Below are 55,962 nucleotides of genomic sequence, written 5' to 3' on the forward strand. Positions count from 1 at the left end.
AAAGCCAAAGCCACGTGAGCGCCAGGACAAACGAATATAGCGCAAGGGTTGCGTGAAACACCATCTGAAGCGAAGTTGGGTCCGAGCGAACACATCTTCAGGCCGAAGGCCGAAGCCGTGTGAGCGAGGAGCAAACGAAGCATGATAGTCTGGTGACCATAGCGGAGGGGAAACACCCGTACCCATCCCGAACACGGACGTGAAGACCTCCAGCGCCGAGAATACTTGTCTCGAGAGGGACTGGGAAGGTAGGTCGTTGCCAGGCAAGAGAGAACAGAGTCAGGCGAAGTTGCCTGGCTCTGTTTTGCTATATGCACCATTCCCCGCCCACATCCCCGAAAACGAAAAGCTCATCCCGGCCGAGTGCATCGAGAGGCAGCGTGAGGCTTGACACGTCGACGCGAAAGGTACGAGCGCTCTCCACATGCCAAACTCACATTTTGTTTAGACTACGCGAAGGAAAGTTGCATTTGCCCTTCCCTGCTGTATAATATGGTCAATAAAAGTCAAAGTCAAAATACGTTAAAGGGCGGTGCTGCCAAACAAATGGAGGTTGCGGCCAATGGGCAATAACATTTCGGATATCATCGAACAGTACCTGAAACGTATTTTAGAGGAAAGCGACTTCGATATGGTCGAAATTCAGCGCAGTGAATTGGCCGAGCAGTTCCATTGCGTTCCGTCTCAGATTAACTATGTGATCAGTACTCGTTTTACGGTCGATCACGGATATATCGTCGAGTCCAAACGAGGTGGCGGAGGTTACATCCGAATTCGGCGGGTGAAGTTGGATCGGGAACACTTAGTGTTGGAAGTGCTGCGCTCTCTCGGGGACGAGATCAGTCAGGCGACAGGTGAGGCTCTCATCGAGCGGCTATATCGTGAGGGCTGGGTCACGCGTCGTGAAGCGCAAATGCTTCAAAATATGTTGCGCCGCGAGGTTCTTGCTGTAGACCTTCCATTACGGGACAAATTGCGAGCCAAGCTATTGTATGGTGCGTTACAGGTGATCGCTGCTCATCGGGACTGAGGAAACGAGGTGTTCGGCTGTGTTGTGTGAGCGATGCCATGAGCGTCCGGCGACGGTTCATGTGACGAAAATTATCAATGGTGAAAAGACGGGTTATCATTTGTGTGAGGTTTGTGCAAAAGAGCAAGGAGAGGTGATGAACCCATTCCTTGCAGGCAATGCGTTCGATTTTAACAAGTTGTTAAGTGGACTTCTCAGCATGGATTCATCGCCTGGATTTGCGCCTGTGCAGGCGCAGGTTCAGCCTCGATGTGGAACCTGCGGAATGACCTACAACCAGTTCACGCAGGTCGGTAGGTTTGGCTGCCCGGACTGCTACGATAGCTTTGCGGCCAGATTGGAGCCTCTTCTACGAAGAATTCAGACTGGAAACCGTCATACGGGTAAGGTGCCCGTGAAGTCAGGAGCAAAGATTAAGAGACTACGTCAATTGGACGCTTTGCGCCGTGAATTGCAGCAAGCCGTCGCTCAGGAACAGTTTGAACGGGCCGCAGAGTTGCGGGATCAAATTCGCATGTTGGAGCAGACGTCGGAATAAGGAGGAAGTGGTATGTCACTCAGCGACTTTTTGCAGAGGGCAGTCAGCAAATGGATGCGGGAGGGCGGCCCCGAAGACGACATTGTGCTCACGAGCCGCATTCGCGTTGCCCGCAACCTGCAGGGTTACCCATTTCCCATTCTGCAGACCGACAGCCATGCGGATGAGATCGTGCGGTTGATGGAACAGGCCATACAGTCGCCGGTTATGCAACAACTCGGGAACTATGAAATGGTTCGCTGTCGCGAATTATCGCCGCTGGATCGGCAGGTCTTTGTGGAGAAGCACTTGATCAGTCCCGATCTAGCACAGCAAGAAAAGCATGGGGCGATGGTGATTCGTGAAGATGAGCTCGTGAGCATCATGGTGAACGAAGAAGATCACTTGCGAATCCAGTGTATTTTACCGGGATTGCAACTGCTCGATGGCTGGCGGATGGCTAGTGCCATTGACGACGCGTTAGAGCAACATCTCACATATGCATTTCACGACCAATATGGCTATTTGACGGCATGTCCTACGAATGTCGGCACTGGGATTCGAGCTTCGGTGATGATGCATCTGCCAGGACTGGCGTTGACGGGAAGTATCAACCGCATGTTGACTGCTGTGTCACAGGTCGGTTTGGCAGTACGAGGGATTTATGGGGAAGGTTCTGAATCATACGGGAATCTGTACCAGGTATCAAACCAAATTACGCTCGGCGAGACTGAAGAAGAGATTGTTGCCAATTTGCAGAGTGTCGTTTATCAACTGATTGAACATGAGCGCAATGCGAGAAAGGCGTTGTTAGCTAGGAATCGTACACAGCTCGAAGACAGAGTTAGCCGCTCGTTTGGCATTCTGGCATACGCCCGTCGCATCGACACGAAGGAGACCATGGAGCGCTTATCGGATGTTCGCTTGGGCATTGATCTGGGCATTATTCAAGGCGTGTCCGCCGGCATTTTAAAAGAGTTGATGGTCATGACACAGCCGGCCTTTTTACAAAAGTATTATCATCGTGAACTTGCGGCGACAGAACGAGATATTCGCAGGGCGGCGCTGATTCGCGAAAGGTTACGTTTGGACGACTCGGAGGTGCATCGATAATGTACGCAAGATTTACGGAGCGAGCGCAAAGAGTGTTAGCCTTGGCGCAAGAAGAAGCGACAAGACTGAGTCATCCAGGAGTGGGCACTGAACATATTCTGCTAGGTCTTGTCCGCGAAGGTGAGGGTATCGCCGCGCGCGCTTTGCAAATGTTGGGCGTTCAAGCAGATAAAGTGCAACAGGAAGTCGAGCGGATCATCGGCAAAGGCCAGGGTCAAGTCAGCGCGATGACCTACACGCCGCGCGCCAAAAAGGTGATTGAGCTGTCCATTGATGAGGCTCGCAAGCTCAACCATTCTTATGTCGGCACTGAACATATTCTGCTCGGTCTTATCCGCGAGGGTGAAGGGGTTGCGGCGCGGGTTTTGGCAAACATGAACGTCAGCTTGAATAAAGCCCGCCAACAGGTGCTGCAACTCCTTGGTGGTGACGCGGTCGATCTCGCAGGGGATAAAGACAGCTCAGTAGGTACTCCGACACTCGACAGCCTCGCTCGCGACTTAACGCAGATGGCGCGTGATGGCAAGCTCGATCCGGTGATTGGACGCGCCAACGAGATCGAACGCGTGATTCAAGTGTTGTCTCGGCGTACAAAAAACAATCCCGTTCTGATTGGCGAACCTGGCGTCGGTAAGACGGCTATCGCCGAGGGCCTAGCACAGCGTATTGTGGCCGGAGACATTCCGGAGACGCTGCGCAACAAGCGCGTGATGGTGCTCGATATGGGGACAGTCGTCGCGGGAACGAAGTATCGCGGTGAATTTGAAGATCGCCTAAAGAAAATCATGGACGAAATTCGGCAGGCGGGTAACATCATTTTGTTTATCGACGAGTTGCACACGTTAATTGGTGCGGGCGGCGCCGAGGGTGCAATTGATGCATCCAATATCCTGAAGCCAGCATTAGCCCGTGGGGAACTTCAGTGCATTGGTGCAACCACCTTAGATGAGTACCGCAAACATATTGAAAAGGACGCGGCACTGGAACGCCGCTTTCAGCCCATCACGGTCGATCAACCGTCTCCAGAAGAGGCCTTGGAGATACTTCGTGGGTTGCGCGATCGTTATGAGGCCCATCATCGCGTAAAAATTACCGATGAGGCTTTGGAAGCCGCTGTGCGGATGTCGGATCGGTACATTTCGGATCGTTTCTTGCCAGATAAGGCCATCGACCTGATTGATGAGGCAGGTTCGCGCGTGCGCTTGCGGACGCACACTGCACCGCCGAATCTCAAGGAACTCGAGCAGAAGTTAGAAAAGGTTCGCAGTGAGAAAGATGCTGCTGTGCAAAGTCAGGAGTTTGAACAAGCGGCCAGCTTGCGCGATCAGGAGCAAAAGATTAAGCAGGAGCTTGAACAATTGAAGGAGCGCTGGCAGCAGACGCAGCAACACGATGATGTCCGGGTTACGGCGGATGACATCGCGCATGTGGTGGCGGCTTGGACCGGTATACCCGTGAAGCAGTTGGCGCAAGAGGAATCGGAGCGGCTGTTGCATATGGAACAACTTCTGCACGAGCGCGTGATTGGTCAAGATGAGGCGGTGCAAGCCGTATCGCGTGCCATCAGGAGGGCGCGTGCCGGCTTAAAGGATCCGAAGCGCCCAATTGGCTCTTTCATTTTCCTTGGTCCAACCGGCGTGGGTAAGACGGAATTGGCACGTGCCTTGGCCGAATCTATGTTTGGCGATGAAGATGCTCTTATTCGCATCGACATGTCCGAGTTTATGGAGCGCCACACGACCTCCCGTCTCGTAGGTTCACCCCCGGGATATGTCGGCTACGAGGAGGGCGGGCAACTCACGGAAAAGGTACGCCGTAAGCCCTATTCGGTCGTGTTGCTCGACGAGATCGAAAAGGCACATCCAGAGGTGTTTAATATCTTGCTGCAAGTGCTGGATGATGGCCGCTTGACCGATGGTAAAGGTAGGACGGTCGATTTTCGCAACACGGTCATCATCATGACGTCGAACGTCGGAGCTGAGGAGTTGCGCAAAGGTGGAAGTGTGGGTTTCAAGCGCGACGAAAGCAGTCGCTATCTCGATATGAAAGACAAGGTCATGCAAGATTTGAAGAAGACGTTTCGCCCTGAGTTTCTCAATCGCATTGACGAAATCATCGTCTTCCACTCACTTGATGAAGACCATATCGGCAGGATTGTCGACATGATGGTGCATAACCTCCAGCGTCGCTTGAAGGAACAAGAGATCGAATTTACGCTGACTGACGAGGCTAAGAAATTCTTGTCCAAGGAAGGATTCGATCCGCAGTATGGCGCACGCCCATTGCAACGGGCGATTGTCCGCCATATCGAGGACCGGCTATCGGAGGCCTTATTGTCCGGCCAAATTAAGAAAGGCGACAGCGTCGTGTTGGGCCTCGATGGCGATCACCTGCGCATCGAACAGGTCAATCAGCATCCTGTAGGCGTATAACAGGCGACAGGCTGAATGAAAGCAGCCGCCCAGCTCTATTGGGGCATGTGGGCGGCTGTTTTCGTGTGAACAATGATTGTGTTGGATCACCGGATCATCTCCTGTCCGCCATGGACGAATCTCCAGAGTTCTGTATCATGTGTGGTGAGGAAGAGGAAGGCGGGAAGGTATTGCCGAAGACGAAAACACAGTACGTGTGTCAGTCCTGTGGACATGTCGAGGTCAAATGGATGGGGCGCTGTCCCGGGTGCGGCGAATGGAATACGCTTATCGAGGAAGTCACTACATCGGCCCCGCATCGGGTAGCGGGAAGTCCTACGCGCAGTCAGGCGTTACCTATTTTATCGATTCCAGCACAAGGAGAACGGCGCTTTCAGACGGGCGTTCAGGAATGTGATTATGTCCTTGGCGGTGGTGTTGTACCGGGATCGCTTGTCCTGATTGGTGGTGACCCGGGCATTGGCAAGTCGACATTGTTGCTTCAGGTGTCACATGCCATCGCCCGCTCCGGTAGACGGGTTTTGTATATATCAGGTGAGGAAAGCGCCACGCAAATTCGGCTGCGAGCCGAGCGATTGGGAACGGTGCATGATGATCTCTTTGTGCTAGCAGAAACGGATCTTGATCTCGCCATTGAAGCTGCGGGACAGTTGCGTCCTGACTTTTTAATTGTCGACTCGATTCAAACTGTCTTTCGGCCGGGATTGACGTCGGCTCCTGGTAGTGTTGCGCAGGTGCGCGAATGTACTGGGGTTTTGTTGCGCTTTGCAAAGTCACAGAATATCGCCACGTTCATTGTTGGCCACGTCACCAAAGACGGTGCCATCGCTGGACCGCGCATGTTGGAGCACATGGTCGATGCCGTTTTATACTTTGAAGGCGAGCGACATCATATGTATAGAGTATTGCGCGCTGTGAAGAATCGGTTCGGGTCGACGAATGAGTTAGCGGTCTTCGAAATGCGGGACGATGGCTTGCGCGAAGTCGCAAATCCCTCTTTGTTGTTTTTATCAGAGAGGCGGGTCATGGCACCCGGATCCGCCGTGGTCGCAGCGATGGAGGGCAGGCGTCCGTTGTTGCTTGAAGTGCAGGCGTTAGTGGCACCTACCAGTTTCGGTACACCACGCCGCATGACGACAGGGGCAGATCTGCAGCGTGTGAATATGTTGCTCGCCGTATTGGAGAGGCGGCTTGGCCTGCAAGTCGGGGCATCGGATGCATATGTCAATGTCGCTGGCGGCGTTCGAGTCGACGAACCTGCGGTCGATCTCGGCATCGCCCTCGCACTTGTGTCAAGTCATCGCGATAGGCCGCTGGCACATGGCGACCTGTATATTGGCGAGATCGGGTTGACCGCGGAAGTAAGAGCTGTGACGAGGCTTTCGGAACGACTTCGCGAGGCGCGTAAGCTCGGGTTCGAGCGCTGTTTTGTACCCGCGGCGCAGACGATGACCGATTCAGTTGCCGGTCTCGAGGTTGTTCCGGTCCAATCAGTTCAAGACGCAATACAGAAGGCCTTTTGAGGTGACATTGTGAAAGAAGACGCGAAACGAGAAGCCGCAATTAATAAAATTCTCCGTATGGTGGCACCTGGGACCGTGTTGCGCGAGGGGATAGAGAACATTCTTCGAGCCAAGACGGGGGGGTTAATTGTCGTCGGCGCATCGGACACAGTTCTGTCGATCATGGACGGAGGTTTCTCCATCCAATGCGAATTGACGCCGTCCCATCTCTACGAGTTGGCCAAGATGGACGGTGCGATTATCATCAGTGAGGACGCTCGGCGGGTGCATTATGCCAATACAAATCTGAATCCAGATCACACCATACCAACCTCGGAGACGGGTACGCGCCATCGAACGGCTGAACGCGTCGCCCGGCAGAGCGGGCATCTGGTCATCTGCATTTCCCAGCGTAGAAATGTGATAACCCTGTATCAAGGCAACTTCAAATATGTCTTGCGCGACATTGGCGTCATCTTGACGAAAGCAAATCAAGCATTGCAGACCCTGGAAAAATATAAGACGGTATTAGAACAAGAGCTGACGGATCTCACTGCACTGGAATTCGAAGAGGCCGTAACGCTGGACGAAGTGACGACGGTGTTACAGCGATTCGAAACAGTATTGCGTGTGACGGCTGAAATTCGGCGCTACATCATTGAGCTGGGCAGCGAGGGGCGTCTCGTCAGCATGCAACTTGAGGAGTTGGTAGCCAACCTCGACGAGCAGGCGTACCTTCTTCTTAAAGACTTTGTAAGTCCTGAATCGACGCATACGCCGCATCAAATTATGTCGCAAATCCACAGCATGTCGGCGGAAGAGTTACTCGATGGCAGTCTCATGGCACGTGCACTCGGTTATTCACCAAGTGCAAATCAACTAGAGGAGACCGTTTCATCGCGCGGCTACCGAGTGTTGAACAAAATTAGCCGGCTTCCACAACCAGTTATTGAGAACCTTGTTGAGCATTTCGGCGTCCTTTCTAACATATTGAAAGCCAGTATTGCCGATCTCGACAAAGTGGAGGGGGTGGGGCCGGTTCGGGCGCGGATGATCCGCAACGGACTCAGCCGCATACAGGAACAAGTTCTGATTGAACGGCAGATTTGACATCATGGGAGGCGTCTTCGGTTGTTCATTCGCGCGATTCCAAACGCGTTGACGTTGTTCAATCTCGTGGTCGGTGTCGCCGCTGCGTTAGTTGCTTTACATGGGCGATTGGACGAAGCGGCACTTCTTGTTGTCTTGGGCATGTTGCTCGACGGTCTCGATGGAAGAGCCGCGCGCTTGCTCCACGCCGAAAGTGAGTTTGGTAAGCAACTTGATTCCTTGTCGGATATGGTCACGTTTGGTGTTGCACCCGTCGTGGTCATGTACCAGGTGCAATTGCGACAGTTAGGTTTGCTGGGAGACTTGCTGGCTGTGTTATTTCCGATTTGTGGTGCCTTACGCTTAGCGCGTTTCAACACGCAAACGAAGGTACGCAACTACTTCGTTGGTCTTCCCATTACCGCTGCCGGTGGCGTGCTTGCGACCATGGCCTTGATGAAACCTGTTCTCCATCCAGCACAGGTGATCCTACCGGCGGGCCTGTTCATTTTGTCGCTATTAATGGTCAGTTCCGTACGCTACCCGAATTTTAAACGGGTGTCGTATCCTAAGTCGGTGTTTGTGCTTGTGCCCGTGTTTGCCATGACTATTTTCGTATTGATCAGGTGTCACATCGTGCGCACCGATTGGCTGGCGTTCGGAATTCTCGGCCTTTACGCATTGTATGGTGTTATGCGTTCCATCCGATATAGGCTACTGACCGCAAGACGACGTTCGACGCCAACAGATATGGCGACGAGGTCTAAAGATTAATGTGCATACTTCGATAACTGTGGGACGCAGCGCCCCTGAATCGGCTTTTGACGAGCTGTCGGGGCAATGGTACACTGGAACTAGCACCCCAATATTTGCAAGGCTACTTGTGTTTTTTCATTATACTTTCCATCGTTTTTCATCAATTTTGATTAGGCTTGGATAAAGGAAGTGCATACTAACGGTAGGAGGTGACGCCGCCATGATGAAGAAGGTCGTCCATCTGTTTTTTATCGTATTGGGAGTCGTTCTAGGTTATCAGCTTTGCCCGGACTTATTCATTCACGTATTTCATCTTCATCACTCGCTGCTGACGTCAAATTGGTTTGGCGCCGCCATTGGCGGGGCGCTACTCTTGGTTGCGACCATTTCCTTGGCAGGCTACGTTTCGGCGCTTTTGCGCTGGCTGGAGGAACGTTTGAAAAGTGCACCGCTCGCCGACATTCTCGGTGGAACCATCGGGATGGTGATTGGTCTCGTTGTGGCTTACCTGTTTTCTCCTGAAATTCGTTCCATCCCGGTGGTTGGGGTGGCCGTTCAGTTTTTCGTGGCGGTCTTTTTTGCGTATCTGGGATTGCGCATTGGTTTTACCAAGCGAGAAGAACTCTTCAATTTGTTTTCCGGACGTTTGTCACTGAAAGAACGCGGTGAAGCCCGAGATAAAAAGGGAGCATTGCGCCCGGGCGACGCCAAACTGCTCGATACATCGGTCATCATCGATGGCCGAATCGCTGATTTGGTGGATACGGGCTTCGTCGACGGCACGTTGATTATTGCCTCGTTTGTGCTTGAGGAGCTGCAACATATTGCAGATTCGTCAGACGTGCTCAAACGCAATCGAGGGCGCCGTGGCCTCGATGTGCTGAATCGAATTCAGAAGGAGTCCAAAGCGACAGTTCAAATCGTCGAGATCGACTTCGACGATATACAGGAAGTGGACTCCAAACTGGTGCGGCTTGCAAAGCAAATGCACGGTAAGGTGATGACAAACGATTTTAACTTGAATAAGGTCTGTGAATTGCAGGGTGTACCCGTGCTCAATATCAATGATCTTGCGAATGCGCTGAAACCTGTCGTGTTGCCCGGCGAAGAATTGCACGTACAGGTGATTAAAGACGGCAAGGAATACAATCAAGGTGTGGCGTATTTAGATGATGGTACGATGATTGTCATCGAAGGCGGTCGTGAATACATTGGCGGCAGGGTGACCGTTTTGGTAACGAGTGTTTTGCAGACGTCGGCGGGTCGAATGATTTTTGCTAAACCGAAATTACTAGAGAAGGCTTTGTGATGAGATCAAGCCTAAATTGCACAGCACGCAGTTCGAAAAGGCGAGGGGTACCTGACGAAAGTCGGTGCTCCTCGGCTTTTCCATGCTTGGACATGGTATTCCAGGATGGAAAGGTAGGAGGCAAACATGTATCTTGCAATTGTCGTCGCCGCGGGCGAAGGCCGGCGCATGGGTTTTAAGAAGCAGTTTCTCGATCTCGCGGGAAGGCCTATGTGGTTACGCTCCGCAGAAGCTATGCTGGCTGGCGGTGCGGAGCGCGTGGTTGTCGTTACAGGAGAAGCTGATGTGACACGCATGCGTGAAGAATGGGCTGTCTATGGCTGTGATGATCGTATTTCTTTTGTACAGGGGGGCGCGACGCGCCACGAATCCGTGACGGCAGGCATGCGTGCGCTATTGGCCATGGTAAGCGAGACGGGCTTTTACATTCGTGAAACCGTCGCTGCGGTACACGATGGCGCGCGCCCGTTCGTACAAGCTGAAGATGTGGTTCGCGTCTACACAGCTGCGGCCGAGCATGGTGGAGCGGTACTCGGCAAACCGTGCCGAGATACGGTAAAGTGGGTGGAAGGGCAGCACGTGGAACGTACCATCTCGCGGGACAAGCTGTTTTTGGCGGAAACTCCACAGGCCATCCGCGGAGATTGGATTCAGCAGGCGTACTTTGGGGATTTACCCCTGGCATCGCCTACGGATGACAGCTCGCTCATGGAGGCGCTTGGCATTCCGGTTGCGGCTGTCGAATCGAACAGTTATAACGGGAAAGTGACGACGCCAGCGGATCTTGCATATGCGGAGTGGCTGGCAAATCGGTTGTGGGGGAGTCTGGAAGACCATGCGAATCGGATTCGGATATGACGTGCATCCCATCGGTTCAGATCGGCCTTTGGTGCTTGGGGGCGTGCATATCGAGGCGCCTTTTGGCCTGGTTGGGCACTCGGATGCGGACGTGATTGCGCATGCGGTTATGGACGCGATGTTGGGCGCGCTCGCGCTGGGTGATATCGGTGCCCATTTTCCGCCTGGCGATGAGACGTATCGCGGTGCGGATAGCATGGAGTTGATGGCGCACGTAGTCGCACTCATCGCGAAGGAAGGCTATGGTCTGGGCAACGTTGACGTCATGGTTTTGGCGGAGAAACCCAAGCTGTTACCTCACGTGCCTGCCATGCGGGAAAACATTGCACGCGTCTGTGGGGTCGATCCCGGACAGGTATCAATCAAAGCGACAACGACCGAGAAACTTGGATTCGTCGGGCGAGGGGAAGGTATCGCAGCTCAAGCCGTCGCTTTGCTGGTCAAGGCTGATGAATCTATCAGGGAGGTGGCAAGATGACTGTACGGGTGCGCTTTGCGCCAAGTCCCACGGGACATTTACATATCGGCAGCGTACGCACAGCGCTGTTTAACTTTTTGTTTGCGCGCCATCACGGCGGCCAATTTATCTTGCGTCTTGAGGACACGGACACAAATCGAAATGTAGAGGGGGCGGACATTCAATTTCTCGATGGGTTCCGCTGGCTCGGGATCAAGTGGGACGAAGGTTTCGACGTCGGCGGTCCCTATACCCCGTATCGCTGTATGGAGCGGCTTGACATCTATCGCCAGTACATCGATCGGTTACTCCGGGAAGGCAAGGCTTACCCATGTTTTTGTACGGATGACGATCTCGCAGCAGAGCGCAATCAAGCGGAACGGGAAGGGAGGATCCCGCGCTACAGTGGGCGCTGCCGCCATTTACCCGAGGCCCTGCGCGAGTCGAGAATGGCCAGCGGCGAACCCTACAGCATTCGCTTCATCGTGGAACCTGGTCGCGAACTGGTGGTACACGACTTGATTCGCGGTGACGTGTCATTCCAGTCGGATGATATCGGCGACTTTGTCATTGTGAAGTCGAACGGTATTCCCACGTACAATTTCCAGGTAGTCATCGACGATATTGAGATGCACATCACACATGTCATTCGTGCAGAAGAGCACTTATCCAACACGCCGCGGCAGTTGCTTGTTTATGAAGCCTTTGGCGCAACTCCGCCTGCATTCGCTCATCTGCCCATCGTCCTTGACGAGCAACGCAAAAAGTTGAGCAAGCGGGATCCGAATGTGCTGCCTATTGCGACGTATCAATCGCTAGGGTATCTGCCTGAGGCATTCATCAACTTCCTTGCTTTGCTCGGTTGGTCTCCTGGCGGCGAGCAGGAGTTGTTTACAGTCGATGAGCTTTGTCGGCTGTTTGATCTCGATCGCGTTGGGAAGTCGGGGGCTGTCTTTGATGTCGAAAAGCTAAACTGGATGGCGAATCAGTATTTTAAGGCCCTGCCCGTCGCACAAGCCGCACGCATGGTTCGGGAACAGTTGGATCGAGCAGGCATTGGGCTTCCTGCACATGCCGATGACACGTGGTTGGAGGAGGTTGTGTCGCTATATCAAGATGGGATGCGCTGTGCACATGATTTTATTGAGATGAGCAAGACGTTTTTCACGCGGCAGGTCGAGTGGGAGGACGACGCCATTGTATTGTTGCGGGATCCAACTGCGCGATCGGTCGTTGAGGCGTACTTGGCGCACTGCCGTGAGGCTGGCGAAGCATGGACCGCAGAGGCGAGTCGCGAGCGGTTCAAACGTGTGCAAGCGGATCTTGGTGTTAAAGGGCGGCAGTTGTTTATGCCTGTCCGGGCGGCCTTGACGGGGCAACTTCATGGCCCGGATCTTCAAAAGACGATTGCGCTATTGTCGCAGAAGGTTGTCATCGAGAGGTTGAGCGCAGCACTTGCTGGTTAGGAATCGGTTGGGAAAGGGTGGACGAGATTGAGTATCGTTCTTTACAACAGCATGAGCGGGGAAAAGGAACCACTGCAGACCATCGAGCCTGGTAAGGTGAGATTCTACGCCTGTGGACCAACCGTCTATCACTATTTTCACCTGGGCAATGCTCGCATGTTCGTCGCCTTTGACACCATTCGCCGATATCTGGAGTATCGAGGTTACGACGTTCGGTTTGTGCAGAACTTCACTGACGTCGACGACCGCATCATTCAGCGTGCCAATGAACTCGGTGTAAATCCGCGTGAACTGGCAAAACAGAATATCGCGGACTACTTTGCGGATGCAGAGGCGCTGTTTATCAGGCCGGCAACGGTACACCCACGGGTGACGGAATGCATACCGGAGATCATCCGGTTTATTGAAGATTTGATTCGAGATGGTCACGCCTACGAGCGGAACGGCAGCGTTTACTTTGATACCTCGTCGTTTCCGGAATACGGGAAGCTATCGCATCAGTCCCCGGACGACATGCGCGCTGGCTACCGGATCGATATTCAAGACGAAAAAGACGACCCAACCGACTTCGCCTTATGGAAGGCGGCGAAGCCCGGTGAAGAGTTTTGGCAGAGCCCTTGGGGTGTTGGGCGCCCAGGATGGCACATCGAGTGCTCGGTTATGAATTTGTTGTATCTTGGCGAACAAATTGACATTCACGCCGGCGGTCGTGATTTGATTTTTCCGCATCACGAAAACGAGATCGCGCAGAGTGAGGCTCACTCAGGCAAGGTGTTCGCGCGCTACTGGTTGCATAATGGCACATTGAATATCAATGGTGAGAAGATGTCGAAGTCGACAGGAAACTTCATCATGACGCGGGACTTGTTGGCTCGCCGCGACGGTCGCAGTGTACGCTTTTTTCTACTCAGCGCTCACTATAGGCATCCGCTCAATTATACGGAAGAAGCCTTAACCCAGGCTGAGCAGGGGTTGGGGCGGATCGATCGCCTGCTTCGCAGCATCGATCACCATCTTGCTGCGCTGACCGAACGCGCTGATGTCGTACCTGTTACCGGGGCGTTGCCCGGGACAACCGCAACAGGTGATTGTGCCAAGATCCGTACAGCCTTTGTGGCGGCGATGGATGACGATTTTAATACAGCCGATGCAATTTCTGCGATTTTCGACGGCGTGCGTCTAATCAACACGCGACTCGAGTCCGAGCGATTGACAATGGCGGATTTGGAAGCTTACCGCAACTTGATCGTAGAGTTGCTTGATGTCCTTGGGATTCCAGAACAGCATGCGGCGCAGCTTGAGGCTGAGGTGGAGGCGCTGATTCAGGAGCGGCAGTCTGCGCGGGCTCGACGGGATTTTGCGAGAGCCGACGAGATTCGGGATATTTTAAAGCACCGTGGCATTATTCTCGAAGATACGCCGCAGGGTACGCGTTGGAGCTTTGAGTCATGAAACAGTTGTGGCGAGTCGAGGATATTTCGCCACTTGGACTGGCGTTCATCGGGGATGCAATCTGGGAGATTTATGCGCGCAATCACTGCCTTAATTTAGGTGTCCGCAGGCCACGCGATTTGCATCTGCGTTGCACTCGCTACGTTGCCGCCTCGGCGCAGGCTGAGGCCCTGAAGATGCTGGAACCCGTGCTGAATGAGGCGGAATTGGAGATGGTCCGGCGTGGGCGAAATCAGAAGTCGGCGCACGTCAGGCGCAATGTCGATGTCCTCGTCTATCGCTACAGCACCGGCTTTGAAGCTTTGATTGGCTATTTACATGCGACAGACCAAATTGAGCGGCTACACGAATTGGCGGCCTTGGCGCTGGCGTATTTGGACGAGATCGAACGGTGAGGGAGTGTATGCCGATGAATCGCAACAAGGGACGGCGCTTGCAACAGGTACCCCGGAGCGCATCAGAACATGTGGAAGCAGGGACAGCGCTGATTAAAGGGCGTCACCCTGTGGCGACGGCTTTGTCAGAAGGCCGTCCGGTGAACAAAGTGCTGATTGCGGAAGGTACCGAAGGACTGCAACATGTTGTGGCACGAGCGCGCGAACAGGGGGTGCTCGTACAATTTGTTCCGCGATCGCGCCTCGATGTCATAGCGGGTGATCATCACCAAGGTGTTGTAGCATTTGTCGCTCCGTACGCCTATGTCGATCTCGATACGGTCGTCGCGCGCAACACGGGGCACGCGCCGTTGGTCGTGGTCATCGACGGGGTAACGGATCCCCACAACCTAGGCGCCATTGCCCGTACTGCCGAGGCGGCAGGCAGTCAAGGCATTGTGATCAGCAAACATCGGGCTAGCCCACTGACAGAGACGGTGGCCAAGGCGGCAGCTGGTGCGCTCGAGTATTTGCCGGTCGCGCGTGTTGCGAACCTCGTTCAGGCGCTGAAAGAATTGAAGGAGCGCGGATATTGGGTGGTCGGGACCGACGTGGAGGCCAAGACTAGTCTGACAAGCGTGGATTATTCAGGCCCCACGGTTGTGGTCATTGGTTCGGAAGGTGAAGGTATGCATCGGTTGGTCCGCGAAACGTGTGACTTTCTTGTCTCGATCCCGATTCTTGGACAGGTGCAAAGTCTAAACGCATCGGTCGCGGCGGGGGTCATGCTGTATGAAGTCGTCCGTCAGCGCACGTAAGCGGAAAGGCCAGCGCTGTCTGATTGTCGATGGATACAACGTCATCGCGCGGCGGGCGGGCAGGGCCCTGGCACAAATTGTCGATCTCGAGCAAGCTCGGCGGGATATGGAAGATCTGCTGAGCCAGTATCGCGCTATCTACGACGAGGATGTGGTCTTGGTCTATGACGCCCATCAGCGAGATGGGTTAGGGGCGCTTGAGGAGCGCAGCGGCATTCGCATCGTATACACGGACACAGGCGAAACGGCCGACGCTCGAATCGAACGCTTGGTCTACGACATGCGCGACGACTACCGCGAGATCACAGTCGCGACGTCCGACGCGGCGGAACAGCAAGTTTCCTTCGGGGGAGGAGCCTTGCGTATTTCGGCCAACGAGCTACTGCGGCGGATCGATAGAATGCAAGATTATATCATTCGACAGACGCAGCAGGAAAACGGCAAATTGCGACATACGCTCGCAGATACGCTGGGTACGGATGTGGCGAAGCAGCTCGACAAATGGCGAAGAACATAGTGACGAAGGCTGAAGATCGCCGTCAGAATGCATATTTTTCTGCTCTATCACAATTGCTTCTCGTAGATTACATAATGTATAATGGCGTCATTCACGAGGCTCGGGGTGATACAGTTTGTCGACACAGCCGACACAGTTGGACGCCGATGTAACGCTATACGAAGAGCAAACCGACGAAGAACTGGTAGAAGCGGTTCGTCAAGGTGACACCGACGCGCTCGAGTATCTTATCCAGAAATACAAAAACTTTGTGCGGGCAAAGGCGAGATCCTACTTTCTAATTGGCGCGGATCGTGAAGATATTGTTCAGGAAGGTATGATTGGGCTGTACAAGTCCATTCGTGACTTTCGTGGGGACAAGCTTTCCTCCTTCAAGGCGTTCGCTGAACTGTGTATCACGCGCCAAATTATTACCGCTATTAAAACTGCAACGAGGCAAAAGCACATTCCTCTCAATTCTTATGTCTCGCTTGACAAGCCGATTTACGACGAGGATTCAGATAGAACTCTGCTCGACGTGATTTGTACGGTAAGAGTAGCGGATCCGGAAGAATTGATTATAAACCAGGAAGAGTTTGACGATATTGAAGATAAGATGTCAGAGTTGTTGAGTGATTTAGAAAGAAAGGTCCTGATGCTTTACCTGGATGGGAGATCGTATCAGGAGATTGCTGTTGACTTGGCGAGACATGTCAAATCGATTGACAACGCACTACAACGTGTCAAACGCAAACTTGAGAAATACTTGACGGTTCGCAATGTCATATGCTAATGTGATGCAGGTATGAGTCCCCGGTTTCGGGGGTTCTTCTGTTTTTGTGTCGCCAATTCGTTTCGCTGTTCGGGGAGGTGCTTGGGATGCGCGAAATTATCACCCTTGCTTGCACAGATTGCAAACAGAGAAACTACACCACGATGAAGAACAAGAAGAATGATCCAGACCGGATCGAACTGAAGAAGTATTGTCCGACCTGCAATTCGCACACGACGCACCGTGAAACCCGCTAATTCCTGCGGCTGAGCGAACGGCGATAGAAGGAGCATCCGAACGTGGCAAAGCCAAACGATACGTTGGTGGAAGTGAACGAGCAAAAGAGATCCGGTTTTATCGCCTTTTTTGCGGAATCGTTTCGCGAATTGCGGCGCGTCCGCTGGCCCAAGCGCCGTGACGTCGTCGTATATACGACTGCCTCGCTTTTGGTGTGCGCCATTCTGGGGTTGTTGATATGGGGATTCGACATCGGCGTTGCGCGTCTGATGTCGGTAATCGGTGTAGATTAAGGCGTCTTGGGGGTGTCCGGGCCTACGGCCTGTGCTGATGGAAAACCTCGAAAAGAACTGGTACGTCATCCACACGTATTCTGGCTACGAAAACAAGGTCAAAAGCAACTTGGAGAGCCGCGTGCAGACGATGGGTATGGAGGATCGCATCTTTACGATTCTCGTACCGACGGAAGAAGAGCTTGAGATCAAGAATGGCAAAAAGCGCGTGGTGCAGCGCAAGACGTATCCGGGTTACGTCTTGGTCGAGATGATCATGACAGATGACTCTTGGTATGTTGTTCGCAATACGCCGGGTGTAACTGGGTTTGTCGGGTCGACTGGCGCTGGTTCGAAGCCTGTTCCGCTTATGCCGCATGAAGTGCAGGCAATTCTGAAGTCGATGGGCGTCAATCAACCGCGTCCAATTGTGTCGTTTGACGTCGGTGAAGTTGTGCGCCTTGTTGAAGGGCCATTTGCCGATATGGTGGGTACCGTCGAAGAGGTTGAGCCGGAACACCAGAAACTAAAGGTGCTGGTGTCGATGTTTGGGCGGGAGACACCGCTCGAGGTCGATTATACGCAAGTTGAGCACCTGACATGACATGGGCAGCAAGTTGGGTGGTTCGCCATCCACTTTCTGTGGCTCGCTGTGCGAGTCGTATAGATGGTTTCAAGTGGGAGGGCTATGCCCGAAACACCACATTCTGAAGTGAAGGAGGTGGCTGTGTTGCCGAAAAAGGTTATCAAGGTTGTGAAATTGCAAATTCCAGCCGGGAAAGCAACACCTGCGCCGCCGGTAGGTCCTGCGCTTGGTCAAGCGCAAGTTGGCAACATCATGGGGTTTTGTAAGGAATTCAATGCGCGCACTGCAGATCAGGTCGGTCTGATCATCCCGGTGGTGCTGTACGTCTACGAAGATCGTTCGTACACGTTTGACCTCAAGACTCCGCCCGCTGCTGTCCTGCTGAAAAAGGCTGCCGGTATCGAATCTGGTTCGGCTGAGCCCAACCGCAATAAGGTTGCGACATTGACTCGTGACAAGGTGCGCGAGATTGCCGAGCAGAAGATGCCCGACTTAAACGCTTCGTCGATTGAAGCGGCGATGCGGATGGTCGAAGGGACGGCTCGCAGCATGGGCATCACGATTACCGACTGATTGGCGGCGGATCGTGGGAGGTTGTAAAACCGAATACCACATGGAGGTGAAACGATGGCGAAGTTGAGCAAGCGTGCCCAAGAGTTGGCGAAGCTCGTGGAGCGCGATAAATTGTACGAAGTTGACGAAGCTTTCTCGTTGGTGAAGCAAACGGCGAAGGCGAAGTTTGACGAAACGGTTGAAGTCGCTGTCCGTCTGGGTGTGGACCCGAAGAAGCAGGATCAGCAGGTGCGCGGTGCGGTCGTTCTTCCGCACGGTACTGGTAAAACAGCTCGCGTCTTGGTTTTTGCGAAGGGTGATAAGGCCCGCGAAGCCACGGAAGCCGGCGCTGATTATGTGGGTGACGAGGATTTAATCCAGAGGGTTTCGCAAGGTTGGTTCGACTTTGATGTTGTCGTGGCAACGCCTGATATGATGGCGTCGGTCAGCCGATTGGGTCGTATCCTTGGTCCTCGTGGTTTGATGCCAAATCCCAAGACGGGAACGGTTACTTTTGAGGTTGCTCGCGCTGTGAATGAGATTAAAGCGGGTAAGATTGAGTACCGTTTGGACAAGGCTGGGATTATTCACTGTCCAATTGGAAAGGCTTCCTTCGGGGTTGACCAATTGGCTGGCAATTTCCGTGCGTTGATTGGTGCATTGATTAAGGCGAAGCCTTCGGGTGCCAAGGGTGTATATGTACGCGGCATCACGATTTCATCGACGATGGGGCCTGGTATTCGCGTCAATACACAACGTGCGGTAGCTGGCGAATAACGCATTGTAAACAAGCGAAATACGACCGTAGACAGCAGGTCCTTGGATAGTGCCGAGGTTAAAGTTGCCTGCCGAGGTGTTGCAGATAGCCTTTGTGGCTGATGGGCGCCTCGTGCTGTCGAGGCGCCTTTCGTGTATCCGTTGGAGGAGGTGGATGGTTTGGCTGTACGCGCAGAAAAAGAACAGTTGGTTCAGAGTGTCGCGGAACGCCTCGAGCGCAGCAAGAGCGTGGTGCTTGCGGATTACCGCGGTTTGAATGTCGCTGAAGACACAGAACTCCGGACGCGGTTGCGCGCTGCTGGTGTGGAATATGCGGTCATTAAGAACACGATGACCAGTCGCGCTGCGAAGCAGGTAAATCTCGAAGGGTTAGATGAGTTCCTCTCTGGCCCGACGGCCATTGCATTTGGTTACGAAGATGCCGTGACGCCTGCAAAGATTTTGCATGAGTTCGCGCGTGAGCACAAAGCGCTGGAACTCAAGGGTGGCGTTGTCGAAGGGCGGATCGTCTCAGGTGCGGAGCTCGCAGAGATTGCGAAATTGCCTTCCCGTGAAGGTTTGCTCTCGATGTTGCTCAGCGTTTTGCAAGCGCCAATGCGCAATCTTGCGTACGTGGTCTCGCAGGTTGCCGAGAAGAATGGCGGAGCTGGTGCTGCATCTGAGGTCGAAGCCGCTCCTGCCGAGTAATGCGCGCCCTGTGCGCTTGTGGTTATAAAAATCGACTTGTAGACCGGTTAGGAATGTATATCTAAGGAGGTTATCTCATTGACAACAGCAGAAATCTTGGAAGCCGTTAAAAATATGACGGTGCTCGAATTGAACGAATTGGTCAAGGCTATTGAAGAGGAGTTTGGCGTTACAGCGGCGGCTCCTGTTGCTATCGCTGGTGCTGGTGCGGTTGCTGACGGCGGTGCCGCTGAGCAAACGGAATTTGATGTCATCCTTGCAAACGCAGGTGCTTCGAAGATTGGCGTTATCAAGGTTGTTCGTGAAATCACTGGTCTCGGCTTGAAGGAAGCTAAGGACCTTGTTGACAATGCTCCGAAGCCGCTTAAGGAGAAGGTTTCGAAGGAAGAGGCGGAAAGCATCAAGGCTAAGCTCGAAGAGGCTGGCGCTTCCGTCGAAATCAAGTAAGCTTCCCTTTCGTGAGGGTGCCCGTTTCTTGGGCACCCTTTTTGTTATCGTGGGGGTGTGAACATGACGGATCATTACTATAGCCAAAGGCCATCCGTTGCGAGTGATGAACGTAAGATTCATATCGATGTGCGTGGCGTGTCGATCGATCTTGTTACGGATCGCGGCGTGTTTGCCAAGGGTGGATTGGATGAAGCGACGCGCCGATTGATTGAAACGGTAGATTTGGCTGGTGCTACTGAGGCCTTGGATCTGGGGACTGGGTACGGTGTGGTAACGGCGGTGCTGGGCAGGGTGTATCCAGGGATACAGTGGACGCTTATTGACATCAATGAGCGAGCCATCGACCTTGCCGTGCGCAATACGGTAGGTTTGCTCAGAAAGCCGGTGGCCCTCGTGAATGACGGCATACCGGACGACATGGAAGCTGTTTTCGATCACGTCTTGCTGAATCCGCCTATCCGTGCTGGGAAATTGGTGATGTATCGTTTGTATGAGCAGTCGAAACGCGCTTTGCGAAAGCGAGGTAAGTTGTGGGTTGTCATTCAGAAAAAACATGGAGCGCCTTCGACCTTGGAGGAATTGCGGAGACGCTTCGGTGTTGTCGAGATCGTCTATAAAAAATCTGGTTATTTCATTTTCTGCGCAGAAAAAGATTGATCAGCTTACGCAGTTGTGATAACCTTATCCAATGCAAACTGTGATGATTGGACGGATGCGCACCTCTTTACTGAATAAACTCCATGGTTTTTGGAAATAGGTGAATACGAACCGACGTGTCCATGAACGTCTAGTATGGCGATGTGCAAAGAGAAGATTCTGCATGTATGTGTTGCTTGCGGCGATGTGGACTCCTTTTTGGGAGACTCACGCGCATGCGTGGCGCAGCATGTCAGAGGTCGTCTCTTCGTCGTCTGTGGGCGCTAGTCCGAGAGTCAACAGGCCTCATCTTCTATAAGCCTCACAAAGTATCGCATCGTCCAACAAATCCGCTTGAGGGGTGACGGTTTTGCAGGGACATATGGTCAAGTACGGATGGGCGGAGCGTCGTAGCTACTCGCGCATTCGTGAAGTCCTCGATCTTCCCAACCTGATTGAAATCCAGCAAAAATCGTATGAATGGTTCTTGCGTGAAGGACTCCGTGAAATGTTTGCCGACATTTCCCCGATTCAGGACTTCACGGGCAATCTAGTGCTCGAATTCATCGACTACAGTCTCGGCGAGCCGAAATATGACGTCGAAGAGTCGAAGGAACGCGATGTCACGTATGCTGCTCCGCTTCGTGTCAAGGTGCGTTTGCTGAATAAAGAGACCGGGGAAGTGAAGGAACAGGAAGTGTTCCTTGGTGACTTTCCGCTGATGACAGACACGGGAACGTTCATTATCAACGGAGCCGAGCGCGTGATTGTCAGCCAGTTGGTCCGGTCGCCTAGTGTCTATTATAGCAGTAAGATCGACAAAAATGGCAAACGTACGTTCGCTGCTACTGTAATTCCAAACCGCGGTGCTTGGTTGGAATTCGAAACCGATGCGAAGGACGTCGTCTATGTCAGGATCGACCGTACGCGCAAATTGCCGATCACGGTGTTGCTGCGTGCGCTTGGCCTTTCGTCTGATCACGAAATCATCGACCTGTTGGGTGAGGATGAGTACCTGCAGAACACTCTCGATAAAGACACGACCGATTCGACGGAACGAGCTTTGGTGGAGATCTACGAGCGCCTGCGACCGGGCGAGCCGCCGACGGTGGAAAATGCCCGGGCGTTGTTGGCGTCGCGTTTCTTTGATCCAAAGCGCTACGATTTGGCGAGTGTCGGTCGCTATAAAATCAATAAGAAACTGCATTTGAAAAACCGGCTTTTAAATCAACGGTTGGCTGAGACGCTCGTCGATGCGGACACCGGTGAGATCATTGCAGAGGCAGGGGCGGTGCTCGATCGCCGGACGTTGGACCGGGTGATTCCGCATTTGAACGGCAACGTGGGCCGTTTCACGATTCGTGCCACACGGGATCTGCTTGAGGACGAAGTTGTGCCGTTGCAGATGATCAAGATTTTTAGCCCATCCGAGGACGGGCGCGTATTGCATGTGATCAGCAACGGTGAATTGCCGTCTGACGTGAAATACATCACGCCGTCCGATATCTTGGCGGCTGTGTCGTATTTCTTTAACTTGTTGCGTGGGGTTGGTACGACTGACGATATCGATCATTTGGGGAATCGTCGTCTGCGCTCCGTTGGCGAGTTGCTACAGAATCAGTTTCGCATCGGGTTGTCGCGCATGGAACGGGTCGTTCGTGAGCGAATGTCCATTCAGGATGCGAGTGCTATCACTCCACAGGCACTGATCAACATTCGTCCGGTGATCGCGGCTATTAAGGAATTCTTTGGTTCTAGCCAGTTGTCACAATTTATGGATCAAACCAACCCGTTGGCGGAGTTGACGCACAAGCGTCGTCTGTCTGCCTTGGGGCCGGGTGGCTTGACGCGCGAGCGTGCCGGTTTCGAAGTGCGCGACGTTCACTATTCCCACTACGGGCGCATGTGTCCGATTGAAACTCCCGAAGGCCCAAACATCGGGCTTATCAACTCGTTATCGACGTATGCCCGGATCAATGAGTATGGCTTTATTGAAACGCCGTATCGTCGAGTTGATCCTGAGACCGGTGTCGTCACGGATCAAATTGATTATTTGACGGCTGATGAGGAAGAGAACTATGTCATTGCGCAGGCAAACGAGCCGCTGACAGAAGATGGCCGTCTCGCTTCGGAAGAAATCACGGTTCGATCCCGCGAAGACGTGATTACGGTCAATCGGGATCGCATCGATTATATGGACGTGTCTCCGAAGCAAGTCGTGTCGGTTGCGACGGCTTTGATCCCGTTCCTCGAAAATGACGATGCGAACCGTGCTTTGATGGGCTCGAACATGCAACGCCAAGCGGTTCCGCTGTTGGTGACCGACTCGCCGTATGTCGGCACAGGTATGGAACATCAGGCTGCGAAAGACTCCGGCGTTTGCGTCGTCTCGCGTCATAACGGTGTGGTCGAACGCGCGACGGCTCGTGAGGTCTGGGTCCGCCAAGAAGCGGAAGTCGATGGCAAGGTCGTCAAGGGCGATCTCGCTAAGTACCGGTTGATTAAGTTTGCGAGATCGAACCAAAACACATGCATTAACCAGCGGCCAATTGTGCGTGAGGGCCAGCGAGTCAAGGTTGGCGATATTTTGGCCGATGGACCTGCAACTCAGAACGGCGAGCTGGCGCTTGGACGCAATGTGCTTGTCGCGTTCATGACGTGGGAGGGCTACAACTACGAAGACGCCATCCTGCTATCTGAAAAGATGGTCAAGGAAGACGTCTATACGTCAATTCACATCGAGGAGTACGAAATCGAGGCGCGCGATACGAAGTTGGGGCCAGAGGAGATCACGCGTGACATTCCGAATGTCGGCGAAGATGCTCTGAAAAACCTCGACGAGCGCGGCATCATCCGGATTGGCGCAGAAATCCGCACGGGCGATATCTTGGTTGGTAAAGTGACGCCCAAAGGCGTGACGGAGCTGACAGCGGAAGAACGCTTGTTGCATGCCATCTTCGGAGAAAAGGCGCGCGAGGTGCGCGATACCTCGTTGCGCGTCCCACATGGTGGCGCCGGGATCGTGGTGGATGTCAAAGTGTTCACCCGTGAAAATGGGGACGAACTGCCGGCGGGTGTCAATGAACTGGTGCGCGTGTACATCGCACAGAAACGCAAGATTTCGGAAGGCGACAAAATGGCTGGTCGACATGGTAACAAGGGTGTTGTCGCCCGCATTTTGCCGGAGGAAGACATGCCGTTCCTAGAAGATGGAACACCGGTCGAAATCGTGCTGAATCCGCTCGGCGTTCCGTCCCGTATGAATATCGGACAGGTGCTTGAGACTCACTTGGGCATGGCAGCGAAGGTGCTCGGGCTGAAAATGGCGACGCCTGTCTTCGATGGGGCGCATCCTGAAGATGTGTTTTCGACGCTGAAAGAAGCTGGGTTGCCTGAGGATGGAAAGCAGGTTCTGTACGACGGGCGCAGCGGTGAGCCATTTGAGAACCGTGTTACGGTTGGCTACGTCTATATGCTGAAGTTGCACCACCTCGTTGACGATAAGATTCATGCTCGTTCGACGGGCCCGTATTCTTTGGTGACTCAGCAACCGTTGGGTGGTAAGGCGCAGTTCGGTGGCCAGAGGTTCGGTGAGATGGAGGTTTGGGCGCTCGAAGCGTATGGCGCTGCATACACCTTGCAAGAAATTCTCACGGTCAAATCCGACGACGTCGTTGGTCGCGTAAAGACGTACGAAGCCATTGTGAAGGGTGAAAACGTACCGGAACCAGGCGTGCCGGAGTCTTTCAAGGTCTTGATCAAGGAGCTGCAAAGCCTTGGTATGGATGTGAAGATCCTCAGTGGTGACGAACGCGAGATCGAGATGAAGGAGATCGACGAGGACGACGACGGGTCGGAAAAGCTCAACTTGAATCTCGAATACAACGAAGTCGGCGATTGACCAGACGGTGTCCGTTGAAGCAGGCGCTACGATTGGAGGGTGCACGATTTGCTGGATGTGAACAACTTTGAGTTCATGAAAATCGGCCTCGCATCGCCGGAAAAGATCCGCTCGTGGTCGCACGGCGAAGTGAAAAAACCGGAGACCATTAACTACCGGACGCTCCGCCCGGAAAAGGAGGGCCTGTTCTGTGAAAAGATTTTTGGCCCGACTCGCGACTGGGAGTGTCACTGCGGCAAATATAAGCGCATCCGCTATAAAGGTGTCGTTTGTGACCGATGTGGTGTCGAGGTAACGCGTGCGAAGGTCCGTCGCGAGCGGATGGGCCATATTGAGCTGGCCGCTCCAGTCTCGCACATTTGGTACTTCAAAGGGATTCCGAGCCGGATGGGGCTTGTGCTCGACATGTCTCCGCGCGCGCTTGAGGAAGTTATCTATTTCGCGTCCTATGTCGTGACCGATCCGGGTGATACGCCACTTGAGAAAAAGCAACTGCTTTCGGAAAAGGAGTATCGCTCGTATCGAGAAAAGTACGGCTACGCGTTCCAAGCGGGCATGGGTGCAGAAGCTATTCGTACGCTTCTGCAAGAGATCGATCTCGATCGCGAAGTCGAGTTGTTGCGCGAAGAACTGCGCACAGCTCAAGGTCAACGACGCAATCGGGCCATTAAACGGCTTGAGGTTGTCGAGGCGTTTCGTCAGTCCGGTAACAAGCCGAGCTGGATGATTCTTGAGGCGCTTCCGGTTATTCCGCCTGATTTGCGCCCAATGGTACAACTGGATGGTGGCCGTTTCGCGACTTCTGATTTGAACGATTTATATCGGCGTGTGATTAACCGCAACAATCGTTTGAAGAGATTGCTCGATCTCGGTGCGCCCGACATCATCGTGCAAAATGAGAAACGCATGTTGCAGGAGGCGGTTGATGCTCTGATCGACAATGGTCGTCGCGGTCGACCTGTCACAGGGCCAGGCAATCGTCCGTTGAAGAGTCTTTCGCACATGCTGAAAGGTAAACAAGGGCGATTCCGTCAGAACTTGCTTGGTAAACGTGTCGATTATTCAGGGCGCTCCGTTATCGTTGTCGGTCCGGAACTGCGGATGTACCAGTGTGGATTGCCGAAGGAAATGGCCTTAGAGCTATTCAAGCCATTCGTCATGAAGGAGCTCGTCGCGCGTGGCTTGGCGCACAACATTAAGAGTGCGAAGCGCAAGGTGGAGCGCGTCTCAGATGAGGTTTGGGATGTCGTCGAGGACGTGATCAAACAGCATCCGGTACTGTTGAACCGTGCACCAACCTTGCACCGTCTGGGTATTCAGGCTTTCGAACCCACCTTGGTCGAGGGGCGTGCCATTAAGTTGCACCCGCTCGTATGTACGGCGTACAACGCCGACTTTGATGGCGACCAAATGGCTGTGCACGTGCCACTTTCCGCCGAGGCACAGGCAGAAGCTCGGTTGCTGATGTTGGCGGCGCATAACATCCTGAATCCGAAGGATGGCAAACCGGTCGTCACGCCGACCCAGGATATGGTCCTTGGTCCATACTACTTGACCATCGAGCGCGAAGGAGCCCAGGGCGAAGGAACGGTCTACTCGTCGATCTCGGAAATGGAATACGCGTTGCACCAGCGGTTGATCACCTTGCAAACGCGCATCGTCATCCCGGCGAGGGCATTGAATAAGACGAGTTTTACGGAACGTCAACAGCGTGCTTTGTTGATTACGACGCCTGGCAAGGTGATTTTCAACAGCATTTTCCCTGCGGATTTCCCGTATCTCAATTCGGCTGCCAAGTCGAACTTGCTGGAAGGTCCGGCTGACGACACGTTCATCTATGATAAGGGCGTCAATCCGATGGACGCCATCGCACAGCGCAAGGTGCCAAAGGCGGTCATCAAGAAGGACCTTGGGAACATTCTCGCGGAGTGCTTCCGACGCTACGGTACGACGATGACTGCCGAAATTCTCGATCGCGTAAAGCGCCTTGGCTTCAACTACTCGACGAAGGCAGGCATTACGATTGCCGTCAGCGATATCATCGTGCCTGAAGAGAAACACCGCGTCGTTGCGGAGGCAGAAGCCAAGGAACACAAGCTGAAGCAGCAGTACAGGCGCGGTTTGATCACAGAAGAAGAGCAGTATATCACGTTCAGCCAAATCTGGTCTGAGGCGAAAGAAAAGATTTCGTCGACCCTGATGGACAGTATGGATCAGTTCAATCCGATTTACATGATGGCGACATCAGGGGCCCGCGGTAGTAACTCGCAGATCACGCAGCTGGCGGGTATGCGCGGCTTAATGGCTAATCCTTCAGGCGAAATCATTCAGTTGGCGATTAAATCCAACTTCCGTGAAGGTTTGTCCGTGTTGGAATACTTCATTTCGACGCACGGAGCACGTAAGGGCTTGGCTGATACGGCGTTGCGTACCGCTGACTCGGGTTATCTGACGCGCCGCTTGGTCGACGTGGCGCAGGACACGATTGTTCGTGAGCATGACTGCGGTACTGACAAGGGCTTGCGCGTTGCTGAAATCCGCGACGGGCGGGAAGTCATTGAGGATCTGCGCGATCGCCTGGAAGGCCGCGTCTCCTTCCAAGACGTCTTCCATCCGGAGACAGGTGAGAAGATTGTCGGGAAGAATGAAATGATCGACGAGGAAGCTGCCGAAAAGATTGTTGCGGCAGGTATCAAAGAAATGTACATTCGATCCGTCTTGACTTGTCGTACGCGCCACGGCGTGTGCATTCAGTGCTATGGACGCAACTTGGCGACGGGCAAGATGGTTGAGATCGGCGAAGCGGTCGGAATTATTGCCGCCCAGTCCATTGGTGAACCGGGAACACAGTTGACGATGCGTACGTTCCATACGGGAGGCGTCGCGGGCGATGACATCACGCAAGGTTTGCCGCGCGTACAAGAGTTGTTTGAGGCTCGAAATCCGAAAGGTCAGGCTGTCATCGCTGAGTTTGACGGCACCATCACCGATATTCGTGAAGGGAAAGACAAGCGCGAGATCGAGTTGACTGGTGAAAGTGAGACGAAGACCTATCAAATTCCGTACGGATCGCGTATTCGCGTGTCTGTCGGCCAAGTGTTAGAAGCCGGAGAGGAACTCACGGAAGGCTCGGTCGATCCGAAGGAAATGCTGCGCGTCAAGGGCCTGCAAGGTGTGCAGAATTACCTGTTACGTGAGGTACAGCGCGTTTATCGCCTGCAAGGTGTCGATATTAACGACAAGCACATCGAAGTCATGATCCGCCAAATGCTGCGCAAAGTTCGCATTCTCGACGCTGGGGACACCGAACTGTTGCCCGGTACCTATGTGGATCTGTTCGATTACGAAGCTGCGAACCGTGAAGCGTTGTTGTCCGATCACGAACCTGCCGTTGCGCGTCCGGCGTTGCTCGGCATCACCAAGGCTTCGTTGGAAACTGACTCGTTCCTGTCGGCTGCCTCCTTCCAGGAGACAACTCGCGTGTTGACTGAAGCTGCGATCAAGGGCAAGGTCGACAGGTTATTAGGCCTGAAGGAGAACGTGATCATCGGCAAGCTGATCCCGGCGGGCACGGGAATGGCGCGGTATCGTCAGGTGGCGCCCATTTCCGGTGCGGAAGCAGGGGTCGAGGTCGCCGTTGGTGTGAACGAAGAGGAACATCAAGCTCTCGAGACGGTGGAATAACGACTCTGGGAAATTTGGGCTGTCGACAGTGATTTGGTTGACAGCCCGGAAATCTCGGTGATAGAATTCCGTAGTGTGCGTCAGCACGATGTTTTCCCCTAAGGAGGATCGTGCGGTGTCCATTGACGACATACGCCAAGCGAAAAGGAAGACCATAGGCACGAACCAAACGCTGAAAGCTCTCAAGCAGCCTTCAGGACGAGTCCTCTGCGTATATGTTGCAAAGGATGCGGAGCCTCGTGTGACGGAGCCTGTCGTTCAATTGGCGTCCAAGCTCGGAGTTCCAATCGAGTGGGTCGACACGATGCGGCAGTTGGGCAAAGCTTGTGGTATTGAAGTGGGGGCAGCCACGGCAAGCATTCTCGCCGAGTGATGCTGTCTAGTTTGGTGTGACGTCTGTGGATTTTTGTTTGCGTATCGATGAACCACCAGGCTCTGTGAGCTTGCAACGGACACGGGATGGGACGTTCAACAGTGAGAGGAGGTGCAGATATGCCGACAATCAACCAATTGGTGCGCAAGGGCCGTAAGGACATCGAGAAGAAATCTACGGCACCTGCGTTGCAAAAGGGTTATAACAGCCACGAGAAGTCGCTGACCGACTTGCCGTCCCCACAAAAGCGCGGCGTGTGCACGCGCGTTGGCACGATGACCCCGAAGAAGCCGAACTCGGCACTGCGCAAATATGCGCGTGTTCGTTTGACGAACACCATCGAAGTCACGGCTTATATTCCGGGCATCGGGCACAACCTGCAAGAGCACTCCGTCGTATTGGTGCGCGGTGGGCGCGTTAAGGACTTGCCGGGTGTGCGCTATCACATTGTTCGCGGTGCCCTTGATACAGCGGGTGTGAAAGACCGCATGCAAGGTCGCTCTAAGTACGGTGCGAAGCGCCCGAAGGCGAAGTCGTAATAGAGCGATAACGTCCTCGTGCGGGGATGAATGGAAGGAGGGTGTTCAGTGCCGAGAAAAGGCCCGGTTCCGAAGCGTGATGTGCTTCCGGACCCGATTTACGGGAATAAGTTGGTCACTCGTTTGATCAACAAAGTTATGCTGGACGGCAAAAAAGGTGTGTCACAGCGCATCGTCTACGGTGCGTTCGATTTAATTCGCGAGCGGTCTGGGAAAGATCCTATGGAAGTCTTCGAGACTGCAATGCGGAACGTGATGCCGGTGTTGGAAGTCAAGGCACGTCGTGTTGGCGGTTCGAACTATCAGGTTCCTGTTGAAGTTCGCAACGACCGTCGCATTACGCTAGGCCTTCGCTGGTTGGTCAACTACGCGCGCATGCGCAGTGAGAAGACCATGGAGGAGAAGCTTGCAAACGAGCTTCTTGATGCAGCGAACAATACTGGCGGTGCGGTGCGTAAGCGCGAAGACACGCATCGCATGGCGGAGGCGAACAAGGCGTTCGCGCATTACCGCTGGTAACCATTATCCTTTAATTAGGAAGGAGGCGGCGCGATGGCACGCGAATTCCCGCTCGAAAAAACGAGGAACATCGGTATTATCGCACATATCGATGCCGGTAAAACCACGACGACCGAGCGCATTCTGTTCTATACTGGCCGTGTTCACAAGATTGGCGAAGTCCATGACGGTGCGGCTACCATGGACTGGATGGTGCAAGAGCAGGAACGCGGTATTACCATCACGTCCGCCGCTACAACTGCTCAGTGGAAAGGGCATCGCATCAATATCATTGACACGCCGGGTCACGTCGACTTCACGGTTGAAGTGGAACGCTCTCTACGCGTGCTCGATGGTGCTTGTGCGGTGTTTGATGCCAAGGGCGGCGTCGAACCTCAGTCTGAGACGGTGTGGCGGCAGGCGGACAAATATCATGTCCCGCGCATTGCCTATGTCAACAAGATGGACATCATTGGAGCCGACTTCCTCGCTTGCGTTGACCAAATGAAAGAACGCCTTGGCGCGAAAGCGGTGCCGATTCAATTGCCCATCGGTGCAGAAGATGAGTTCCGTGGCATGATTGACCTTGTTGAAATGAAGGCTATCATTTACACGGATGACCTCGGCACGCAGGCGCAGAATACTGAGATTCCGGAAGAATTGAAGGATCTTGCGGAGGAGAAGCGGGCAGAGTTGATCGAGGCGGTAGCCGAGGTCAACGAAGAGCTGATGATGAAGTACCTCGAAGGCGAGGAGCTTACGGTCGACGAGATCAAAGCTGGCTTGCGTGAGGGTACGTGTAAGGTACAACTCTTCCCGGTCCTGTGCGGCTCATCCTACCGGAACAAAGGTGTTCAGCTCATGTTGGATGCGGTTGTGGATTACCTGCCAGCTCCGACCGACGTGCCTGCTATTAAAGGCGTGACGCCCGATGGTGAAGAAATTGAGCGTCATTCTTCGGACGAGGAACCCTTCTCGGCTCTGGCCTTCAAGATTATGACGGATCCGTTCGTCGGTAAGCTCGCGTTCTTCCGTGTGTACTCCGGTATTTTGGAGAGCGGATCGTACGTCTTGAATTCGACCAAGGGCAAGCGGGAACGCATTGGCCGTATCTTGCAGATGCACGCAAACCACCGCGAAGAAATCTCCCGGGTATATGCGGGTGACATCGCGGCTGCGGTAGGCCTAAAAGATACGACCACTGGCGATACCTTGTGTGACGAAAAGAATGTCGTTCTTCTCGAGTCGATGGAATTTCCGGAACCTGTTATTTCGGTTTCCATTGAGCCGAAGACAAAAGCCGACCAAGACAAGATGGGTATTGCTTTGTCGAAGTTGGCGGAAGAAGATCCGACGTTCAAGACGTACACCGACCCCGAGACCGGACAAACCATCATCCAGGGCATGGGTGAGCTGCACCTGGAGGTCATTGTCGACCGCATGCAACGCGAGTTTAAGGTCGAGTGCAACGTAGGTATGCCGCAGGTTGCTTACCGTGAGACGATTACCAAGCGTGTCGACCAAGAAGGCAAGTTCGTTCGCCAATCTGGTGGCCGCGGGCAGTATGGCCACGTCAAGGTCATCTTCGAACCGTTGGAACGTGGACAAGGCTTCGTCTTCGAAAACAAGATCGTCGGCGGTGTGATTCCGAAGGAATACATCCCTGCGGTCGAAGAGGGTATTCAGGAAGCTATGCGTAACGGCGTGTTGGCTGGCTATCCACTTGTCGACGTCAAGGCGACGTTGTATGACGGTTCGTATCACGATGTCGACTCGAGTGAAATGGCGTTCAAAATCGCTGGTTCGATGGCCCTGAAGGCCGGTGCCGAAAAGGCTGCACCCGTTCTGCTGGAGCCTATCATGCGTGTAGAGGTAACGGTCCCCGAGGAGTACATGGGTGATATCCTGGGTGACATCAACTCGCGCCGTGGTCGTGTTGAAGGCATGGATACGCGCAATAACGCAAGCATCGTCCGCGGATTCGTTCCGCTGTCCGAGATGTTTGGTTATTCGACCTCGCTACGCTCACGTACTCAAGGTCGCGGCACCTATTCCATGGAGCTCGCCGCCTATGAAGAAGTTCCGAAGAGTGTTGCTGAGGGCATCATTAAGAAGAGCAAAGGCGAATAAGGAGTGATCTCTCGTGGCAAAGGAAAAATTTGATCGCAGCAAACCGCACGTCAATATTGGTACCATCGGTCACGTCGACCACGGTAAGACGACTTTGACGGCGGCTATTACGTCCGTACAGGCTGCTAAGGGTAAGGCGAAGGCTCAGAAGTACGACGAAATCGATAAGGCTCCGGAAGAGCGCGAGCGCGGTATCACCATCAATACCGCTCACGTCGAGTACGAAACCGACAATCGTCACTATGCACACGTGGACTGCCCAGGACACGCGGACTACGTGAAGAACATGATCACCGGTGCTGCTCAGATGGACGGTGCTATCTTGGTCGTATCTGCTGCTGACGGTCCGATGCCACAAACGCGTGAGCACATCCTGCTCTCCCGTCAGGTCGGCGTTCCGTACTTGGTGGTCTTCCTGAACAAGTGCGACATGGTCGACGATGAAGAATTGCTCGAACTCGTCGAAATGGAAGTTCGCGAATTGCTTAGCGAGTATGAGTTCCCTGGAGACGATATCCCGGTCATCCGCGGCTCCGCTCTGAAGGCTCTCGAGGGCGATCCGGAATACGTCAAGAAGATTGAAGAGCTCATGGATGCGGTCGACAGCTACATCCCAACGCCAGAGCGCGACACGACCAAGCCATTCCTGATGCCGGTCGAGGACGTGTTCACCATCACGGGTCGCGGTACGGTTGCTACAGGCCGTGTTGAACGCGGTACTTTGAAGGTTGGCGACGAAGTTGAAATCGTCGGTCTGCGTGAAGAGCGCCGTAAGACGGTTGCCACCGGTATCGAGATGTTCCGCAAGCTTCTCGACCAAGCTGAAGCTGGTGACAACATTGGTGCGCTGTTGCGTGGTGTGGAGCGTAAAGACATCGAGCGTGGCCAAGTTGTCTGCAAGCCTGGCAGCATCAATCCGCATACTCAGTTCACCGCTGAAGTGTATGTCTTGACGAAGGAAGAAGGCGGCCGTCACACCCCGTTCTTCAACGGGTATCGTCCGCAGTTCTACTTCCGTACCACGGACGTTACCGGTGTTGTTCAATTGCCGGAAGGTACAGAAATGGTGATGCCTGGCGATAACGTTTCCATGACGGTTGAATTGATCGCCCCCATCGCTGTTGAAGAAGGCACCCGTTTCTCCATTCGCGAAGGTGGCCGCACGGTTGGTGCTGGTGTCGTCGCGTCGGTCATCAAGTAATATGACTTCACGCAAGTGATGGTTAGATCAGGCGGCCCATTGTGGCCGCCTTGTTTCATGGCCGAGTTTGCGAATTCGCAAAAAACCTTGCCACGTAGATGCTGGTCTAGTATAATATCGGACGTTGGTCTCAAATAGCGATGAAGCGGAAGGTTGCCTATGTGTCCATAAGCCATATGGGATACCGATGGGGGAATTTCTGCGGAGTATGTCCAACGAATTGGGCGAAAAGGAGGGAAAACATATGGCGAAGCAAAAGATTCGGATTCGATTGAAGGCGTATGATCACACGATTTTGGATCAGTCGGCAGAACGCATTGTTGATACGGCGAAGCGCTCGGGCGCTAAGGTGGCCGGGCCAATTCCGCTTCCGACGGAGCGCGAGGTGTACACCATCCTGCGTGCACCGCACAAATATAAGGATTCGCGTGAACAATTCGAGATTCGTACACATAAACGCTTGATCGATATCCACAATCCGACGCCGCAAACAGTCGACTCGTTGATGCGTCTCGACTTGCCGTCTGGTGTTGATATCGAGATTAAGTTGTAATTGGGATACGGCACACCAGGTGCCGTTGTATTGTATGTGTTTGAGGAGGTGCACACTTTGAAGGGGATTCTCGGGCGCAAGCTTGGCATGACACAAGTCTTTACGGAAGACGGTGAAGTTGTGCCGGTAACGGTCATTGAGGCTGGTCCGTGCGTCGTGCTGCAAAAGCGCGAAGAGGCAGTCGATGGCTATGAAGCGATTCAGGTGGGCTTTGCTGACCAAAAGCCCAATCGGGCGACGAAAGCGGAAAAGGGACACGCCGAAAAGGCGGGTACCGCACCAAAGCGTTTTGTACGTGAATTTCGCGGTGTGAACTTGGCGGACTACGAGGTTGGTCAACAGCTGAAGGCTGACGTGTTTGCCGTTGGGGATGTCGTTGACGTGATTGGCGTGTCTAAGGGTAAGGGTTATGCAGGTCCTATTAAACGCCATAATCAGCATCGTGGTCCTATGGCGCACGGCTCGAAATATCACCGTGGCGTTGGTTCGCTCGGTTCTATTGCCGCAAACCGTACGTTTAAGGGTCAGACCATGGCGGGACGTATGGGTGGAGAACGTGTGACGGTCCAGAACTTGGAGGTTGTCCGCGTCGACGTCGAAAAGAATGTGTTGCTGATTAAGGGTTCTGTTCCGGGACCGAAAAATTCGTTTGTGACGATTCGTTCCGCCGTGAAGGCGCAACAGAAGTAAGGATCTGTGTTTGAAAGGAGGCAGAGTCATGCCGACAGTGGCAGTTTTGAATACAGCCGGTCAACAGGTTTCCGAGTTGCAGCTTAGCGACAAGATTTTCGGTGCGCCTGTACGGCTGGATCTCATGCACCAAGTCGTGTTGCAGTATTTGGCTGCACGCCGTGCCGGTACGCACAAGGTTAAGAACCGTGCGGCGGTATCCGGTGGTGGCCGTAAGCCGTGGCGTCAAAAGGGGACGGGCCGTGCCCGTCAAGGTAGTATTCGCGCTCCGCAATGGAAGGGCGGTGGCGTTGTGTTTGGGCCGACGCCTCGCTCGTACGCCTTCTCTGTGCCTAAGAAAGTGCGTCGTCTTGCGCTGTACAGTGCACTTTCCTCCAAGGTTGCAGAAGGTAAAATCATCGTGCTGGATGATTTGCAATTGAACCAGCCGAAGACCAAGGAAATGGTTTCCGTTTTGAAGAACCTCAACGTCGGTAAAGCGCTGATTGTCGACGGTGAAAAGAAGGAACCTCTATATCGCTCTTCGCGGAACATTCCTGGAGTGAAATACATGGATGCGGCCGGCATCAATGTCTATGAACTGCTCCGTCACGATCACCTCGTACTGACGAAGGATGCGGTTGCGAAGGTAGAGGAGGTGTTCGCCTGATGGATCCGCGGGATTTGATTAAACGTCCGGTCATCACTGAACGCTCCACTGAGCTCATGGAAGAAAACAAGTACGTGTTTGAGGTCGACCGCCGCGCGAACAAGGTTGAGATTCGCAAGGCGATTGAGAAGTTGTTCGACGTGAAGGTCGTTTCCGTAAACACGCTGAACCAGACCGGTAAGGTCAAGCGGGTTGGCAAGTATGTTGGCCGTACGCAGGATCGCAAAAAGGCCATCGTCAAGCTTGCTCCGGATTCGAAGCCGATCAATTTCTTTGGCGAGTCGTGATCGGACTGCCTCGAACGCAATAAACAAAGGAGGTCGTCGATATGGCGATTAAGAAGTATCGTCCGACTTCTCCTGGACGCCGCTTTATGTCGGTCTCGACGTTCGAAGAGATCACGACCGACAAACCGGAGAAGTCGTTGCTGGTTCCGCTCAAAAACCGTGCGGGCCGCAACAATCAAGGTAAGATAACCGTTCGTCACCAAGGCGGCGGGCACAAGCGCCAATACCGCTTGATTGACTTTAAGCGGAACAAAGACGGCGTGCCGGCCAAGGTGGCAACGATTGAGTATGATCCCAATCGCTCAGCTCGCATTGCGCTGCTGCACTACCGTGACGGTGAGAAGCGTTACATCATTGCTCCGCATGGACTAAAGGTCGGGGACATTATTGTTAGCGGTGAAAATGCGGATATTCGCGTTGGGAATGCACTGCCGTTGTCGTCGATCCCTGTTGGTACGGTTATTCACAACATAGAGTTGAAACCCGGTAAGGGTGGTCAGTTGGCTCGTGCGGCTGGCGCGTCTGCGCAGCTTATGGCAAAGGAAGGCGATTATGCGCAAGTTCGTCTCGCCTCTGGCGAAGTGCGCAAGGTTCGCGTCGAGTGCCGTGCGACCATTGGTCAAGTCGGTAATCTCGATCACGAAAATATCAACATCGGTAAGGCTGGACGTAGTCGCTGGTTGAATCGACGTCCAACCGTTCGTGGTTCCGTCATGAACCCTGTGGATCACCCGCACGGTGGTGGTGAGGGTCGCGCACCGATCGGTCGCAAGTCGCCGATGTCCCCTTGGGGCAAGCCGACTCTTGGTAAAAAGACGCGGAAGAAGAACCATCCGACTGATAAGTACATCGTTCGTCGGCGGACGAAGTAATACGGATCACGTCTGGGTTGTTTGAAGAAGGGAGGCGACTGACGTTGGGTCGTTCATTGAAGAAGGGGCCGTTCTGCGACGACCACCTCATGAAAAAGGTGGAGGCGTTGAATGAGTCGGGCGAAAAGAAGGTTATTAAAACCTGGTCGCGGCGTTCTACCATTTTCCCTCAGTTTGTCGGACATACGTTCGCGGTTCATGACGGGAGAAAGCACGTGCCGGTGTACGTAACTGAGGATATGGTCGGTCACAAGTTGGGCGAGTTCGTCCCGACGCGGACGTTCAAAGGTCACGCCGGTGATGAGAAGTCTTCTCGATCCCGCTAAGCGGTTGTTGGAGTACCTGATATAGGCGTCGTCGCAGTTTTCGCTCGTCGGCGCCAGTCTCGTGGAGGAGGTAGCAGGATGGAGGCAACGCAAACGCGTGCTGTTGCGAAGTATATTCGCATCGCTCCGCGCAAGATGCGCCTGGTGGTCGACTTGATTCGCGGCAAAGGTGTGCAAGAAGCTCTCGCGATATTGAAGTTCACGCCTCGCGCTGGTTCGCCGGTCGTTGAAAAGGTGCTGCGGTCTGCGATCGCGAATGCGGAGAACAATCACAATATGAACGTTGATCGGCTTTACGTAAAGGAGATTTACGTAGACGAGGGTCCGACGCTAAAGAGGTTCCGGCCTCGTGCGCAAGGGCGTGCATTCAGTATTTTTAAGCGGACGAGTCATGTGACGGTCGTCGTCGCTGAAAAGTAAGGGAGGGATTTGCTGCATGGGTCAAAAGGTTAACCCTGTTGGTCTCCGAATTGGCATCATTCGCGATTGGGAGGCGAAGTGGTTCGCGAATAAGAAGGACTATCAAGACCTGTTGCTTGAGGACTTAAAGATTCGGAACTATGTTTCGCGTCGTCTGAAGGATGCTGCTGTGGCATCGATTGACATCGAACGTGCGGCTAACCGCATTAATGTGACGGTTCACACCGCGAAACCAGGTATGGTCATCGGCAAGGGCGGTGCAGAAGTCGATGCGCTGCGCAATCAGTTGAACGCACTTACCGGGAAGCGTGTCCACATCTCCATTTCGGAGATCAAGTCGCCAGATTTGTCGGCGAAACTGGTCGCTGAAGGGATCGCACAGCAACTGGAGCGCCGTGTTTCCTTCCGTCGCGCGATGAAGCAGGCAATTCAACGCTCGATGCGCGCGGGCGCTAAGGGTGTTCGCGTTCAGGTTTCTGGTCGTCTTGGTGGTGCTGAAATTGCACGTACCGAAGGTTATTCCGAAGGTACGGTTCCGTTGCACACCCTGCGTGCGGATATCGATTATGCGTTGGCTGAAGCGCATACCACCTACGGCCGAATCGGCGTTAAGGTTTGGATCTATCGCGGTGAAGTGCTCCCGCAGCGGAAGAATCAGTCTGCGGAGACCGCAGAGGACGCTGTTCAAGGAGGTCGGTAAACCATGTTGATGCCAAAGCGCGTAAAGCACAGAAAAGAATTCCGTGGCCGCATGAAGGGTCATTCCAAAGGTGGCAACGAAGTGACGTTTGGCCAGTATGGCCTGGTTGCTCTCGAGCCTGCCTGGATCACAAACCGCCAAATCGAAGCGGCTCGTATCGCAATGACGCGCTATATGCGTCGTGGCGGCAAGGTGTGGATTAAAATCTTCCCGAGCAAACCCGTGACGCAAAAGCCTGCGGAAACTCGTATGGGCAGTGGTAAGGGTTCGCCGGAGAAGTGGGTGGCTGTCGTAAAGCCTGGTCGCGTGATGTTTGAGGTGGCCGGCGTTAGTGAAGAAATTGCGCGTGAGGCTATGCGCTTGGCGGCAATGAAGCTACCGATCAAGTCGAAGTTTGTGACTCGTGAAGAAGTGGGTGGTGACGCAAATGAAGGCAACTGAGTTGCGGGAACTGAGCAGCGAGGAGCTGGCGTCCCGCATTGAGGGGCTGAAGGACGAGCTGTTCAACCTCCGCTTCCAACTGGCAACGGGGCAATTGGAAAACCCGATGCGTATTCGCCAGGTGCGCAAGGATATTGCACGCGCAAAGACGATTTTGCGTCAGCGTGAGCTTGGTATTGGCTAATTCGGAAGGGAGGTCATTTCATGGAACGCAATGAACGCAAAGAGCGTGTTGGCAAGGTCGTCAGCGACAAGATGGATAAGACGATCGTCGTTGCTGTAGAGGAGAACGTGAAGCACCGCCTCTATAACAAGACAGTGCGCCGGACCAAGAAGTTTAAGGCTCACGATGAAAACAATGAGGCGAAGATCGGCGACGTTGTGCGGATTATGGAAACCCGACCGCTCAGCAAAGATAAGCGTTGGCGGTTGGTCGAAATCGTCGAGAAGGCCGTTATTATCTAAGTTTCATTAGTCGGAAGGGAGGAAACCTAGGATGATTCAACCGCAAACACGTTTGACCGTGGCAGACAACTCTGGGGCGAAGGAAATTATGTGCTTCCGCGTGCTCGGTGGTTCGAACCGGAAGACGGCCAACATCGGTGATATCATCGTTGCGTCTGTTAAGAGTGCAACACCCGGGGGCGTTGTCAAGAAGGGTGACGTCGTCAAGGCTGTTATCGTTCGCAGCAAGCGCGGTCTTCGCCGCAATGATGGATCGCATATTCGCTTCGACGAGAACGCAGCGGTCATCATTCGCGAAGACAAGAGCCCACGAGGCACGCGAATTTTTGGGCCAGTCGCGCGCGAATTGCGCGATCGCGATTTTATGAAGATTATCTCCTTGGCGCCTGAAGTGCTCTAAGGAGTCGGGATTTGAACGCAGGAGGTGGCAACGTGACGAAGTTGCGAGTGAAGACCGGAGATAAAGTCGTCGTCATCGCAGGCAAGGACAAGACGAAGACAGGCCGCATTTTGAAGGTGTTCCCGAGTGAGGGCCGTGTAATCGTCGAGGGCGTGAACATTGTAAAGCGCCATTCAAAGCCAAGCCCGGCACATCCGGAGGGCGGCATCATCGAGAAGGAAGCACCGATTCACGTTTCGAATATCGCGATTGCGGATCCGAAGACGGGTGAGGCTTCGCGTATCGGATATAAGTTCCTGGAAGACGGGCGCAAAGTGCGTTACTCGAAAAAGTCTGGCGAAGTTCTCGACTGAGTAGCCAGGTGAAAGGAGGTTTTGTCGTTGACTCGATTGCAAGATATGTACCGGGCGCAGGTCGTACCGGCGTTGATGAAGGAGTTCCAATACAAGAATGCGATGCAGGTTCCGCGCGTCGAGAAAGTCGTCATTAACATGGGTCTCGGCGAAGCGACGCAGAATCCAAAAGTGATTGATGCTGCGGTTGAGGATTTGCAGGCTATTGCGGGACAACGTCCTGTTGTTACGCGTGCGAAGAAGTCCATCGCGGGCTTTCGTCTTCGTCAAGGTATGCCAATTGGTGTAAAGGTGACGTTGCGCGGCGAACGGATGTACCACTTCCTCGACAAGCTGATGAACGTTGCGCTTCCTCGTGTGCGCGACTTCCGCGGCGTTTCACCAAAGGCGTTTGATGGCCGTGGCAACTACACGTTAGGCTTGCGGGAACAGTTGATCTTCCCTGAAATCGATTATGACAAGATCGATAAAGTTCGCGGCATGGAAGTGGTTGTCGTGACGACGGCGAACACAGATGAAGAAGCTCGTGCGCTGCTCACGGAGATGGGCATGCCATTCCGGAAGTAAAAGTCCTTGACGAGGAGGTCGAGACCGTGGCAAAGAAGTCGATGATTATCAAGGCGCAGCGGAAACCGAAGTTCAGCACGCGTGCCTACACTCGTTGCCGCGTGTGCGGGCGTCCGCACTCGGTGTATCGTAAGTTCGGTATTTGCCGCATTTGCTTCCGCGAGTTGGCCTATAAAGGGCAGCTTCCGGGCGTGAAGAAGGCAAGCTGGTAATTCGTTCGGAAGGAGGTTTTGTACAGATGATGACATCCGATCCGATTGCGGATATGCTCACTCGCATCCGCAACGCGAATCAGGTACGGCATGAAAAGGTGGAGATCCCGGCGTCGAACATCAAGCGTGCGATTGCTGAGATTTTGAAAAATGAGGGTTATGTGCGCGACGCGGAGTTCGTTCAAGACGGACCACAGGGTACTATCCGCCTCTTCCTAAAGTATGGCAAGGGTCAAGAGCGCGTAATCACAGGGCTGAAGCGCATCAGTAAGCCGGGTTTGCGCGTGTATGTTGGGCATGACAACATTCCGCGCGTACTTGGCGGGCTTGGTGTGGCGATTCTTTCGACTTCTAAGGGGATCATGACCGATCGCGAAGCTCGTAAACAGGGCGTCGGCGGCGAAGTCCTTTGCTACGTTTGGTAAGTTCTCTTCGATTGGAGGTGTAGCACATGTCCCGTACAGGGCGTAAGCCGATCCCGGTTCCGGCTGGGGTCGAAGTGACGGTAAACGGCACGCATTTGGTCGTGAAGGGGCCGAAGGGCCAGCTTGAGCGCCATTTGCATCCTGATATGAAACTTGTCGTGAATGACGGCGTGATCGTCGTTGAGCGGCCATCCGATGAAAAGAAGCACAAAGCCTTGCATGGTACCACGCGCAGCGTCGTGGCGAACATGGTGGAAGGCGTGACCAACGGATTTGCGAAGAATCTTGAGTTGGTTGGCGTTGGTTACCGCGCAAACAAGGCAGGTAACAAAGTGACGCTGTCGCTCGGGTTTTCACATCCGGTTGAGTTGCCCGAGGTGCCTGGCATTGAGGTCGAAGTTCCTGCTCAAACGAAGCTGATTGTCCGTGGTATCGATAAGGAATTAGTCGGTTCGTATGCTGCGAAGGTGCGCGAGTTGCGTCCGCCTGAGCCGTACAAGGGCAAGGGTATTCGTTATGAAGGCGAGAACGTGCGCCGTAAGGTCGGTAAGACTGGTAAGAAGTAAGAATCGTGATCGATTGCGGGCAAAGGAGTGAGTCTTGGTGATTACGAAGGTGAATCGCAACGAAGCGCGCAAGCGGCGCCATGTTCGTGTGCGTGCGCGCGTTTCCGGTACGCCGGAGCGTCCGCGGTTGAATGTCTACCGTTCAAACAAGCACATTTATGTGCAGTTGATCGACGATACGACCGGCCGCACGTTGACGAGCGCTTCGACGGCGGAAAAGGGCTACGAAGGCAACGGTGGCAATGTGGAGGCGGCTCGCAAAGTTGGACAGTTGATTGCAGAGCGGTCGCTTGCTAAGGGTTATAAGGCAGTCGTATTTGATCGCGGTGGTTACCTCTATCACGGCCGCATTCAGGCGTTAGCCGATGCAGCGCGTGAGGCAGGTCTCGAGTTCTAATTTAGAGAGGAAGGTGTTCACGTGCGCATAGATCCGAATCAGCTCGAACTGACCGAGCGCGTCGTCCATGTGAATCGCGTTGCGAAGGTCGTCAAGGGTGGTCGTCGTTTCTCGTTCTCCGCGTTGGTGGTTGTCGGTGACGGCAATGGTTACGTTGGCGCTGGTCTTGGCAAAGCGCAGGAAGTCCCTGATGCGATTCGCAAGGCCATCGATGACGCGAAGAAGCATTTGATTCACGTTCCTATGAAGCGCACTACGATTCCGCATGAGGCGTTGGGGCGGTTTGGCGCCGGCCAGGTCCTGATTAAGCCGGCTCCTACAGGTAGCGGCGTAATTGCTGGTGGCCCTGCACGCGCGGTGCTGGAGTTGGCTGGGATTAAGGATATCGTGACGAAGTCGCTCGGGTCGAACAACCCTATCAACATGGTGCATGCGACACTCGACGCGTTAAAGCAATTGAAGCGTGCCGACGAAGTGGCGCGTTTGCGCGGTAAGTCGTTGGAAGAGATTCTGGGATAAGGAGGCGTACAACGTGGCAAAAAAGCTGGCGATCACGCTGAAGAAAAGCCCCTTTGGGCGCCCAGAGAATCAGCGCAAGACTGCAGCTGCGCTGGGATTGCGCAAGTTGCAACAGACGGTTGTCCGCGAGGATACCCCTGTTATTCGAGGCATGATTAACCGCATCAGCCATCTGGTTGAAGTGGTGGAACAAGACGCATAATCGCGAGGGAGGTGTACGTACATGCAATTGCACGAGTTAAAGGCGCAGCCGGGTGCTCGCCGCGGCAAGAAGCGCGTGGGTCGCGGCACAAGCTCCGGTCACGGTAAGACCTCAACGCGGGGTCATAAGGGGCAGTGGGCGCGTTCGGGCGGTGGTGTGCGGATTGGCTTTGAAGGCGGTCAGACGCCATTGTTCCGCCGGCTCCCGAAGCGTGGCTTCAACAACAGTCGGTTCGCGAAGGTATATGCGACGGTGAACGTGGAAGCCCTGAATGACTTCCCGGCTGGCACGGTCGTAACGCCAGAATTGTTGCTCGAACAACGTTTGATCCGTGAGCCTTTGGATGGGCTGAAGGTTCTGGGTACGGGTGAGTTGCAGGTGAAGTTGACGGTGAAGGCGCACGCGTTCTCGGCTGCGGCGAAGGAGAAGATCGAAGCCGCAGGCGGAACCGCCGAGGTGATTTGACGTGTTGCAGGCCATTGCGAATCTGTGGCGCCTCAAGCACCTTCGCAATCGGATTTTGTTTACCCTGATGGTGCTTGCCGTCTACCGGATTGGCACGTACATTCCGGTACCCGGCATGAACGTCAGTGCTTTGAATGCTGGACAGGGCAATAATGCATTGTTCAGTTTGTTGAATATGTTTTCCGGGGGCGCGTTTTATCGCTTCTCGATTTTTGCGATGAGTGTGACGCCGTATATTACGGCGTCGATCATCGTCCAGTTGCTTCAATCCGGTGTCATTCCGAGGTTTGAGGAGTGGCAAAAGGAAGGCGAGTCAGGGCGTCAGCGGTTGACGCAAGTGACGAGGTATCTCACGGTAGGACTAGGCTGCTTACAGGCGATTGGGTTTACCTATATGTTCGCTCGGTCGGGCCTTTTGTTGGCGAGTGCTAACAACTGGTGGTCATATATCGTGATCGTCGTGACTTTGACCGCCGGAGATACGCTATTGATGTGGTTTGGTGAGATGATCACCGAAAAAGGCGTGGGTAACGGTATTTCACTGCTAATCTTTGTCGGTATTCTGTCTCGATTTTCGACGCTCGGGCAAGAGGTATACTCGAGTTGGTACATGGGACAGTCGAGTCACCTGTTTCTCGCCATCTTGAAGACCCTGCTTTTAATTGCCGGGATCGTGGTGATTTTTGCACTCATTGTGCTGGTTCAGCAGGCTGAGCGCAAGGTGCCAATTCAATATGCGAAGCGGGTGGTAGGGCGTACCGTGTACAGCGGGCAGCAGTCCTACATTCCGATCAAGGTCATTGCAGCCGGCGTGATTCCCGTGATCTTCGCTGTTTCGCTGCTCATTTTGCCATATACGATTGCCTCGTATTTTCAATCGCATCATTGGGCGGCTTTCATTCTGCGGTATCTCAGTCCGCAGACGGGCTGGTACATGGCTCTGGAAGTCCTCTTGATCATCGTGTTTTCGTTCTTCTACACGCATGTACAGATCAACCCGCAGCAGTTGGCCGAGCAATTGCAGAAGCATGCGGGTTTCATTCCGGGTGTGCGTCCGGGGCGCGATACGGAGATGTACATTATCAAGGTCATCAATCGGATTACGGTATTCGGTTCGGTGTTCTTGGGCGTAATCTCCATCTTGCCTTTCTTGCTGCTGGGGGCCATTAACTTGACCGATTACAACATTCAGGGAACGTCGCTGATTATCTTGGTCGGCGTAGCGTTGCAGACGATGCAGCAGATGGAAGGGCAATTGTTGCAGCGCCAGTATCGAGGCTTTCTACGAGAGTCGTGACAAGGACGCCGTCCGCGGCGGTTGGTAGCGTGGGATCGCAGAGACCAAGGAGGAGATGTTGGTGCAGGTCATTTTGGTAGGTCTCCCGGGCGCTGGTAAGGGTACGCAGGCCGAGCGGATCCAGTCTGAGTATGGCATTCCGCATATTTCGACTGGTGACATGTTCCGCAAGGCCGTGGCGTCGGGCAGTCCATTGGGTTTGGAGTTGAAGGCGTATCTGGATTCCGGGCGTCTTGTGCCTGATGAGACGACAATCGCGGTCGTGCGCGAACGTCTTTTGGAGTCGGATGCTGCCAATGGGTTTTTGCTCGACGGATTCCCGCGGACACTGGAACAGGCCCGAGCCTTGGACGCGATGTTGCACGAACTCAATCGTCCGTTGGACGTCGTCTTGTATATTCACGTAGATCCTGGTGTCTTGAAAGAACGTTTGACCGGGCGCCGCATATGCAAGTCGTGTGGTGCAACATACCACATGGTCTTTCAGCCGCCCAAGGTGGCTGGTGTCTGCGATAAGTGCGGCGGTGAGCTGTATCAGCGGGCCGACGATACCGAAGAAGCGGTGGCGACAAGGCTGGAACAGTTTAAGCAGACCGCGCCGCTCATCGAGTATTACGATCAGCGGGGTTTGTTGCGGCAGATTGACGGTGAGCAGCCAATTGACAAGGTGCACGCCGACGTCGTTGCAGCATTGGCTCCATTCAAGAGGTGAGAGTGCAAGCGATGAGCGTACCTCGGGAATTGCCGCCTCTTGGTTCTCTCGTCGAAGTGATGCAGGGGCGCGACGCCGGACTCGTGGCAGTAGTTATCGGGCATCTGGAGGATCGGTTCATCCTTGTCGCGGACGGCAGCGTCCGCCGTGCCGATAAGCCCAAAAAGAAGAATGTGCTCCACGTACGGCGCTTGTCGCACATCGCAGGCGAGGTTGCAGAAAAACTTCGCATCGATGGCAAGGTGACGAATGCGTTGTTGCGTCACACGGTCAGAATGTTTCTGGAAGAACGTCTGGCAGCAGCGAACCAACGTGATCAAGGAGGGGCGTTCCATGGCGAAGGATGATGTAATCGAAGTTGAGGGCACGGTCATTGAGCCGTTGCCAAACGCGATGTTTCGCGTTGAATTGGAGAATGGACACAAGGTGCTGGCGCATGTCTCCGGAAAGATCCGGATGCACTATATCAAGATCTTGCCAGGGGATCGCGTGACAGTCGAACTTTCTCCGTACGATCTTACACGTGGTAGGATTACCTACCGCTACAAGTAATCGTAGACTGGCATTCAGCGCTGATATGCGGTATGATACCCCAAGTGAAGGAGGGTTTCTGATGAAGGTACGTCCTTCTGTCAAGCCCATGTGCGAGAAGTGCAAAGTGATTCGTCGTAAAGGGAACGTCATGGTGATTTGCGAGAATCCGAAGCACAAACAGCGCCAAGGCTAAGGCTTTGGGTTCGTGCACGGTGCTTGTGATAGATGTAATGGATGTAGTGTTAGAACATATCGCGTGTCGTAGGTGTTATCACGAAGGCAGCGCGGCTGTTTCCTTGTGTACTCGTCCGGAGGTGCGTTTTTCGCATTTCTGTTGATGGTGCAGAGGGACTGTCTTCGTGTTTTCATAAAGTGTGCCGGGGGCTTGTCCCTTGGCAGTGAATTTGCAGCTCACACGTGGAGGTGGAGTCTTTACATGGCACGTATTGCCGGTGTCGATTTGCCGCGCGACAAGCGCGTCGAAATCGGGTTGACCTATATTTTTGGCATCGGCCGGACGACCGCTAATAAGATTTTGGCGACGACTGGCATTGATCCGAACCGTCGAGTGAAGGACCTCACGGAAGAAGAAGTCGTACGTTTGCGTGACGAGATTGAGCGCTCCCATAAGGTTGAGGGCGATCTCCGTCGTGAAATCGCGCTGAACATCAAGCGTCTGACGGAAATCGGCTGTTATCGTGGTATTCGCCATCGCCGTGGCTTGCCAGTTCGTGGTCAACGCACGAAGACCAATGCTCGTACGCGCAAGGGTCCGCGTCGTACGGTTGCGGGTAAGAAGAAGTAATCTTTCAGGGGGTGTAATTGTTGGCGAAAGTGAAGCAACGTCGTGGGGCGGGTTCTACTGCGCGTCCGCGTCGTCGTGATCGTAAAAATGTGGAGGCTGGCGTCGCGCATATCCGTTCGACGTTTAACAATACAATTGTCAGCATCACAGATCCGAGTGGTGCTGTGATTTCGTGGTCGTCGGCTGGTAATGTCGGGTTTAAAGGATCGCGTAAGAGCACCCCGTATGCGGCCCAAATGGCTGCCGAAGCGGCTGCTCGCACGGCCATGGAACATGGTATGAAGACTGTCGAAGTCATGGTCAAGGGTCCTGGTGCGGGCCGTGAAGCGGCTATTCGGGCTCTCCAAGCTGCTGGCTTGGAAGTTGCGGGTATCCGTGATGTGACGCCGATTCCGCATAACGGTTGCCGGCCGCCGAAGCGCCGTCGCGTATAATCGACTGCGGATGGGGTGGTTGCCAGCGATGTTCGCTGGTCGTACTGAATTTCTTACGGTGTGCATTGTCACGCCGTTTTATGTGATACGGGTATACAAGAAATTGGAGGTGTCAATCCTAGAATGGCAAGATATACAGGGCCAGTGTGCCGTCTGTGCCGCCGCGAGGGTATTAAGTTGTACCTGAAGGGTGAGCGCTGCTTCAGTGAAAAGTGTGCCATCGACAAGCGGCCGTACGCACCTGGACAACATGGACAAGGTCGCAAGCGCAACTCGGAGTATGGCAGCCAGCTGCGCGAAAAGCAAAAGGCTCGCCGTTACTATGGAGTATTGGAAAGCCAGTTTGAGCGTTACTACGAAGAGGCTGCGCGCCGTCGTGGGATTACCGGTGAGACGCTGTTGTCTTTGCTCGAAAGCCGTTTGGACAACGTCGTCTATCGCTTGGGCTTCGCGGCTTCGCGTGCGGAGGCTCGTCAGATCGTGCGTCATGGTCACATCGAAGTGAATGGCCGGCGCGTTGATATTCCTTCGTTCCTCGTGCGTGAAGGCGATGTGGTCGCTGTTCGCGAGAAGAGCCGCGACAATGGCCGTATCAAGGAATTGGCCGAGGTCATTGGAAATCGGACGATCCCGGCATGGCTCCAGCTCGACGCCGAGAAGTTGAGCGGTAAGGTTCTGCGTAAGCCTGAGCGTGAAGAAATCGACACGCCAGTGGCTGAGCAGATGATCGTCGAGTACTATTCGCGGTAACCCTTAGCGCAGGCTGACCAGCTTCCGGTCAGCTCCGAGCGTCGACTAGTACCACTCCCAAGGAGGATTAGGAATGATTGAAATAGAGAAGCCGCGAATCGAGATTGTGGAACAAACCGAAGACTACGGCAAGTTCGTATGCGAACCGCTGGAGCGCGGCTATGGCACGACGTTCGGCAATTCACTGCGGCGCATCCTATTGTCCTCCATTCCGGGGGCAGCGGTGCGCTCCGTCAAGATTGAGGGCGTCCTTCACGAGTTTGCGACGATTCCTGGTGTGGTCGAGGATGTCACAGAAATTATCCTCAATCTCAAACGGCTCTCGCTGAAAATTCATTCCGACGAAGAGAAGATCCTTGTCATCGACGCCGATCGCCCTGGGGTTATCACTGCTGCGGACATTCGAGCCGATTCGGACGTGGACATCATGAATCCGGATTTGCATATCGCGACTCTGACCGAAGGCGGGCGCGTGTACATGGAAATGCGCGCCGGCCGCGGTCGTGGGTACGTTCCAGCGCATCGCAACAAGCCGGAAGAACAGGAAATTGGGCTGATTCCAATCGACTCACTGTACTCGCCGATCTCGCGCGTCAACTTCTCTGTAGAGAATACACGTGTGGGTCAGGTCACCGACTACGACAAGCTGACGCTTGAAGTGTGGACGGATGGCAGCGTCGCTCCCGACGAGGCGGTGAGCGTCGGTGCGAAAATCCTGACGGATCACTTGATGCTTTTCGTCGGACTGACGGATCGTGGTAAGGACACAGACATGATGGTTGAGAAAGAGAGCAGCCAAAATGATCGTGTTCTCGACATGCCGATTGAGGAACTCGACCTGTCGGTGCGTTCTTACAATTGCCTGAAGCGGGCTGGTATTAACACGGTCGCTGAACTGTGTGACAAGTCCGAAGAAGAGATGATGAAAGTGCGAAATCTCGGGCGTAAGTCTCTTGAGGAAGTCATTGAGAAGCTCGAGGGCTTGGGGTTGGGTTTGCGTCAGGAAGACTGACTGCCTGGATAGCTATCGATGACGGATGACGTTTGAAGGAGGGATAACGGAATGGCTTACCGCAAGTTGAATCGTACGTCGTCGAACCGGAAGGCTCTGTTCCGCAGTTTGGTGACGGATCTCGTGCTGTACGAACGTATTCAGACGACAGAAGCGAAAGCGAAGGAGCTTCGTTCCATCGCTGAGAAAATGATTACCCTCGCAAAGCGTGGGGATCTGCATGCTCGTCGTTTGGTTGCACAGTACGTACGTCGTGAGTCTTTGGGACTGGATGGAGAAGGTCCGGACGCCATTCAGAAGCTGTTTAGCGATATCGCACAGCGGTACCAAGACCGGAACGGCGGTTACACCCGTATTGTGAAGATTGGGCCACGCCGCGGCGATGCTGCGCCGATGGTCGTCATTGAGCTTGTTTGATGGCCGATAGCATTAGGGAAAGCCGTGGGAACCGGATACGCCTTGTCGTCGCATACGATGGCGCCGGTTTTCACGGCTTTGCCCGTCAGGATGGGTTGCGTACCGTGCAGGCCACGTTAGAAGAAACGTTGACACGCATGCTGAGTACGCCCATCGAGGTGCACGGGTCTGGACGCACGGATAAGGGTGTGCACGCGCGGGCGCAAGTCGTTCATTTCGATTTGCCTTATGGACCACCTGCGGAGCGGATGGTTTATGTTCTACGGCGCCGTTTACCAGCAGACGTCATACCGCTATGGGCGGATCAGGTGGACACCGGGTTCCACGCGCGGTTTTCCGTGGTTCGTAAAACCTATCGCTACCTGTTATATCGAGGTGCGGCACCAAATCTGTTTTTGTACCGTTTCAGCTGGCACGTTCCAGGTGTGCTCGCTGTCGAGGCCATGCGGGAAGCAGCGGTACATTTGCTTGGCCGCCATGATTTTACGTCGTTTTGCGCCAGCGCGACGCCGCAAGAGGACAAGGTTCGATCCCTCTATCGGATCGATTTCGTCGAGTCACCCAATCGGTTGGCGATTGAGGTTGAAGGAAGCGGCTTTTTGCAGTACATGGTGCGGATCATTGTCGGTACGCTGGTGAAGGTTGGCCAAGGTCGTGAGGCAGCGGATCGCATACCGGCCATTCTCGCGGCGAGGGATCGTCGGTTGGCGGGCGAGACCGCGCCACCACATGGCCTGTGTCTTTGGAATGTCGAGTATCCGCCAGAGTACGGTGGGAAAGTTGTTGATCCGGAAGCGGATTTGTAATAAAATTGTGCAGGTATATTTGACCCACTGACTCCCCCGTTACACCAGTTGGTCAAATTGAGGATCCGGAGGGAATCTGAATGCGTACGACGTACATGGCAAAGCCCGGCGCGGTTGAGCGCAAGTGGTATGTCATTGACGCCGCTGGCTGGCGCGTGGGCCGTTTGGCTACACATATTGCGTCCATTCTTCGCGGCAAGCATAAACCTGAATTTACACCGCACGTTGATACGGGTGATTTCGTCATTGTCATCAATGCGGACAAAGTCGAATTCTCGGGTAAAAAGCTGCAGGACAAGAAGTATTATCGCCACTCTGGTTATCCAGGTGGTTTGAAGGTCACGACGGCTCAGGATATGTTACAAAAACATCCCGAGCGCGTGTTGTATTACGCGGTTCGTGGTATGCTGCCGCACAATACACTTGGACGCGCGCAACTGAAGAAGCTGAAAGTGTATGCTGGTCCGGAACATCCACATGCTGCACAGCAGCCCATTCCACTCGTACCCGGTACGAAGGAATAAAGGAGGGACAGAACCTTGGCACGTTTGCAATACATGGCAACTGGACGCCGTAAGACGTCTGTCGCTCGCGTACGTCTTCTCCCGGGCGACGGCAATATCGTGGTCAATAAGCGCTCGATGGACGAGTATTTTGGTTTGGAAACGCTAAAGTTGATTGTAAAACAGCCGCTTTTGTTGACGGAGACGCTGAGTCAGTATGACGTTTATGCTAACGTCTATGGCGGCGGTATCTCTGGACAGGCCGGTGCTATCCGTCACGGCATTGCACGCGCACTGCTGAAAGTGGATCCGGAATTGCGTCCGACCCTGAAGAAAGCTGGTCTGTTGACGCGCGACGCACGCATGAAGGAACGTAAGAAGTATGGCTTGAAGGCCGCTCGGCGTGCACCTCAGTTCTCGAAGCGCTAACCGAGTTTGTATCGATTATCCGCGCTGTCTGCATGTATTTCGTGCAGGCAGCTTTTTTGTTGTTCTCTTCGTTCATGGTTTCCGGTTCGTCTGCACAAACTGAGCAGAGCGAGCATTTCTGACGAAGGGAGTAGGAGAATGTTTAGCAAACAGAGACATCTGCCAGTGTTGATTGGCGCGATGGCATGCATGATCTCCGCCTCCGCAGTCGTGCCAATGACACAGGCAAGTGCATGGTTTCATAAACATGCGCATACCGTCAACAGTGAGGCTGCTCCTTCGGGTATTGCTGGCAAGACCATTGTCGTGGACGCCGGGCATGGGGGCAAAGACTCCGGGGCACGCGGCATAGACGGTCTCCAGGAAAAGGACATTACATTGGCAGTCGCGCAACGTTTGATTGCCTACTTGCAGCAGGCTGGCGCTATCGTGGTAGCGACCCGGACGACAGATGTCGATCTCGCCACTGACGAGGATCGCGCAAACCGACGTCGTCACCTTGGAGACTTACGAGGGCGGATGAACGTGGTCCGCAAGCAGAAGATTGACGCATTTGTTTCCATTCACTGCAATGCTGCACCATCTGCGGACTGGCATGGTGCACAGGTGCTCTATTTTGCGACAAACGATCACGCTAAAACGCTTGCTAGCCTCATGCAATCCGAATTTCGCGAAGAGTTGTTGCCGACCAAACGCGAGATCGAATCCAATCGCTCGCTGTATCTGTTGAAGCGCATTGAAGGACCAACGGTACTGGCGGAGATTGGTTTTCTCACAAATCCGCAAGAAGCCATGGCGATGCGTACGGCGTCCTACCAAGATAAAGTTGCCTTCGCGATGTACCAGGCACTGGTTCGGTACTTTAGCGATCCATCTGTGGCCAAGGCGGCTGAGAAATTCTGAGGAGCCAAGGGGGCGTGGATATGAGGCGTCGGCGCAGATCAAGGTCTTGGGTGTATTGGCTGATGCTTATGTCTGTGTTCTTCGTAGTCATTCGCGTCATGGGCCCACTCTCGGCCGACGTCGCGGGACGTCCCCATTCAGCGGTGCGTGATTCGGTCAGCCAAAACGCTGCGCCGGTGCTTGAACTATCTGCGACTGGCTGGACCTGGAACGGCAGGCCGGTCTACCGCGTACAGAATCTCTCCAATCGCGTGCTTTCTCATGTAAGTATCACAAGCTGGCAGGGAGATCTTCTGCCGCTATTGGCCATTTCCCGAGAATCCCCGAAGAGTATGCCGGAACAGCCGCTGGCTCAGCCACCGTATCAAGTTCCTCCTGGTAATTCTGCTTGGTTTGTGGGCGAGGATGAGGGGCGACCCCGCTATGTCGTTTCGTGGCTCGCGAACGGCGAGGAAGCGTACGAAGTAGTGACCACACGTTTGGTTTCGCCCGCCTGATGATGTACACTAATGCTGTTGGAATAGGTAGTGCGCAAACATACTTGGGAGGTTGTCGCACGAGTGGTTACACGTGAGCAAATCATAGAAGCGCTCCGGGACGTACAGGATCCCGAGGTTCATAGAAGCATCGTCGAGTTGGATATGGTACAAGCTGTTGAAATCGTCGGCGGTCGAGTGAGTGTTGAAATCTTGCTGACCATTCGCGGTTGTCCACTAAGTCATGTCATTGAGGACGAGGTGAAAAAGCGGCTGCTCGCTGTTGCTGGCGTCGAGCAGGTCGAGGTTCGCATCAGCCACATGACGGACGAGCAACGCGCTGCCTTTGCCGCAAAAGTTCGCAGTGTCGGCCAAGCCGCTGGTGCCAACGCCGGGCAGGCTGCACTTCCGCCACTTTTGCAGGGGAAAGGCACACAATTTCTCGCGATCGCGTCCGGCAAGGGCGGTGTTGGCAAGTCGACGGTTACGGCGAATCTTGCTGTGGCCTTGGCGAGGCGAGGTGTCAGAGTGGCACTCATCGACGCCGACATTTACGGTTTCAGCATACCCGTCATCTTTGGCATTCAAGACCAGAAACCGGCCACGATTGAGGATTTGATCATGCCGGTCCAGGTTGAGGGCGTCAAAGTGATTTCGATGCAGTTCTTCGTTCCAAAGGACACGCCTGTCGTCTGGCGCGGTCCGATGCTTGGGAAAACTCTACGTAGCTTTTTTGGCCAGGTTCATTGGGGTGACGTGGATCTTGTATTGCTTGATTTGCCACCCGGAACAGGGGACGTAGCGCTTGATATTCACACGCTGTTACCGCAAAGCAAGCAATTGATTGTCACGACGCCACAGGCTGCGGCTGCAGAGGTCGCAGTTCGAGCAGGTCTGATGGGCGTGCGCACCAATCATGAGGTGATTGGTGTCGTCGAGAATATGGCGTATTACGTCTGCGATTCGTGTGGAGATCCGGCATACATCTTTGGTCGGGGCGGTGGTGAGCGCGTTGCATCGCAACTGAACACAACCTTACTAGCCGAAATCCCCATTGCCAATCTCGACGTTCAAACGCCGGGTATTTTCGCGCAGGATTCGTTGCAAGGGCAGGTCTTCGACAAGCTCGCGAGCCGCGTCGCCGAGGCGATGGGTATTGGCCAAGTACAGCAGTCGCACGCGTAATTCCCCTCCAGCAACATAAACGGCCGTCACGAGGGCACAGGTGCTCTCAGCGACGGCCGTATTTTGTATCGAATCGTCAACTGCCGGATGATTCGCCCTGACTATTTTCCGATCCCGATTTACCTTGTTCACCACCGCCTTCGCCTCCAGCCGTTGCTTGTCCCGCTTGCATGGCCTTTTGCACGGCTTGTTGAACCGTTTCCTGAAACTGGACTTGAAAGGTCGGCGAAGTCATCGTTTGTAAAATAACTTTTTGCAAGTCGGAACGAAATTGGGGCCCTTGCATCATCGTCTGCAGGTTTTTCGTAAAATCATCCGATTGTAGAAGTACCAGCATATCCTGCTGAAAGCTGGGATCCTTCATCAGGTTTTGCACGGTGGACTTCAGTTCCGGTTGCGCAGCCTTTGCAAGTGCTGCCGCAAAAGCAGGATCCTTTGCGGCCTCGGTCAAGAATGTCTGGCTTTGTTGCGACTGGATAAACTGCGTCAATGCTTGCTTCACGTCGTCTGGAGAAGCAATCAATTGATTTTTAAACTCGGGATTCTTCAATGTATCGAGAAGTGCTTGCTGGCCTTCTTTGGAATTCAGTATATCGACGACCATTTGTTTGGTTTGGCTATAGTTGCCGCCGCCATCGGTCGCACCGGTGACGTCAGCGCCCGCATTGGTCATACCGCATCCAGTGACAATTAGGGCGCATAGCCCGATTCCGGCCAAGCGCACAGCTTTTCCGCTCACGGCAGCCCCTCCCCGCGACAGGTTTGTACAGTCAGTATGTGACTTGCACCGCCGGGCTATCCCATGATTTCGACTTCTGTCTGCTCAGCGGACGTTCGAGGAGACGTTTGCCCCTGCTAACAATTCTGAAACCGTTACAAACTGGTACCCTTGGTTACGCAGTTGAGTGATAATTTGAGGAAGTGCCTCGACAATTTGCTTCGATGAATCACTCGCATGCATTAGAATGATGTCACCTGGAACGGCGCGCTTCGTCACACGGCTGACAATGTTTTGCACACCAGGATTCTTCCAGTCGAGTGAGTCGGTATTCCATTGGATGACCGTGTAGCCCATGTTGTTCAGGCAACGCAAGACGCGCGGATTGAAATCGCCGTTCGGAGTGCGAATGAGCTTCGTCTTGACGCCAGTCACTTGATAGATGGATTTTTCGGACAAGGCAACTTGTTCGCGAATCCAGCTGTCGGGGTAATTCGAGAAATCTTTGTGCAGGTTTCCGTGGTTGCCAATTTCATACCCCATGTCTTTGATTTTCTTCGCTATTTCCGGATGATGCAGGGTCCACGGCCCGCTCAAAAAGAATGTCGCCTTTTTCACGTTCTGTTGTTTAAGAACGTTCAGAACCGGTTCTGGCACTTTGTTTCCCCATGAAATATCAAACGTCAAAGCGACAACCTTTTCTTTCGTATCCACCTTATAGATGGCCTTTGGCTGGTTGGCCTGCGTACTTGCCGCGAAAACCTGGGGACCAATACCGCACCCAAACGCGACAAGACACGCTGCTAGTGCGCTCATGAGCCAGCGCCGAATCGATTTCATATGCGGTTCAACCTCCTTTAATTCTCTGGGAAGTGTTTGCACTCGTCGCGGCGGATATACCGCATCGCGCGTGCCGAGGGCCGGATGGCAACTGGTATAGCATGACCTGTGCGAACAGATTGATGTGTTACGCGAGGACTGCATTTTCTGGGCGACTTTTGTGACCACTTCACGCGTAAGCCCATAGCTTACATCAGTACACGATGCTGGGGGGGCTACCAATGCTCATGCTTGCGCTCGGAGATTCCATTACATATGGATACGGCGCCACGACGCCCGAGCACAGTTTTGCGAAACTCCTGCAGAAACAGTTTGCCAAAAACGTTCGCGCAACCTTGCACGTGCAAGCGAAACCAGGTTGGACATCACGTCAGTTAAACCGTTCCTTGCGCGAGTTGCCCGCATGTATATTTGACGAGGCCGAGATCGTCACGTTGATGATTGGTGGAAATGACTTGTTAAAGGCAGCTCCATTCTTGTTGACTGGCAGTGCGGACAGAATTGCACAGGTTTGTGAGCGATCGCGAGAGGAGATCGAGGAAATTGTCGAGTGTGCGAACCGCTCGTACAATACATTTGCACTCGCGACGTTGTATAATCCGTTTCCAAACTTCGGTTTAGCTGAACAAATCACGAATCAATACAATGACATGCTGCGCGCAGTCGCAGCGCGCAATGGCCTGGTGCTGGTCGAGTCGCAAAAGTCGTTCCGTGGTCGCGAACACGACTACGTCGAAAATTACCGAAACGGACTATTCCGCGACATTCGCCTTTTCCGCAATCCGATTCATCCAACCGATGCAGGCCATCACGCGTTGTATCAGGCTTTTTACCGGGCTCTGCAGCGCGCGCGAGCACGCGAGCGCGCCAAGGCCCAGCGCCGGCGCCTCAATCGGCAAACGCGTCGCGCTTAACACACAACGAGGGATGGACTTGACTCGTTCCTGCTTGTAGGAAACAATGGGTAGGAGAATCCCCGATCGTTGGGTGGATGGTTATGGACGCATGGCTCTCGGCAATCCGCGGTTTCGGGTTTAAAGACGTGATCGATATCGTCTTTGTCGCCTTTATGATCTATTATCTCCTGTTGCTCATCCGCGGTACGCGAGCGGTGCAACTGCTCAAAGGCGTGATCATTGTCATCATGGTGACGATGATCAGCAGTCTTCTCAATCTCTCTGCATCCAATTGGTTGCTGAACAAAATCATCGAAATCGGCCTGTTTGCGATCCCGGTCGTATTTCAGCCTGAACTTCGTCGCGCGCTCGAACAACTCGGGCGCGGCGGCCTGTGGAATATCAACCTGTTGCAGCAGGAAAACGACCACATGGCGCATACAGTCAACGAGATTGTCAAAGCGGCGCAGGTTCTGGCCAAGACGAGGACGGGAGCGCTCATCGTGATCGAGCGGCAGACGGGTTTGAACGAATATATTGAGACGGGCACGACGCTGGAAGCGCGTGTGAGTTCTGAACTTTTTATCAACCTGTTTATTCCGAACACACCGCTGCACGATGGCGCAGTCATCGTGCGCGGCATGCAGATTGTCGCGGCGGGATGCTTTTTGCCATTGACGGAGAATCGCTCTTTGGACAAGCAACTCGGTACGCGCCACCGAGCAGGTATTGGGATTACCGAGCAATCGGATGGCGTTGCCGTGATTGTGTC

At 53.9% G+C, this 55,962-nt stretch carries 72 protein-coding genes and 1 rRNA gene (1 of these 73 only partly in view); 71 read left to right on the top strand and 2 right to left on the bottom strand.

All coding sequences use genetic code 11. The features are described 5' to 3' along the window. The first annotated feature begins 148 nt into the window (after positions 1–148). From rrf to BLU70_RS09490, 69 genes are all read left to right on the top strand, one after another. Positions 149–265: ribosomal RNA gene (rrf, locus tag BLU70_RS09150) — 5S ribosomal RNA — on the top strand. 297 nt (positions 266–562) lie between these two features. Continuing rightward, positions 563–1,030, top strand: a complete 468-nt coding sequence (locus tag BLU70_RS09155; RefSeq protein WP_058095338.1) for a CtsR family transcriptional regulator — start codon at positions 563–565, stop codon at positions 1,028–1,030. A 19-nt stretch (positions 1,031–1,049) separates the two neighbouring features. After that, positions 1,050–1,568: a UvrB/UvrC motif-containing protein gene (locus BLU70_RS09160; protein WP_040288506.1), complete on the top strand. Its 519-nt coding sequence runs from the start codon at positions 1,050–1,052 to the stop codon at positions 1,566–1,568. A 12-nt stretch (positions 1,569–1,580) separates the two neighbouring features. After that, on the top strand, positions 1,581–2,660 hold the full coding sequence (locus BLU70_RS09165; RefSeq protein ID WP_074693289.1) for a protein arginine kinase: 1,080 nt from the start codon (positions 1,581–1,583) through the stop codon (positions 2,658–2,660). Next, positions 2,657–5,092, top strand: a complete 2,436-nt coding sequence (locus BLU70_RS09170; protein WP_040288508.1) for an ATP-dependent Clp protease ATP-binding subunit — start codon at positions 2,657–2,659, stop codon at positions 5,090–5,092. The genes BLU70_RS09165 and BLU70_RS09170 overlap by 4 nt, the downstream gene beginning before the upstream one ends. A gap of 170 nt (positions 5,093–5,262) precedes the next feature. Next, entirely contained in the window at positions 5,263–6,615 is a 1,353-nt protein-coding gene (gene radA, locus BLU70_RS09175) for a DNA repair protein RadA (protein ID WP_040288568.1), read from the top strand. 9 nt (positions 6,616–6,624) lie between these two features. Beyond that, the gene (gene disA / locus BLU70_RS09180) at positions 6,625–7,704 is read left to right on the top strand and encodes a DNA integrity scanning diadenylate cyclase DisA (RefSeq protein WP_006445748.1); all 1,080 of its coding nucleotides are present in this window, start codon (positions 6,625–6,627) and stop codon (positions 7,702–7,704) included. Between the two features lie 21 nt (positions 7,705–7,725). After that, entirely contained in the window at positions 7,726–8,457 is a 732-nt protein-coding gene (gene pssA, locus BLU70_RS09185; RefSeq protein ID WP_074693290.1) for a CDP-diacylglycerol--serine O-phosphatidyltransferase, read from the top strand. 202 nt (positions 8,458–8,659) lie between these two features. Beyond that, on the top strand, positions 8,660–9,748 hold the full coding sequence (locus tag BLU70_RS09190; RefSeq protein WP_074693291.1) for a PIN/TRAM domain-containing protein: 1,089 nt from the start codon (positions 8,660–8,662) through the stop codon (positions 9,746–9,748). A 126-nt stretch (positions 9,749–9,874) separates the two neighbouring features. After that, positions 9,875–10,606 carry an IspD/TarI family cytidylyltransferase gene (locus BLU70_RS09195; protein ID WP_074693292.1) on the top strand — a complete coding sequence of 244 codons (732 nt, stop codon included), beginning with the start codon at positions 9,875–9,877 and terminating at the stop codon, positions 10,604–10,606. Beyond that, entirely contained in the window at positions 10,584–11,084 is a 501-nt protein-coding gene (ispF, locus tag BLU70_RS09200) for a 2-C-methyl-D-erythritol 2,4-cyclodiphosphate synthase (RefSeq protein ID WP_006445752.1), read from the top strand. The genes BLU70_RS09195 and ispF overlap by 23 nt, the downstream gene beginning before the upstream one ends. Next, a complete protein-coding gene (gene gltX, locus BLU70_RS09205; RefSeq protein WP_006445753.1) occupies positions 11,081–12,529 on the top strand; it encodes a glutamate--tRNA ligase in 1,449 nt (482 codons plus the stop codon). Before ispF ends, gltX begins: the two co-directional genes overlap by 4 nt. A gap of 27 nt (positions 12,530–12,556) precedes the next feature. Further along, a complete protein-coding gene (cysS, locus tag BLU70_RS09210) occupies positions 12,557–13,981 on the top strand; it encodes a cysteine--tRNA ligase (protein ID WP_074693293.1) in 1,425 nt (474 codons plus the stop codon). Next, entirely contained in the window at positions 13,978–14,376 is a 399-nt protein-coding gene (locus tag BLU70_RS09215) for a Mini-ribonuclease 3 (protein ID WP_074693294.1), read from the top strand. Before cysS ends, BLU70_RS09215 begins: the two co-directional genes overlap by 4 nt. Before the next feature lie 14 nt (positions 14,377–14,390). Next, complete coding sequence (gene rlmB / locus BLU70_RS09220; RefSeq protein WP_100218565.1) at positions 14,391–15,173, top strand: 23S rRNA (guanosine(2251)-2'-O)-methyltransferase RlmB; 783 nt, start codon at positions 14,391–14,393, stop codon at positions 15,171–15,173. Next, complete coding sequence (locus BLU70_RS09225; RefSeq protein ID WP_040288512.1) at positions 15,148–15,690, top strand: YacP-like NYN domain-containing protein; 543 nt, start codon at positions 15,148–15,150, stop codon at positions 15,688–15,690. The genes rlmB and BLU70_RS09225 overlap by 26 nt, the downstream gene beginning before the upstream one ends. Before the next feature lie 115 nt (positions 15,691–15,805). Then, on the top strand, positions 15,806–16,462 hold the full coding sequence (gene sigH, locus BLU70_RS09230) for an RNA polymerase sporulation sigma factor SigH (RefSeq protein WP_006445758.1): 657 nt from the start codon (positions 15,806–15,808) through the stop codon (positions 16,460–16,462). Positions 16,463–16,548: 86 nt separating this feature from the next. Next, on the top strand, positions 16,549–16,698 hold the full coding sequence (gene rpmG / locus BLU70_RS09235) for a 50S ribosomal protein L33 (RefSeq protein WP_040288514.1): 150 nt from the start codon (positions 16,549–16,551) through the stop codon (positions 16,696–16,698). 42 nt (positions 16,699–16,740) lie between these two features. Then, positions 16,741–16,971 carry a preprotein translocase subunit SecE gene (secE, locus tag BLU70_RS09240; protein WP_006445760.1) on the top strand — a complete coding sequence of 77 codons (231 nt, stop codon included), beginning with the start codon at positions 16,741–16,743 and terminating at the stop codon, positions 16,969–16,971. A 37-nt stretch (positions 16,972–17,008) separates the two neighbouring features. Continuing rightward, positions 17,009–17,554 (top strand): transcription termination/antitermination protein NusG, encoded by a 546-nt coding sequence (gene nusG / locus BLU70_RS09245; protein WP_074693295.1) that lies wholly within the window; start codon positions 17,009–17,011, stop codon positions 17,552–17,554. A 126-nt stretch (positions 17,555–17,680) separates the two neighbouring features. Continuing rightward, complete coding sequence (gene rplK, locus BLU70_RS09250; RefSeq protein WP_143027511.1) at positions 17,681–18,109, top strand: 50S ribosomal protein L11; 429 nt, start codon at positions 17,681–17,683, stop codon at positions 18,107–18,109. A 54-nt stretch (positions 18,110–18,163) separates the two neighbouring features. After that, positions 18,164–18,865, top strand: coding sequence for a 50S ribosomal protein L1 (rplA, locus tag BLU70_RS09255; RefSeq protein WP_074693297.1), 702 nt, complete (start codon positions 18,164–18,166; stop codon positions 18,863–18,865). A gap of 159 nt (positions 18,866–19,024) precedes the next feature. Continuing rightward, on the top strand, positions 19,025–19,552 hold the full coding sequence (gene rplJ, locus BLU70_RS09260; protein WP_040288516.1) for a 50S ribosomal protein L10: 528 nt from the start codon (positions 19,025–19,027) through the stop codon (positions 19,550–19,552). 78 nt (positions 19,553–19,630) lie between these two features. Further along, positions 19,631–19,999 carry a 50S ribosomal protein L7/L12 gene (rplL, locus tag BLU70_RS09265; protein ID WP_040288518.1) on the top strand — a complete coding sequence of 123 codons (369 nt, stop codon included), beginning with the start codon at positions 19,631–19,633 and terminating at the stop codon, positions 19,997–19,999. Positions 20,000–20,062: 63 nt separating this feature from the next. Further along, positions 20,063–20,659 (top strand): class I SAM-dependent methyltransferase, encoded by a 597-nt coding sequence (locus BLU70_RS09270; protein ID WP_040288520.1) that lies wholly within the window; start codon positions 20,063–20,065, stop codon positions 20,657–20,659. A 361-nt stretch (positions 20,660–21,020) separates the two neighbouring features. Continuing rightward, positions 21,021–24,539, top strand: coding sequence for a DNA-directed RNA polymerase subunit beta (rpoB, locus tag BLU70_RS09275; protein WP_390854761.1), 3,519 nt, complete (start codon positions 21,021–21,023; stop codon positions 24,537–24,539). Between the two features lie 48 nt (positions 24,540–24,587). Next, positions 24,588–28,223 (top strand): DNA-directed RNA polymerase subunit beta', encoded by a 3,636-nt coding sequence (rpoC, locus tag BLU70_RS09280; protein WP_074693298.1) that lies wholly within the window; start codon positions 24,588–24,590, stop codon positions 28,221–28,223. 115 nt (positions 28,224–28,338) lie between these two features. Then, entirely contained in the window at positions 28,339–28,596 is a 258-nt protein-coding gene (locus BLU70_RS09285; RefSeq protein WP_040288523.1) for a ribosomal L7Ae/L30e/S12e/Gadd45 family protein, read from the top strand. Between the two features lie 119 nt (positions 28,597–28,715). Continuing rightward, positions 28,716–29,135 (top strand): 30S ribosomal protein S12, encoded by a 420-nt coding sequence (gene rpsL, locus BLU70_RS09290; RefSeq protein WP_006445770.1) that lies wholly within the window; start codon positions 28,716–28,718, stop codon positions 29,133–29,135. A 48-nt stretch (positions 29,136–29,183) separates the two neighbouring features. Continuing rightward, positions 29,184–29,654 (top strand): 30S ribosomal protein S7, encoded by a 471-nt coding sequence (gene rpsG, locus BLU70_RS09295; protein ID WP_040288524.1) that lies wholly within the window; start codon positions 29,184–29,186, stop codon positions 29,652–29,654. 33 nt (positions 29,655–29,687) lie between these two features. Next, on the top strand, positions 29,688–31,763 hold the full coding sequence (fusA, locus tag BLU70_RS09300) for an elongation factor G (protein ID WP_006445772.1): 2,076 nt from the start codon (positions 29,688–29,690) through the stop codon (positions 31,761–31,763). A gap of 13 nt (positions 31,764–31,776) precedes the next feature. Beyond that, positions 31,777–32,964 carry an elongation factor Tu gene (gene tuf / locus BLU70_RS09305; RefSeq protein WP_006445773.1) on the top strand — a complete coding sequence of 396 codons (1,188 nt, stop codon included), beginning with the start codon at positions 31,777–31,779 and terminating at the stop codon, positions 32,962–32,964. Between the two features lie 244 nt (positions 32,965–33,208). After that, entirely contained in the window at positions 33,209–33,517 is a 309-nt protein-coding gene (rpsJ, locus tag BLU70_RS09310; protein ID WP_040288526.1) for a 30S ribosomal protein S10, read from the top strand. Between the two features lie 57 nt (positions 33,518–33,574). Continuing rightward, positions 33,575–34,207, top strand: coding sequence for a 50S ribosomal protein L3 (gene rplC, locus BLU70_RS09315; protein ID WP_074693299.1), 633 nt, complete (start codon positions 33,575–33,577; stop codon positions 34,205–34,207). A gap of 28 nt (positions 34,208–34,235) precedes the next feature. Beyond that, positions 34,236–34,856 carry a 50S ribosomal protein L4 gene (rplD, locus tag BLU70_RS09320; protein WP_006445776.1) on the top strand — a complete coding sequence of 207 codons (621 nt, stop codon included), beginning with the start codon at positions 34,236–34,238 and terminating at the stop codon, positions 34,854–34,856. Continuing rightward, entirely contained in the window at positions 34,856–35,143 is a 288-nt protein-coding gene (gene rplW, locus BLU70_RS09325) for a 50S ribosomal protein L23 (protein WP_040288527.1), read from the top strand. The genes rplD and rplW overlap by 1 nt, the downstream gene beginning before the upstream one ends. Positions 35,144–35,184: 41 nt before the next feature. Then, positions 35,185–36,015, top strand: coding sequence for a 50S ribosomal protein L2 (gene rplB, locus BLU70_RS09330; protein ID WP_006445778.1), 831 nt, complete (start codon positions 35,185–35,187; stop codon positions 36,013–36,015). Positions 36,016–36,059: 44 nt separating this feature from the next. After that, complete coding sequence (gene rpsS, locus BLU70_RS09335; protein ID WP_040288528.1) at positions 36,060–36,341, top strand: 30S ribosomal protein S19; 282 nt, start codon at positions 36,060–36,062, stop codon at positions 36,339–36,341. Between the two features lie 78 nt (positions 36,342–36,419). Further along, positions 36,420–36,761: a 50S ribosomal protein L22 gene (rplV, locus tag BLU70_RS09340; protein ID WP_006445780.1), complete on the top strand. Its 342-nt coding sequence runs from the start codon at positions 36,420–36,422 to the stop codon at positions 36,759–36,761. Between the two features lie 16 nt (positions 36,762–36,777). Then, positions 36,778–37,461 (top strand): 30S ribosomal protein S3, encoded by a 684-nt coding sequence (gene rpsC, locus BLU70_RS09345; protein WP_006445781.1) that lies wholly within the window; start codon positions 36,778–36,780, stop codon positions 37,459–37,461. 3 nt (positions 37,462–37,464) lie between these two features. Then, positions 37,465–37,902: a 50S ribosomal protein L16 gene (gene rplP, locus BLU70_RS09350; RefSeq protein ID WP_040288530.1), complete on the top strand. Its 438-nt coding sequence runs from the start codon at positions 37,465–37,467 to the stop codon at positions 37,900–37,902. Further along, positions 37,889–38,086: a 50S ribosomal protein L29 gene (rpmC, locus tag BLU70_RS09355; RefSeq protein WP_040288531.1), complete on the top strand. Its 198-nt coding sequence runs from the start codon at positions 37,889–37,891 to the stop codon at positions 38,084–38,086. Before rplP ends, rpmC begins: the two co-directional genes overlap by 14 nt. 20 nt (positions 38,087–38,106) lie before the next feature. Further along, on the top strand, positions 38,107–38,367 hold the full coding sequence (gene rpsQ / locus BLU70_RS09360) for a 30S ribosomal protein S17 (RefSeq protein ID WP_040288533.1): 261 nt from the start codon (positions 38,107–38,109) through the stop codon (positions 38,365–38,367). Between the two features lie 31 nt (positions 38,368–38,398). Next, on the top strand, positions 38,399–38,767 hold the full coding sequence (gene rplN / locus BLU70_RS09365; protein ID WP_006445785.1) for a 50S ribosomal protein L14: 369 nt from the start codon (positions 38,399–38,401) through the stop codon (positions 38,765–38,767). 41 nt (positions 38,768–38,808) lie between these two features. Next, entirely contained in the window at positions 38,809–39,120 is a 312-nt protein-coding gene (gene rplX, locus BLU70_RS09370; protein WP_040288574.1) for a 50S ribosomal protein L24, read from the top strand. A gap of 27 nt (positions 39,121–39,147) precedes the next feature. Continuing rightward, positions 39,148–39,687, top strand: a complete 540-nt coding sequence (rplE, locus tag BLU70_RS09375) for a 50S ribosomal protein L5 (protein ID WP_040288536.1) — start codon at positions 39,148–39,150, stop codon at positions 39,685–39,687. Between the two features lie 26 nt (positions 39,688–39,713). Further along, positions 39,714–39,899: a type Z 30S ribosomal protein S14 gene (locus tag BLU70_RS09380; RefSeq protein WP_040288537.1), complete on the top strand. Its 186-nt coding sequence runs from the start codon at positions 39,714–39,716 to the stop codon at positions 39,897–39,899. Positions 39,900–39,925: 26 nt separating this feature from the next. Continuing rightward, positions 39,926–40,324, top strand: a complete 399-nt coding sequence (gene rpsH, locus BLU70_RS09385; RefSeq protein WP_006445788.1) for a 30S ribosomal protein S8 — start codon at positions 39,926–39,928, stop codon at positions 40,322–40,324. Positions 40,325–40,350: 26 nt separating this feature from the next. Next, positions 40,351–40,890 (top strand): 50S ribosomal protein L6, encoded by a 540-nt coding sequence (gene rplF / locus BLU70_RS09390; protein WP_040288538.1) that lies wholly within the window; start codon positions 40,351–40,353, stop codon positions 40,888–40,890. A gap of 37 nt (positions 40,891–40,927) precedes the next feature. After that, positions 40,928–41,287, top strand: coding sequence for a 50S ribosomal protein L18 (gene rplR / locus BLU70_RS09395; protein ID WP_040288540.1), 360 nt, complete (start codon positions 40,928–40,930; stop codon positions 41,285–41,287). A gap of 21 nt (positions 41,288–41,308) precedes the next feature. Then, on the top strand, positions 41,309–41,806 hold the full coding sequence (rpsE, locus tag BLU70_RS09400) for a 30S ribosomal protein S5 (RefSeq protein WP_006445791.1): 498 nt from the start codon (positions 41,309–41,311) through the stop codon (positions 41,804–41,806). Positions 41,807–41,819: 13 nt separating this feature from the next. Next, the gene (gene rpmD, locus BLU70_RS09405) at positions 41,820–42,008 is read left to right on the top strand and encodes a 50S ribosomal protein L30 (protein ID WP_006445792.1); all 189 of its coding nucleotides are present in this window, start codon (positions 41,820–41,822) and stop codon (positions 42,006–42,008) included. A gap of 21 nt (positions 42,009–42,029) precedes the next feature. Beyond that, entirely contained in the window at positions 42,030–42,473 is a 444-nt protein-coding gene (rplO, locus tag BLU70_RS09410) for a 50S ribosomal protein L15 (RefSeq protein WP_006445793.1), read from the top strand. A gap of 1 nt (position 42,474) precedes the next feature. Beyond that, positions 42,475–43,770 carry a preprotein translocase subunit SecY gene (gene secY, locus BLU70_RS09415; protein WP_074693300.1) on the top strand — a complete coding sequence of 432 codons (1,296 nt, stop codon included), beginning with the start codon at positions 42,475–42,477 and terminating at the stop codon, positions 43,768–43,770. 61 nt (positions 43,771–43,831) lie between these two features. After that, positions 43,832–44,482 carry an adenylate kinase gene (locus tag BLU70_RS09420; RefSeq protein ID WP_040288542.1) on the top strand — a complete coding sequence of 217 codons (651 nt, stop codon included), beginning with the start codon at positions 43,832–43,834 and terminating at the stop codon, positions 44,480–44,482. An 11-nt stretch (positions 44,483–44,493) separates the two neighbouring features. Beyond that, a complete protein-coding gene (locus tag BLU70_RS09425) occupies positions 44,494–44,829 on the top strand; it encodes a KOW domain-containing RNA-binding protein (protein WP_040288575.1) in 336 nt (111 codons plus the stop codon). Next, entirely contained in the window at positions 44,816–45,034 is a 219-nt protein-coding gene (gene infA, locus BLU70_RS09430) for a translation initiation factor IF-1 (RefSeq protein ID WP_006445797.1), read from the top strand. The genes BLU70_RS09425 and infA overlap by 14 nt, the downstream gene beginning before the upstream one ends. Positions 45,035–45,095: 61 nt before the next feature. Beyond that, the gene (rpmJ, locus tag BLU70_RS09435; RefSeq protein WP_008339738.1) at positions 45,096–45,209 is read left to right on the top strand and encodes a 50S ribosomal protein L36; all 114 of its coding nucleotides are present in this window, start codon (positions 45,096–45,098) and stop codon (positions 45,207–45,209) included. A 243-nt stretch (positions 45,210–45,452) separates the two neighbouring features. Beyond that, on the top strand, positions 45,453–45,821 hold the full coding sequence (rpsM, locus tag BLU70_RS09440) for a 30S ribosomal protein S13 (RefSeq protein ID WP_040288550.1): 369 nt from the start codon (positions 45,453–45,455) through the stop codon (positions 45,819–45,821). Between the two features lie 17 nt (positions 45,822–45,838). Continuing rightward, positions 45,839–46,255 (top strand): 30S ribosomal protein S11, encoded by a 417-nt coding sequence (rpsK, locus tag BLU70_RS09445; RefSeq protein ID WP_006445799.1) that lies wholly within the window; start codon positions 45,839–45,841, stop codon positions 46,253–46,255. A gap of 123 nt (positions 46,256–46,378) precedes the next feature. Further along, entirely contained in the window at positions 46,379–47,005 is a 627-nt protein-coding gene (gene rpsD, locus BLU70_RS09450) for a 30S ribosomal protein S4 (RefSeq protein WP_074693301.1), read from the top strand. Positions 47,006–47,078: 73 nt separating this feature from the next. Then, on the top strand, positions 47,079–48,017 hold the full coding sequence (locus tag BLU70_RS09455; protein ID WP_074693302.1) for a DNA-directed RNA polymerase subunit alpha: 939 nt from the start codon (positions 47,079–47,081) through the stop codon (positions 48,015–48,017). Positions 48,018–48,068: 51 nt separating this feature from the next. Then, the gene (rplQ, locus tag BLU70_RS09460) at positions 48,069–48,434 is read left to right on the top strand and encodes a 50S ribosomal protein L17 (protein ID WP_040288553.1); all 366 of its coding nucleotides are present in this window, start codon (positions 48,069–48,071) and stop codon (positions 48,432–48,434) included. After that, positions 48,434–49,240 carry a tRNA pseudouridine(38-40) synthase TruA gene (gene truA, locus BLU70_RS09465; protein ID WP_074693303.1) on the top strand — a complete coding sequence of 269 codons (807 nt, stop codon included), beginning with the start codon at positions 48,434–48,436 and terminating at the stop codon, positions 49,238–49,240. Before rplQ ends, truA begins: the two co-directional genes overlap by 1 nt. Before the next feature lie 80 nt (positions 49,241–49,320). Beyond that, complete coding sequence (rplM, locus tag BLU70_RS09470; protein WP_006445804.1) at positions 49,321–49,764, top strand: 50S ribosomal protein L13; 444 nt, start codon at positions 49,321–49,323, stop codon at positions 49,762–49,764. A gap of 15 nt (positions 49,765–49,779) precedes the next feature. After that, complete coding sequence (gene rpsI / locus BLU70_RS09475) at positions 49,780–50,172, top strand: 30S ribosomal protein S9 (RefSeq protein WP_040288554.1); 393 nt, start codon at positions 49,780–49,782, stop codon at positions 50,170–50,172. 138 nt (positions 50,173–50,310) lie between these two features. Further along, a complete protein-coding gene (locus BLU70_RS09480) occupies positions 50,311–51,075 on the top strand; it encodes an N-acetylmuramoyl-L-alanine amidase (protein WP_040288556.1) in 765 nt (254 codons plus the stop codon). 20 nt (positions 51,076–51,095) lie between these two features. Further along, positions 51,096–51,572, top strand: coding sequence for a hypothetical protein (locus tag BLU70_RS09485; RefSeq protein ID WP_040288558.1), 477 nt, complete (start codon positions 51,096–51,098; stop codon positions 51,570–51,572). Positions 51,573–51,635: 63 nt separating this feature from the next. Further along, positions 51,636–52,736, top strand: a complete 1,101-nt coding sequence (locus tag BLU70_RS09490; protein WP_074693304.1) for an Mrp/NBP35 family ATP-binding protein — start codon at positions 51,636–51,638, stop codon at positions 52,734–52,736. A gap of 76 nt (positions 52,737–52,812) precedes the next feature. Here the strand turns inward: BLU70_RS09490 and gerD are convergent, their stop codons facing one another. Beyond that, a complete protein-coding gene (gene gerD / locus BLU70_RS09495; RefSeq protein WP_040288560.1) occupies positions 52,813–53,475 on the bottom strand; it encodes a spore germination lipoprotein GerD in 663 nt (220 codons plus the stop codon). An 84-nt stretch (positions 53,476–53,559) separates the two neighbouring features. After that, positions 53,560–54,294: a polysaccharide deacetylase family sporulation protein PdaB gene (gene pdaB / locus BLU70_RS09500; RefSeq protein WP_074693305.1), complete on the bottom strand. Its 735-nt coding sequence runs from the start codon at positions 54,292–54,294 to the stop codon at positions 53,560–53,562. A gap of 221 nt (positions 54,295–54,515) precedes the next feature. On the opposite strand from pdaB, the gene BLU70_RS09505 reads away from it, so the two are divergent. Continuing rightward, positions 54,516–55,208 carry an SGNH/GDSL hydrolase family protein gene (locus BLU70_RS09505; protein WP_074693306.1) on the top strand — a complete coding sequence of 231 codons (693 nt, stop codon included), beginning with the start codon at positions 54,516–54,518 and terminating at the stop codon, positions 55,206–55,208. Between the two features lie 83 nt (positions 55,209–55,291). After that, positions 55,292–55,962 carry the 5' portion of a diadenylate cyclase CdaA gene (gene cdaA, locus BLU70_RS09510; protein WP_006445812.1) on the top strand. 151 nt of this gene lie beyond the right edge of the window, so the window shows 671 of its 822 coding nt (coding positions 1–671); it begins with the start codon at positions 55,292–55,294; its stop codon lies beyond the right edge, outside the window.

The sequence above is a fragment of the Alicyclobacillus hesperidum genome, assembly GCF_900107035.1.
GTDB classification, from domain to species: domain Bacteria; phylum Bacillota; class Bacilli; order Alicyclobacillales; family Alicyclobacillaceae; genus Alicyclobacillus; species Alicyclobacillus hesperidum.

Coding starts and splice junctions, on each gene's coding strand:
- BLU70_RS09155 (WP_058095338.1), top strand. CDS start 563: ATGGGCAATAACATTTCGGATATCATCGAACAGTACCTGAAACGTATT.
- BLU70_RS09165 (WP_074693289.1), top strand. CDS start 1,581: ATGTCACTCAGCGACTTTTTGCAGAGGGCAGTCAGCAAATGGATGCGG.
- BLU70_RS09190 (WP_074693291.1), top strand. CDS start 8,660: ATGATGAAGAAGGTCGTCCATCTGTTTTTTATCGTATTGGGAGTCGTT.
- BLU70_RS09195 (WP_074693292.1), top strand. CDS start 9,875: ATGTATCTTGCAATTGTCGTCGCCGCGGGCGAAGGCCGGCGCATGGGT.
- ispF (WP_006445752.1), top strand. CDS start 10,584: ATGCGAATCGGATTCGGATATGACGTGCATCCCATCGGTTCAGATCGG.
- gltX (WP_006445753.1), top strand. CDS start 11,081: ATGACTGTACGGGTGCGCTTTGCGCCAAGTCCCACGGGACATTTACAT.
- BLU70_RS09215 (WP_074693294.1), top strand. CDS start 13,978: ATGAAACAGTTGTGGCGAGTCGAGGATATTTCGCCACTTGGACTGGCG.
- rlmB (WP_100218565.1), top strand. CDS start 14,391: ATGAATCGCAACAAGGGACGGCGCTTGCAACAGGTACCCCGGAGCGCA.
- BLU70_RS09225 (WP_040288512.1), top strand. CDS start 15,148: ATGAAGTCGTCCGTCAGCGCACGTAAGCGGAAAGGCCAGCGCTGTCTG.
- rpmG (WP_040288514.1), top strand. CDS start 16,549: ATGCGCGAAATTATCACCCTTGCTTGCACAGATTGCAAACAGAGAAAC.
- nusG (WP_074693295.1), top strand. CDS start 17,009: ATGGAAAACCTCGAAAAGAACTGGTACGTCATCCACACGTATTCTGGC.
- rplA (WP_074693297.1), top strand. CDS start 18,164: ATGGCGAAGTTGAGCAAGCGTGCCCAAGAGTTGGCGAAGCTCGTGGAG.
- BLU70_RS09270 (WP_040288520.1), top strand. CDS start 20,063: ATGACGGATCATTACTATAGCCAAAGGCCATCCGTTGCGAGTGATGAA.
- rpoB (WP_390854761.1), top strand. CDS start 21,021: ATGGTCAAGTACGGATGGGCGGAGCGTCGTAGCTACTCGCGCATTCGT.
- rpsL (WP_006445770.1), top strand. CDS start 28,716: ATGCCGACAATCAACCAATTGGTGCGCAAGGGCCGTAAGGACATCGAG.
- fusA (WP_006445772.1), top strand. CDS start 29,688: ATGGCACGCGAATTCCCGCTCGAAAAAACGAGGAACATCGGTATTATC.
- rpsJ (WP_040288526.1), top strand. CDS start 33,209: ATGGCGAAGCAAAAGATTCGGATTCGATTGAAGGCGTATGATCACACG.
- rplD (WP_006445776.1), top strand. CDS start 34,236: ATGCCGACAGTGGCAGTTTTGAATACAGCCGGTCAACAGGTTTCCGAG.
- rplW (WP_040288527.1), top strand. CDS start 34,856: ATGGATCCGCGGGATTTGATTAAACGTCCGGTCATCACTGAACGCTCC.
- rplB (WP_006445778.1), top strand. CDS start 35,185: ATGGCGATTAAGAAGTATCGTCCGACTTCTCCTGGACGCCGCTTTATG.
- rplV (WP_006445780.1), top strand. CDS start 36,420: ATGGAGGCAACGCAAACGCGTGCTGTTGCGAAGTATATTCGCATCGCT.
- rpsC (WP_006445781.1), top strand. CDS start 36,778: ATGGGTCAAAAGGTTAACCCTGTTGGTCTCCGAATTGGCATCATTCGC.
- rplP (WP_040288530.1), top strand. CDS start 37,465: ATGTTGATGCCAAAGCGCGTAAAGCACAGAAAAGAATTCCGTGGCCGC.
- rpmC (WP_040288531.1), top strand. CDS start 37,889: ATGAAGGCAACTGAGTTGCGGGAACTGAGCAGCGAGGAGCTGGCGTCC.
- rpsQ (WP_040288533.1), top strand. CDS start 38,107: ATGGAACGCAATGAACGCAAAGAGCGTGTTGGCAAGGTCGTCAGCGAC.
- rplN (WP_006445785.1), top strand. CDS start 38,399: ATGATTCAACCGCAAACACGTTTGACCGTGGCAGACAACTCTGGGGCG.
- rpsH (WP_006445788.1), top strand. CDS start 39,926: ATGATGACATCCGATCCGATTGCGGATATGCTCACTCGCATCCGCAAC.
- rplF (WP_040288538.1), top strand. CDS start 40,351: ATGTCCCGTACAGGGCGTAAGCCGATCCCGGTTCCGGCTGGGGTCGAA.
- rplO (WP_006445793.1), top strand. CDS start 42,030: ATGCAATTGCACGAGTTAAAGGCGCAGCCGGGTGCTCGCCGCGGCAAG.
- BLU70_RS09425 (WP_040288575.1), top strand. CDS start 44,494: ATGAGCGTACCTCGGGAATTGCCGCCTCTTGGTTCTCTCGTCGAAGTG.
- infA (WP_006445797.1), top strand. CDS start 44,816: ATGGCGAAGGATGATGTAATCGAAGTTGAGGGCACGGTCATTGAGCCG.
- rpmJ (WP_008339738.1), top strand. CDS start 45,096: ATGAAGGTACGTCCTTCTGTCAAGCCCATGTGCGAGAAGTGCAAAGTG.
- rpsM (WP_040288550.1), top strand. CDS start 45,453: ATGGCACGTATTGCCGGTGTCGATTTGCCGCGCGACAAGCGCGTCGAA.
- rpsD (WP_074693301.1), top strand. CDS start 46,379: ATGGCAAGATATACAGGGCCAGTGTGCCGTCTGTGCCGCCGCGAGGGT.
- BLU70_RS09455 (WP_074693302.1), top strand. CDS start 47,079: ATGATTGAAATAGAGAAGCCGCGAATCGAGATTGTGGAACAAACCGAA.
- rplQ (WP_040288553.1), top strand. CDS start 48,069: ATGGCTTACCGCAAGTTGAATCGTACGTCGTCGAACCGGAAGGCTCTG.
- truA (WP_074693303.1), top strand. CDS start 48,434: ATGGCCGATAGCATTAGGGAAAGCCGTGGGAACCGGATACGCCTTGTC.
- rplM (WP_006445804.1), top strand. CDS start 49,321: ATGCGTACGACGTACATGGCAAAGCCCGGCGCGGTTGAGCGCAAGTGG.
- BLU70_RS09480 (WP_040288556.1), top strand. CDS start 50,311: ATGTTTAGCAAACAGAGACATCTGCCAGTGTTGATTGGCGCGATGGCA.
- BLU70_RS09485 (WP_040288558.1), top strand. CDS start 51,096: ATGAGGCGTCGGCGCAGATCAAGGTCTTGGGTGTATTGGCTGATGCTT.
- pdaB (WP_074693305.1), bottom strand. CDS start 54,294: ATGAAATCGATTCGGCGCTGGCTCATGAGCGCACTAGCAGCGTGTCTT.
- BLU70_RS09505 (WP_074693306.1), top strand. CDS start 54,516: ATGCTCATGCTTGCGCTCGGAGATTCCATTACATATGGATACGGCGCC.